Here is a 55,806-nt window from a genome sequence, read left to right on the forward strand (position 1 = left end):
GGGGGGGTTGTATTGCGTGTTCTCCGGGTTCTGGGGGGGGGGGGGGGCCCCGGGGGGGGGGGGCCCGGGGTGGGGGGGGCGCCCGGGGCCTGGGGGGGGGCGCGGGGGGCCCCGCCGCTTCGATCAGGAAAGGGCGGAGATGGTGGAGCGGACCTTCGTGGCGATCTCGGTCGGCAGCGGGGCGTAGCCGGCGTTGGGGAGCTGCGCCTGGCCGTTCTCGCTGGCGATGTAGGTCAGGAAGGACTTCGTCAGCGGCAGGGTGTCGGCCTTGTTGCCCTTGTCGCAGGCGATCTCGTACGTGACCAGGACGATCGGGTACGCGTTGTCCGCCTTGGTGGTGTACGCGGCGCCCAGGTCGAGCGAGAGGTCGGCACCGGTGCCGACGACCTTGGCGGCGGCGATACCGGCCGACGCGTTCTGCGAGGTGGCCTCGACCGGGGCGGAGGCGCCGGTGGCGATCTTGACCGTCGGGATGGAGCTGGCGGTCGCGTAGGACAGCTCGAAGTAGCCGATCGAGCCCTCGGTCTGCTTCACCAGCGCGGAGACACCGGCCGACTTGGCAGCGGCCTGGCCGCCCTTGCCCATCCACGCCTTGGCGTGCTCGTACGGCCAGTCGGCCGGAGCGGCGCCCTTGAGGTACTTGGTCAGGTTGTCCGTGGTGCCGGACTCGTCCTGGCGGTGCACGGTCTGGATCTTGGTGCTCGGCAGGGTGACGCCCGGGTTGAGCTTCTTGATGGCCTCGTCGTTCCAGGTGGTGATCTTCGAGTTGAAGATCTTCGCCAGGGTGGGCGCGTCGAGAACCAGGTTGCTGACGCCCGGCAGGTTGTAGCCGATCGCGATCGGGCCGCCGACCATCGGGATGCTGATGCCGGTGCCGCCCTTGCAGACCTGCTTCGAGGACGCGACCTCGGCGGGCTTCAGCGGGGAGTCGGAGCCCGCGAAGGCGTCCGTGCCCTGGTTGAAGTCGACGATGCCCTCACCGGAGGAGGACGCCTTGTAGTTGACCGTCGCGCCGGCGCACGCCTGCTGGTAGTTCTTCACCCACGCCTCGATGGCGTTCTGCTGGGCGCTGGAACCGGAGGCCAGGATCTGGCCCTTCGCGCAGGAGATGGCACCCGCGTTGGTGCTGCCGCTCGAGCTGGGCTGGCCGCTCGGCGTGGTCGACGAGTCGTTGTTGTTGTCCGAACCGCAGGCGGTCAGGACCAGCGCGCCGGTAATAGCGACCGCGCCGACGGTCAGGGCGCGCAGCCCGCTCTTACGCTGAAGCTTCACTGTGTTCCTTCCGAGAGCCCGCCGGTGTGGACGGCGAAGCAGAGGGTTATGGGATCTGCATCCACCCGGCAGTAAGTTGCCCACCGGTACGGCCGAAATTAGGCAGAACAGGTAAAGCGACCAACGGAAGAGAGTGAACGCGAGGTGAACCTCGCCTATCAGCCTGGTGCCGTGTGCGGAAGGCGTTGTGCCATGAGCACGGAGTGATGTGCGTGGCTCAGGAAACATCCTGGCCGGAGCCGTGCTCAGGCGGTGAGGACACGCAGTAGGGCGTCCACCAATGGCCGGTCGTGGTCGTGGGTGAGCCGGCTTCTGGCTGCCGCCGGCGGCAGCCAGATCATCCGGTCGACTTCGTCATTGGGGACAAAGCTACCCAAACGGGCCTTGGCCGTCCAATATCTGACTTCCTTGGGGCGGCCGTCCACCAGATAGTGCGTGGCGGGCAGCGGGACCCCCAGCTCGCAGTCGAGACCGGTCTCCTCGCGGGTCTCGCGCACCGCCGCCGCGGCGAACTCCTCGCCGCGCTTCAGCTTGCCCTTGGGCAGGCTCCAGTCGTCGTAGCGCGGCCGGTGCACCAGCGCGACCTCGACACCCTCGTCGTGCGGCGAGGTCCGCCAGAGCACGACGCCCGCCGCCCGGACCGGCGGCGGCGTGCCGTCCGTACCGTCGTGAGTGTTCCTGTCGCCGTCGCGGCTCATTCGCGGCGCGCCCCCGGGAGTGCGGCCGGCTGCCAGAGCCGGGAGAAGGCGAAGCGGGCGGCCTCGACCTCGTGCCGCTGGTCGGCGTGGAGGACACCCAGGGCGTACGCCGTCGCGGGCGCTATCCGCGGGGTGCGGGCGGCGGTGGCGACCGCGGCGGCGGACTCGGCCGCCTCCCGGTGCCGTGCCAGCAGCCGCGCGGCCTCGGCGTACCGCGGCCCCTCGTCGCTGTCGGCCTGCCCGGGCGGCACGACCTCGGCCGCGTACCGCGCCAGCCGCAGCAGCACGCGCACCTGGTGCCAGGGCGCGTCCTGGAGGTCGGCGGTCAGCTCGGCGCCCAGCGCCGCCTGCACCGCCTCCGCGTTGTACGGGTGCGCCGCCCGCAGCAGCGGCAGCGCGGCCGCGGCGTCGGCCAGCCGCTGCGACGCCTGCGCGGCGAGCGGCGGCAGTACGGTCGCGGCGGGCCCGGCCGCCGCCGGGCTCAGCGGCACCTCGGAGGCGAGCACCGCGATGGCGTCGGCCAGCGCGTGGAACCGCGACGAGCCCATCGCCTGCAGCGTCGCCGAGTGCGCCCGGGTCCTGGCAAGGGTGAGCTGCCGGTCCAGGAGCGCTCCGGCCCGCGCGGCGCCCAGCGCCAGCGGCCCGCTGCCGGGCGGCGGTGACGGCAGCGCCGCGGGCGCGGTCTGTGGCGACGACTGGGCGGTGGCCGCGGACAGCGGCTCGGACGGTGTCGCCCCGGACCGCGACGACTGCCCGGCGGCCGCGGGGGTGTTCGCCCCGGACCGCGGCGCGGACTGCGTCTCGGTGTCCGGTGCGGCCTGGGCCGGGTCCGCCGTCGTCACCGGGTCCGGCGCGGCCGGATCGCCCGTCGTCGACAGCCGGTGCAGTGCCTCCAGCAGGCGGTGCAGCCGCCCGGTGTACTGCGGTTCGCGGGAGAGCGTCGCCGACAGCCAGGCCAGCTCCGCGCGCAGCGGGTCCGCCCAGGCGGCGTCGGCCAGCGGCGCGTAGACCAGCAGCGCGCCGCTGATCCGCCGCGCGCTGGAGCGCAGCAGGTCGTCGGCCTCCGCCTCGTGCTCGCTCCGCATCCCGAGCGCCCGCAGGAAGACGGTCGCCTGCCCGTGCAGGTAGTGGGCCAGCGCCTCCCCGGCGGTGGCCGCCTCGGCGGCCTCGGCGGCGAGACCGTTCTCCAGCGCCGCCGTGGTCCCGGACGGCGCCGGTGCGGGCGCCGCGGCCGTCCGCGAGTTCGGGGGGGTTCCCGCGGCGGGGCGCAGGAGGGGGCTGTCAGGTAGCTGCTGTGGGGCCACGCCGGCGCCTCCGGGCGTCGATGAGCATCTCCTGGACATTGCGCAGCGGCCGGCCGTCGGCGTCGGTGCTGTGGCGCGTCCAGTTCCCGTCGGCCGCCAGGTGCCAGGAGGACGTCGTGTCCGACATCCCGGTCTCCAGCAGGCGGTTGAGGGTGGCGCGGTGGGCCGGGTCGGCGACCCGGACCAGCGCCTCGATGCGGCGGTCGAGGTTACGGTGCATCATGTCGGCGCTGCCGAGCCACACTTCGGGCTCGCCGCCGTTGCCGAACGCGAACACCCGGGAGTGTTCGAGGAAGCGTCCCAGAACGCTGCGGACCCTGATGTTCTCCGACAGCCCGGCGACGCCGGGCCGTACCGCGCAGATCCCGCGTACCCAGATGTCCACGGGCACCCCGGCCTGCGAGGCCCGGTAGAGCGCGTCGATCAGCGCCTCGTCGACGATGGAGTTGACCTTGAGCCGTACGTACGCGGGCTTGCCGGCGCGGTGGTGACCTATCTCCGCCAGGATCCGGGAGACCAGCCCGTCACGCAGACTGCGCGGGGCGACCAGCAGCCGGTTGTAGACCTCGCGGCGCGAGTAGCCGGACAGCCGGTTGAACAGGTGCGACAGGTCGGCGCCCACCTGCGGGTCGGCGGTCAGCAGCCCGAGGTCCTCGTAGAGCCGGGCCGTCTTCGGGTGGTAGTTGCCGGTGCCGACATGGCTGTAGCGGCGCAGGGTCTCGCCCTCCTGGCGGACCACCAGCGACAGCTTGCAGTGCGTCTTGAGCCCGACCAGGCCGTAGACGACATGGCAGCCCGCCTCCTCCAGCTTGCGGGCCCACTTGATGTTGGCCTGCTCGTCGAAGCGCGCCTTGATCTCGACCAGCACCAGGACCTGCTTGCCCGCCTCGGCCGCGTCGATCAGGGCGTCCACGATCGGGGAGTCGCCGGAGGTGCGGTACAGCGTCTGCTTGATCGCCAGTACGTCCGGGTCGGCGGCGGCCTGGTCGAGGAACGCCTGCACCGAGGTGGAGAAGGAGTCGTACGGGTGGTGCAGCAGCACGTCGCGCTCGCGCAGCGCCGCGAAGATGTCGGCGGGGTGCGCCGACTCGACCTCGGCCAGGTCGCGGTGGGTGCCCGCGACGAAGCTCGGGAACTTCAGCTCGGGACGGTCGAGCCGGGCGATCGCGAACAGGCCGGTCAGGTCGAGCGGACCCGGCAGCGGGTACACCTCGCTGTGCTTCATCTTCAGCTCGTGGACGAGCAGGTCGAGCACCCGCGGGGCGATCGACTCCTCGACCTCCAGCCGCACCGGCGGGCCGAAGCGGCGCCGCATGAGTTCCTTCTCCAGCGCCTGGAGCAGGTTCTCCGCGTCGTCCTCCTCGACCTCCAGGTCCTCGTTGCGGGTCACCCGGAACATGTGGTGGTCGAGCACCTCCATGCCGGGGAACAGCTCCTCCAGGTGCGCGGCGATGACGTCCTCCAGGGGGACGTACCGCTGCGGGCCCGCCTCCAGGAAGCGCGACAGGATCGGCGGCACCTTCACCCGGGCGAAGTGCTCGTGGCCGGAGACCGGATTGCGGACGACCACGGCCAGGTTGAGCGAGAGCCCGGAGATGTACGGGAAGGGGTGCGCGGGGTCGACGGCCAGCGGGGTGAGCACCGGGAAGATCTGCTGCCGGAACAGGGTGAAGAGCCGGGCCTGCTCCTTCTCGGTCAGCTCGGCCCAGCGGATGACGTGGATGCCCTCCTCGGCGAGCTGCGGGCCGACGTCGTTCTGGAAGCAGGCGGCGTGCCGGGCCATCAGCTCGCGCGACCTGGTCAGGATCAGGTCGAGCACGTCACGCGGCTGGAGGCCGGACGCGGAGCGCATCGCGACGCCGGTGGCCATACGGCGCTTGAGGCCGGCGACCCGGACCATGAAGAACTCGTCCAGGTTGCTGGCGAATATCGCGAGGAAGTTAGCCCGTTCGAGTAGCGGGGTGGCCGGATCCTCGGCCAGCTCCAGCACCCGCTCGTTGAAGGCCAGCCAGCTCCGCTCCCGGTCCAGGAAGCGGCCCTGGGGCAGCTCGGCGCCGAATTCCTCGCTCGCGGCCTCCAGGCCGGGCTGCTCGTCGATATCGGGCACCACACGCGGCCGGAAGGTGGCCGAGGGCTCGCTGGTGGACCCTCCGGCAAGGGACTGCTGGGGCTGAACGGGAACGCTGGGGTGATTCGTCTGGGCCATGGGATGCGAGCCCTCCTCCGGGTCCGGCACGTGGTTCACGGGGCCGGCGGCCTGTGCGAGGCGGTTTCCAGCCGTCGCTCCATTGTCCCGTGAACCCGTGGGTTCCGGCAGGTCGGGCGGGTGTGAGGGGGTGCGGGCAGCGGGCTGCATGCTGCGATGCTCGCAAGCGAGGTTGAATCACCGGTAACGAGAGCATTGCCGTAAGGCAAGCGCGGCACTTCCAGAACGCGCGGCGAGCGGTGCCCGGGCGGTGCCGGGCGGGTGCCCGGCCGACGTCCGGCGGATTTCCCGAAGGTGCCCGCCGGGCCCCCGTCCGCAGGCCGGCCGGGGTCAGTTCTCCGTGCGGTACATCAGGTCGGTCTCGTGCAGGGTGAAACCGATCCGGTGGTAGACGGCGACGGCCGCGGCGTTGTCGGCGTCCACATAGAGCATGGCCGTGGGCAGGCCCCGGTCCTCGGCGAGATGGCGCAGACCGATCGCGGTCAGGGCCCGGCCGAGACCGCTGCCCTGCTCGGCGGGGGCGACGCCGAGGACGTACACCTCGCCGATCTCGGCCACCGGGTGCACCTTGGTCCAGTGGAATCCGACGAGGTCGGCGCCCCGGAACGCCAGGAAGAAGCCCTCGGGGTCGAACCACGGCTCCGCCTCGCGGTCGTCGAGGTCACGCTGAGTGAGGCCACCCTGCTCGGGGTGGTGGGCGAAGGCCGCCGCGTTCACCGCCAGCCAGGCGCGGTCGTCCTCGCCGGGGACGAAGGTGCGGACCGTGACGCCGTCCGGCAGCCGCGGCTCCGGCAGGTCCTGGCCGGCGCCGGAGGTCAGCGGGCGGCGCAGCTGCTGCAGCTCGCGGAAGAGCTTGAGGCCGAGCTGTACGGCGAGGTGGCGGGCGGCGGGGTGGCCGCCGTGCGCCCACACCCGCAGCCGCTTGCCGGTCGCGGCGAGCAGCGCCTCGCCGAGTGTCCTGCCGTGGCCGCGCGAGCGGTGCCCGGGGTGCACGACCAGCTCCGCCGAGGGCGCCTCGACCGGGTCGGTGCCGTCGATCTGCCCGTAGCCGACGAGGATCTCGTCGGCGTCGTCGGCCAGCTCCGCGGCGCTGTGCACCCCGACCGTGTCGCTGCCGGGCGCGTACACCAGCAGATGCCGTACGCCCTGGCGGGCGCCCCGCCGGACGTGCAGCCGCCCCTGTTCCGAGACCGCGGGTTGGCCGTCCTCCGCCGCCGCCTCCTCGATCAGGTCGAGCACCGCCTGGGCGGTGTCCGCGGGCAGTTCGGTCAGGGCCTCGATCCGCGCGTCGTTCATGCCGCGATCGTACGGGGCCGCTCCTCGGCCGACGGCTCCGCCAGGGTGCGCGGCACCGGGACGATGACGGCGGAGACGCAGGTGAGGGCCGCGGCGAGGGCGAAGCCCGGCCAGTAGGCGGTGGCCGAGATGAAGGCGGCCATGAGCGGCGGCACGACGGCGGCGGTCAGGTTCTGGCCGGTGTTGTGGACGCCCAGGGCGCGCCCGGACCAGGCGGGGCCCGCGTGCTCGGCGGTGGAGGTGAAGGACAGGCCGTTGGTGCTGGAGGTGATGGCGATGGCGGCCACCAGCAGGGCCGGGGTGAGCGGGGAGGGGTAGGCGGTGGCCAGCGCGGTGGCGGCGACCACGGCCGCGGTGACGACGGCGAGCTGCCGCATCGGCCGCAGCCGGTTGCCGACCCGGTCCGACCAGCGGCCGACCAGGATGCGGGAGACGGCGCCCAGCGCCTGGCCGCCCGCGATCAACTGGCCCGCGTGGACGGGCGTCCAGCCCCGTACGTCCACCAGCAGCACCAGCGCGAAGGCCCCGGCGGTGAACTGCGGGATCACCAGCAGCGCGGCCGAGCCGTGGATCCGCCACAGCAGCCGTGAGCCGCGGTACGGGTTCGGCGCGGGCTCGGCCGTCCTGGCTTCCGGGCGGGCGGGGTCGGCGGCGAAGACGGCGATCAGTACGGCGATCAGCCCGCAGAGCACGGCCAGGAAGCCGAAGGCGCCGGGCAGGCCGTGCGCGCCGGACAGCGGGGGCATGGCCAGCGCGGCCAGGCCCATCCCCAGCGGGGTGGAGGTCTGCCGGATGCCCATCGCCAGGCCGCGCTGCCGGGCGTCGAACCAGCCCATCACCAGGCGGCCGCTGGCCGAGTAGACGGAGGCGCCCGCGGCGCCCGCCACCACCAGCAGCAGCCCGAGGGCGACCATCCCGTGCGCGCCCCAGGCGGCCCCGGCCAGCGCCCCGGCGGCGGTGCCCAGCCCCAGCGCGATCACCACCCGCTCGCCGAACCGGTCGGCGGCGGCCCCCCAGGCGTACAGCGCGAGCACCAGCCCGGCCGTCGGGCACGCCACCAGCGCCCCGACCTGCGTCAGCGTCAGCCCCTCCTGCCGCCGCAACTCCTCGGCCAGATACGGAATCCCGTACACGAACGCACACGCCGCGGTCTGCGCGGCGGTCCCCAGCCCCAACATCATCCAGCGACGCACGACGGCGGCACCTCCCCAGTCGAGTGGCTCCACCAAGTATTCGCCGCGCTCGGCATACGAGACAGTTCTTTCCGTATGCTGAGACGCCACCTCCGGGTGCCCGGCCCTCCGGGCGGATGGTCAGGTCGGCGTCATCAGGACTTCATGGCGAAGTAGGTGCCGCGCTACGCGCGTTGACTCTATGCTGCCGAGCGCATGACCCGTACTTGACTCGCAGTTGACTCAGGGGGGACCACCCATGTCTCTGGTACGAAGAATCACCGCGGCCGCCGCCGGGCTCGCCGCGGTGGGCGTGTTCGCCGCTGCCGGGCCCGCCGTGGCACATCAGGGGCATCCGCGCCCCGACCCGACGGTCGACCTGCAGCTGCTGGCGCTCAACGACTTCCACGGCAATCTGCAGCCGCCGGCCGGCTCCTCGGGCCGCGTCACCGAGCTGGAGGCGGACGGCACCACGAAGACCATCGACGCGGGCGGCGTGGAGTACCTGGCCTCCAGCCTGCGTACCGCCCGCAAAGGCCACGACCGGTCGCTGACGGTCGCCGCGGGCGACCTCATCGGGGCGAGCCCGCTGCTCTCCGGCCTCTTCCACGACGAGCCGACCGTCGAGGCGATGAACAAGCTCGGCCTGGACGTCACCAGCGTGGGCAACCACGAGTTCGACGAGGGCAAGGACGAGCTGCTGCGGATGCAGAACGGCGGCTGCCACCCGGTCGACGGCTGCTACCAGCCCGGGCAGACCTTCCCCGGCGCCGACTACCCGATCCTGTCCGCCAACGTGGTCAGCGAGAAGACCGGCCGCCCGCTGCTCGCCCCGTACACGGTCAAGAACGTCAAGGGCGTACGGGTCGGCTTCATCGGCGTCACCCTCAAGGGCACCCCCGACATCGTCACCGCGTCGGGCGTGAAGGGCCTGAAGTTCCTCGACGAGGCCGAGACGGTCAACAAGTACACCAAGATCCTCAAGCGCCAGGGCGTCAACGCGGTCGTCGCGCTGATCCACGAAGGCGGCTTCCCCGTCTCCGGGAACTACAACTACAACTGCGACGCGGGCGGCCCCGGCACCGGCATCTCGGGCCCGATCGTCGACATCGCCAAGAAGATCTCCCCGGACGTCGACGCCCTCGTCACCGGCCACACCCACAACAGCTACGTCTGCACCATCCCGGACCCGGCGGGCCACCCGCGGCTGGTCACCAGCGCCTCGTCCTTCGGGCGGCTCTACACCGAGCTGGACATGAAGTACGACCGGCGCACCCACGACATCGTGCGCAGCTCGGTCACGGCCGCCAACCACGTGGTGGACCGCGTCCAGCCGAAGGCCGCCGACATGACCTCGCTCATCGACCGCTGGAACACGCTGGCCGCCCCGATCGCCAACCGCACCATCGGCTACATCAGCGCCGACATCGGCCGCCCCGGCGCCAACGAGACGCCGCTGGGCGACCTCATCGCCGACGCGCAGCTGGAGTACGGCAAGTCGCTCGACCCCACGACCCAGCTCGCCTTCATGAACCCCGGCGGCATCCGTACCGACCTGGTCTACGCGCAGTCCGGCAGCGAGGGCAACGGCGTCGTCACATACGCCGAGGGCTTCGCCGTACAGCCGTTCAGCAACACCGTGAACCTGGTGAACCTCACCGGCGCACAGGTGATCGCCGCCCTCCAGCAGCAGGTCAGCGGCCCCAACGCGGCCGCGCCGAAGATCCTGCAGATCTCCGCCGGGCTCACTTACACCCTCGACCTCACCAAGACCGGCGCCGACCGGGTGGTGGCCGGTTCCGTGAAGCTCAACGGCACGCCGATCGACCCGGCCGCGACCTACCGCGTCGCGGAGAACAACTTCCTCGCGGGCGGCGGCGACGGCTTCCCCGCACTCGGCCAGGGCACCAACCCGGTGGTCGGCGGGGACGACCTGGGCGCCTTCGCGTCCTACCTGACCGCCCACTCCACGGCCGCGGCGCCGCTCGCGCCGCCCGCCGCGAACCGGGTGACGGTCATCCAGTAGCCGTCAGATCGCGGGCGCCTGCCCGGGCGGCGCGGTCGGCGTCCCCGGCAGCCGGAGGGTGGCGAGCGTGCCGCCCCCCGGCGCCGGGGCCAGCCCGACCTCGCCGCCCGACTGCTCCACCGTGCGCGCCACGATCGACAGCCCGAGCCCGCTGCCCGGCATGCTGCGGGCCGACGGCGAGCGCCAGAACCGCTCGAAGACATGCGGCAGTTCCTCGGCCGGGATACCGGGCCCCCGGTCCCGTACGGTCAGATACCCGCCGCGCAGCCGCACGTCGATCGCGCCGCCCGCCGGGCTGAACTTCACCGCGTTGTCCAGCAGGTTGACGATCGCCCGCTCCAACGCGGCCGGTTCGCCCCGCACATACCAGGGCGCCAGCTCCGCCGTGATCTTCAGGTCCGGGCCGCGCAGCCTGGCCCGGTCGAGCGCCGTCCGCGCGATCTCGTGCAGCGCCACCACTTCCGTGGTGTGCACGGCGTCCGGCCGCGACAGCTCCTGGAGGTCGCCGATGAGCGCCGCCAGCTCCGTCATCTGCGCCTTCACCGACGCCAGCAGCGCCCTGCGGTCCTCCGGCGGGATCGCCCGGCCGGTCGCCTCACTGCGCTCCAGCAGCTCGATGTTCGTACGCAACGACGTCAGCGGGGTGCGCAGTTCGTGGCCCGCGTCCGCGATGAGCTGCTGCTGGCGGTCCCTCGACGACGCCAGCGCGGTCGTCATCGCGTTGAACGACTCGCTCAGCCGCGCGATCTCGTCCTCGCCCTCGACGGGGATCCGCACGTTCAGATCCTCGGTCCGCGCGATGTGCTCCACCGTCTCCGTCAGCCGGTCCACCGGCCGCAACCCGGTCCGCGCGATCCACAGTCCCGCTGACGCGGCGCCGACGACGCCTACGCCGGCGACGGCGAGGAGGATCCAGGCGAGGTTCCGCAGGCTGTGGTCCACCTCGGTCAGCGGCCGGGCGACCGAGCCCGTGAAAACGACGGGCCCGTCGTGGTCGCGGTAGGTGAGGACGCGCATGTGCGTGCCGTCCTTGGCCCTGGCGTTGTGCACGCTCTCTGGCCGCTGCCCGTTCACCACGGCCAGGTCGTCGGAGGTGGCGGGGACCGGTGACCTGCCCTCGATCGTGCACACCGCACCATTCGTCGCCAGGAGCTGGACGGTGAAGTAGCTCGGCCCCAACTGGCCCTGGGGCATCGCGGAACACGTCTGGGCGAAGCGGGCCATCTGCCCCGGCAGGGGACGCGCCGCGTTCAGCGACGAGTCGACCTGGCTGATGAGCTGGTTCCGGGTGAGGATCCAGCACGAGAACGAGACCGCCGCCACCGCCACCGCCACCGCCGCGGCAGTCAGCAGCGTGAGCCGGGAACGCAGGGCGAGCGACCTCATGCGGAGCCGCCGGGGACGCCCTCCGGGGCGCGCAGCACATACCCCACCCCCCGTACGGTGTGGACCAGGCGAGGCATGGCGCCGGCCTCCGTCTTGCGGCGCAGGTACATGACGTAGACGTCCAGGGAGTTGGAGGACGGCTCGAAGTCGAAGCCCCAGACGGACTTGAGGATCTGCTCGCGGGTGAGGACCTGGCGGGGGTGGGTGAGGAAGAGCTCCAGCAGGGTGTACTCGGTGCGGGTCAGCTCGACCGGCTGCCCGGCGCGGGTGACCTCGCGGGTCGTGGTGTCCATCCGCAGGTCGGCGAAGGTCAGCGCGTGCTCGTCGGTGCCGCTGTGCGCCCCGGTGGCGTACGAGCTGCGGCGCAGCAGCGCCCGCAGCCTGGCCAGCAGCTCGTCCAGCTCGAACGGCTTGACCAGGTAGTCGTCGGCGCCCGCGTCGAGCCCGGTGACGCGGTCGCCCACGGTGTCGCGGGCGGTCAGCATGAGGATCGGCGTGGTGACCCCGGTGGCGCGCAGCCGCCGGGCCGTGGTGAGGCCGTCCATCCGGGGCATCAGCACGTCGAGCACGATCGCGTCGGGGCGGTAGACCTCGGTCTGCTCCAGCGCGGCGATCCCGTCGGCGGCGAGCGCGGTGTCGTACCCCTCGAAGGCCAGCGTGCGCCGCAGTGCCTCGCGTACGGCGGGCTCGTCGTCCACGATCAGGATGCGAGCGGGCGCCTCGCCGCTCTCGCCGGGGCTCATGGTGTCGGGTACCTCGCTGCTGGTGTCGGACGCGGGAAGGACGGGACGGACGGTCCCCCTCAGCGTCGCACGGCGGCGGGCGTGCGGGGCGCTGCGGGGGAGGCCGGGGGGTGGGGCGGCTCAGTTGAAGAAGCTGCCGTCGCCACCGCCGTCGTTGCTGTTGTTGGAGCTGCCGCTGTTGTTGTTCGAGCTGCTGTTGTCGCCGGAGCCGCCCGCCCGCAGGTGGGCGAGGTCGGACTTCACGGTGTTGATCGGGATGGCGAAGCCCAGGCCCACGCTGCCGGCGCTGCTGGAGCCGCCCTGGCCGCCGGAGGAGGCGTCGGAGAACATCGCGGAGTTGATGCCGATGATCTGGCCGCTCATGTTGATCAGGGCGCCGCCGGAGTTGCCGGGGTTGAGCGAGGCGTCGGTCTGGATCGCCTTGTACGTGGTGGTGGAGTTGCCGGTGTCGCCGTTGTACTGGTTGCCGCCGAAGGAGAACGGCCACCGGCCGCCGCCCCCGCCGCCCTGCTGGCCCTGGCTCTCGTCGGTGGAGACGGTCACGTCGCGGTTGAGCGAGGACACGATGCCGCTGGTGACGGTGCCGGTCAGGCCCTCGGGGGAGCCGATCGCCACCACCTGGTCGCCGACGGCGACGTTGGAGGAGTTGCCGAGGGAGGCGGCGGGCAGGCCGCTGGCACCGGAGACCTTGATCAGCGCCAGGTCCTTGGCCGGGTCGGTGCCGACCACCGAGGCGGTGGCCTTCTTGCCGTTGCTGTAGCTGACGGAGACGGAGTTCGCGCCCGCGATGACGTGGTTGTTGGTGACGATCTCGCCGTCGCTGGTGACGATGACGCCCGCGCCGGTGGACTTGCCGACGTTGGAGGTCGCGTTGATCTCCACCACGCTGGGGCTGACCGCCTTGGCCACGCTCGCGATGCTGCCGTTGACCACGCTGGCGTTGACCGCGCTCGCCGCGGTGCTGCCGCCGGAGTCGTGGGTGGCGTTGCCGATCAGCGCGCCGGCGCCGCCGCCGATCACACCGGCCGCCAGCGCCACGGCGGCGACCAGGGCGACCGGCCGCTTGGCGCGCCTGCGCCCCTCGGCGGCCGGTTCGGCGAGTCCGCCCGCCGGAGCGCCGACCGCCGCGTACCCCGGCTCGTGCGGGGGCGGCGGCGGGTAGGCGGCGGAGGGCGCGTCGAAGTCCGGGATCCGTCCGGACGGGGCGTCCTGCGCGGACTCGGCGGACGGGGAGCTGTACGGGGCCTCCGGCCGCGGGGGCGGACCGGAGTAGAACGGAGGCTGCGGGTCGTGCGAGTTCTGGGGTTCGCCGTTGCGGCTGCTCTCGGTCATGACACCGACTGTGAGCCCGGATTATGAGAGGTTCCTGAGCACACGCTGAGAAGCCCGACAGAAGTAGGTATGCCCGATGTAAGGAAGATCGACTTCGGGCCGGGCCCCGCGCTCAGTGGCAGCCGCAGGAGCCCCGTACGACAAGGCGGGACGGGAACTGGCGCAGCCGCTGCCGGTGCGCGCCCGGCACCCGCAGCGAGTCGTCGAGCACCGCGTCCACCGCCGCCCGCGCCATCGCCTGCCGGTCGGAGGCGACGGTGGTCAGCGGCGGGTCCGCCAGCGCCGCCTCCTTGACGTCGTCGAAGCCCGCGACCGCCAGCTCGCCGGGGACGTCGATCCGCAGCTCGCGGGCGGCCCGCAGCACGCCGATCGCCTGGTCGTCGGTGGCGCAGAAGATGGCCGGCGGCCGGTCCGGGCCCGCCAGCAGCCCGAGCGCGACCTGGTAGGCGTCGTAGCGGTTGTACGGGGCCTGGAAAAGGCGGCCCTCCGTGGACCGCCCGGACTCCTGCATGGCGCGCCGCCACCCGACGACATGGTCGGTGACGGGGTCTCCCGTCACCGGAGTGATCTCGGTGCCGCCGAGACAGGCCACATACGCGTGGCCGTGCTCCAGCAGGTGCCGGGTGGCGAGCTGCGCGCCGCCGATGTCGTCGGTGACCACCGCGACGTCGTCGATCGCCTCGGGCCGCTCGTGCAGCAGCACCACCCGCGCGTCCCACGCCTCGATCTCGGCCGCCGCGTTCTGGCTGGGGCCCTGGCTGATCAGGATCAGCCCGGAGACACGCATCCCGAGGAACGCCCGCAGATAGTGCACCTCGCGCTCGTCGAGGTAGTCGGAGTTGCCGACCAGCACCATCTTTCCGCGGTCGGACGCGGCCTGTTCGACCGCGTGCGCCATCTCCGCGAAGAAGGGCTGGCGCGCGTCCGGCACGATCAGGCCGATCAGGTCGGTACGGCGGCTCGCCATCGCCTGGGCCACACGGTCCGGGCGGTAGCCGAGCTGCTTGATGGCCGCGAGCACGCGCTCGCGGGTGGCCGGGGCTACCGGCCGGGGTCCGTTGTTGATGACGTAGCTGACGACCGCGGTGGAGGTCCCCGCCAGCCTGGCCACGTCGTCACGCGTCACCTTGGGCACGTCGCGCAGTCTACGCGTGTCTATCCGGCCGTCACCCGATTCGTCATACGGTGTGCTGAGCTGACTTCCGGTGCTCGGAAGCGCTCTCGGCCGAGCGGTCGTCCCGACTGCCGTCGACCTGCTCCGTACGCTGCGCCCCGCGGCCCTGCGCGGCCTCGCTCCTGGCGGCCTCCTCGGCGGCCCGCTCGACCTTCTCGGGCGTCACGAAGCGGTAGCCGACATTGCGTACGGTGCCGATCAGCGACTCGTGCTCGACGCCGAGCTTGGCGCGCAGCCGCCGTACGTGCACGTCCACCGTGCGGGTGCCGCCGAAGTAGTCGTAGCCCCACACCTCCTGCAGGAGCTGGGCGCGGGTGAAGACCCGGCCGGGGTGCTGCGCGAGGTACTTGAGCAGCTCGAACTCCTTGAAGGTCAGGTCGAGCACCCGGCCCTTGAGCTTCGCGCTGTACGTGGCCTCGTCGACCGACAGGTCGCCGTTGCGGATCTCCATCGGGCTGTCGTCCATCGTGATCTGCTGGCGTCCCATCGCGAGCCGCAGCCGGGCCTCCACCTCCGCGGGCCCCGCGGTGTCGAGCAGCACGTCGTCGATGCCCCAGTCCGCGGTGACCGCGGCGAGCCCGCCCTCCGTGACGACCAGCATCAGCGGGCAGCCGGGCCCGGTCGAGCGCAGCAGCTGGCACAGGCTGCGGACCTGCGGGAGGTCACGCCGCCCGTCGATCAGGATCACGTCGGCGCCGGGCGTGTCCACCAGGGCGGGGCCCTCGGCGGGCGCCACGCGGACGCTGTGCAGCAGCAGCCCGAGCGCGGGCAGTACCTCGGTGGACGGCTGGAGTGCGTTGGTCAGCAGGAGGAGTGAGCTCACCGGCTTCTCCCGTCGGTCGTCCGGACGTCTCGTCGTGACGCGCGCACTGCGGGGTGCGCGGCTTCGTACGGGTGGCAGTCGAGCACACCGCACTGGCTCAGCTCACTCATTGCGAAACCCTCCTCGGTCCCTGCGAGGACGTATCTCGTGCCCGGGGGCACGACTCGTGCCGGAAAGCACGAAAGGACCCGGGGGCGACATTGCCCGGATCCTCGTTCAGGGAAGAATAGCCCACATGGAGAGCCCTGCCGAGGCCGAGGACATGCGTTCGTGTGTTTCGCCGATCACTTCGAGTGGTCGCGCGGCGGCCTCGTTGACGACGTTGCTGACGTCGGACGGGGTGCCGATCGCCGCCGAGCACCGGCCCGCGGCCGGGTACGCCGCGGAAGTCGGCTCACCGTGGGCGATCGTCGTCGCGCACGGCTTCACGGGTGCGCTGGAGCGGCCCGCGGTGCGGCGCGCCGCCGAGGTCTTCAGCCGGTTCGGCGGTGTCGTGACCTTCTCCTTCCGCGGCCACGGGGCCTCCGGCGGCCACTCCACGGTCGGCGACCTGGAGGTGCTCGACCTCGCCGCGGCCGTCGGCTGGGCCCGCGCGCTGGGCTACCCCCAGGTGGCCGCCGTCGGCTTCTCGATGGGCGGCTCGGTGGTGCTGCGGTACGCCGCGGGCGCCGACGGGCCGGTCGGCGCCGTGGCGGCGCCGGGCGTCGACGCGGTGGTGTCGGTCAGCTCGCCCGCCCGCTGGTACTACCGGGGCACGCCGCCCATGCGGCGGGTGCACTGGGCGGTGACGCGGCCCACGGGGCGGCTGGTGTCGCGGTTCGGCTTCGGCACCCGGATCCGGGCCGCCGACTGGGACCCGGTGCCGCGCTCGCCGGTCGAGTCGGTGCCGCTGATCGCGCCGACGCCGCTGCTGATCGTGCACGGCGACCAGGATCCGTACTTCCCGCTCGACCACCCGCACTCGCTGGCCGCCGCCGCGGGCGCGGACGGGGCCGAGCTGTGGATCGAGCGTGGTTTCGGACACGCCGAGAACGCGGCGGACGCCGCGCTGCTGCGGCGGATCGGCGGCTGGCTGACGGGCGGCGTTGCCGCGTCGTGACGCCGACAGGCCATGATGGACGCCGAACGGCGCGCCTGACGCGCAGCTGGAACACGAAGGACGGAGCCGTGATGGCCGCACCCGACACGGGCACGCGCCCGGTGGCGGGCACGATCCGCTACTGGGCCGCCGCGAAGGCCGCCGCCGGCACGGCCGAGGAGCCGTACCGCGGGGCGACCCTCGCCGAGGCGCTCACCGCCGCACGCGAACAGCACGCGGCCCAGCCGGAGTTCGCACGCGTCCTGCTGCGCTGCTCCTTCCTCGTCGACGGCGCCCCCGTCGGCACCCGGGACCACAACACGGTCGCACTGGCCGACGGCGGCACGGTGGAAGTCCTCCCGCCGTTCGCGGGAGGGTGACATGACCAACCACTACGAAGAAGACGGCTACCCGCCGGCCACCCCCGACAACGCCCCCGCCACCCCCAGACACCGCCGCCCCGCGCACGGGGCGGACCCCGCAGGTTCCGGCCTCCGGCCGGGCGGCGACGGCTACGCGTCGGGCTTCGACGGTTTCGCGTCGGGTGGGGGCTCGGGCCTCCGGCCGGGCGGTGACGGCTCGGGCCTGCGGCCGGGTGACGGCTTCGCGTCGGGCGGTGGTCCCGGCCCGCAGCCGGGCGGCGACAGCTTCGCGTCGGGTGGCGACGGCTACGCGGCCTCTGGTCAGTCCGGCTTCGCGTCGGGTGGCGACAGCTTCGCGGCTGGTGGTCAGTCCGGCTTTGCGCCGGGCGGTGACGGCTACGCCGCCCCTGGCCAGTCCGGCTACGCGGCGGGGCATGGCTCGGGCTTTGGGGTCGATGGGCAGTACGGGTACGGGGGAGGGGGCGGCGGGGCTGGGCAGCAGGGGCAGGCGCCGCAGGCGTATGTGCCGGAGCCGTTGGCTGGGCCGATGCCGCCGCATGTGGATCCGGCGGCGGCGTTCGGGCCTCCGGCGGCCGGGGACGCGTGGTCGGACGGGGCGTGGGAGCCGCAGCCGCAGCCGCAGCACGCGCAGGCGGGCGAGTGGCCGCAGCCGCAGCCGTATCGGGAGACGGAGCGGACCGCCGCCATGCCGGTGGTCGAGGCGCCGGTGGCGGCGCCCCGCAGCGGGTCGCCGATCATCGCGCCGGGCATCCAGCCCGCGGCGCTGACCGCCGCGCTCGGGCTGCTGATGGCGGGCGGGGCGGCCGTCGGCAAGCCGGGGCTCGCGCTGTTCCTGGTGGCGCTGCAGGCGGTGACCGCGGCCGGATGGTTCCGGCTCAACGGCATGTGGCCCGCCCGGCAGGGCATCCTGCTGGCCTTCCTCGGCGGCGTGACCGCCGACATCGCGCTGCTCGCGGTCGACGGCGACCACGGCCCCGCCGCCCTGGTCGGCACCCTCGGCGTCTGGCTGGTGCTCGTCCTGGTGCTGCAGCTGCGCCACCACGGCTCCGCCGACGAACGCATGTCGTCCCTGACGGCGACCTCCGCGTCCACCCTGCTCACCGTGCTCGCCGCGGGCTATCTCGCCACCGCGACCTCGTCCGCGGGCACCGACCCCGTCGTCGTCGGGACCCTCGCGGTCGCGGCCGCCGCCCTGGTCCGCGCCCTGCCGCTGCCGGGCGCGGCCGTCTCGATCGGCGCCGCTCTGCTGGCCGCCGCGGGCACCGGCCTCGCCTCCGGACCGGCCACCGGCTTCGGCGCCGGGCACGGCGCCCTGCTGGCGCTGGCCTGCGGCGCGGCCGCACTGATCGGCCTGCGCGTGGCCAGCTACGACTTCCCGTCGCGCTTCGTCCACTTCACCGCGGGCGTGGCCCTGCCGCTGACCGCCGCCGCCCCCGTCGTCTACGCCCTGGGACGCGCCCTGGCCGGATGACACCACCCCCCGCCGGACGGCGGCCCGGGAACCACACGGGCCGCCCCGCCGTCAGGTGGGGAGGGGAGAGCCGCTCGGAGCTGGGTACCCGGAGCTGGGTGGACGACGGCCGAGCACACGACGATCCGGGGAGTACGTACGCATGCGAGTGGCGCGAATAGTTCTGATCGTCGTGGTGATCCTCGGCGGGCTGTTCATCGCGGCGGACCGGATCGCCGTCTCGGTGGCCGAGAACAGGGCCGCGAACCAGGCCAAGATCTCCGAGGGCCTCAGCAGCAAGCCCAAGGTCTCCATCGAGGGCTTCCCGTTCCTCACCCAGGCCGCCTTCGGCAAGCTCGACGAGGTCAAGGTCACCGCCAACGACATCGCGGCGGGCGACGGCGACCAGACCGTCAGGATCGAGAACTTCCACGCCGACCTGCACGGCGTGAAGCTCTCCGACAGCTACCGCCGGGCCGTCGCGGACAGCGCCGACGGGCTGGCCTTCATCACGTACGCGGACCTGACCAAGGCCGCGCCGAGCTGGCTGGCGATCTCCTCCGCGGGCCCGGCGGCCGACGGCACGTCCCGCGTGAAGCTGACCGGCACCTGGCACGGCGCCAAGCTCAGCGTGCTCAGCGAGGTGCGCGTCAAGGGCGACGACAAGATCGCGCTGCACGCGGACAAGCTGCCGACCGCCATCACCGCGCTGGGCCTGGAGAACGAGGTACGGCGGCAGATCGACTTCACCGTCCAGCTCAACCACCTCCCGGCCGGAATCGGCCTCACCTCGGTGACCACCACCCCCGACGGCATCTCGGTGGCGGCCAGCGGCAAGAACGTCGTTCTCGCCAACTGAGACGGCGGCGTCCGAACCTCAGTCGCGAGGCCGCCGGACCCCGTATCCCGGTCACCCCACGGCCACCCGCCATCACGGCCGGGTGGCCTGTGACCTGTCGTATCCCAGCAATCGGACAATCTTGTCTCGGTATATGACACGGCGGTGACACCTACGGGTTCATTTCCCTACGATCGGGACCATGAAGCGACAGGCGGATCTCACGAAGCGGCGGGCAGTCGACCTGTGCCGCGTCGCCGCCATGCTCTGTCGCATGCTCTAGGGGCGGCAGCTCCCCCGTGCCGATGCCGGCCGTCGATGGCCCCCGGTGCAGCCTGCCTCCCCCTGCCTACCAGGCGATTCCCCGCGCTCCGTCGCGCAACCGCACATCCGTACTGCCCCGGAGGAGAACACATGAGCCGCAGTGACGTCCTGGTGGACGCCGACTGGGTCGAGGCCCGGATCGACGACCCGAAGGTGGTCGTCGTCGAGGTGGACGAGGACACCTCGGCCTACGACAAGAACCACATCAAGAACGCCGTCCGCATCGACTGGAAGAAGGACCTGCAGGACCCGGTCCGCCGCGACTTCGTCGACCAGGCCGGTTTCGAGGCGCTGCTGTCGGCCAAGGGCATCGCCAACGACGACACGGTCGTCCTCTACGGCGGCAACAACAACTGGTTCGCCTCCTACGCCTACTGGTACTTCAAGCTCTACGGCCACGACAGCGTCAAGCTGCTCGACGGCGGCCGCAAGAAGTGGGAGCTGGACTCCCGCGACCTCGTGGACGGCGACAAGGTCCCCGAGCGCCCCGCCACCGACTACAAGGCGAAGGCCCAGGACACCTCGATCCGCGCCTTCCGCGACGACGTGACCGCCGCCATCGGCAACCTCAACCTGGTCGACGTGCGCTCGCCCGACGAGTTCTCCGGCAAGCTGCTCGCCCCGGCCCACCTCCCGCAGGAGCAGTCCCAGCGCCCCGGCCACGTGCCGAGCGCGCGCAACATCCCGTGGTCGAAGAACGCCAACGACGACGGCACCTTCAAGTCCGACGACGAGCTCAAGGCGCTCTACGCCGAGGAGCAGGTCGACCTCGCGAAGGACACCATCGCCTACTGCCGTATCGGTGAGCGTTCCGCGCTCACCTGGTTCGTGCTGCACGAGCTGCTCGGCCAGGCCAACGTCAAGAACTACGACGGCTCCTGGACCGAGTACGGCTCGCTCGTCGGTGTCCCGATCGAGCTCGGCGCCAACTGACCCCCGGATAGGACAGACAGACATGTGTGGAGCCAAGGCCGGCGGGCCCGATCTTGCAGGAGTTGACGTGGCGAACGAGACGATCATCCAGGGTTCCGTGACCCGTGACGGCGAGCCGGTCAGCGGCTACGTGCGGCTGCTGGACGGCGGCGGCGAGTTCACCGCCGAGGTCCCGACCTCGGCGACCGGGCAGTTCCGCTTCTTCGCGGCGCCCGGCACCTGGACGCTGCGCGCGCTCGTCCCGGGCGCCACGGTGGACCGTACCGTCGTGGCCCAGCAGGGCGCGGCGGCCGAGGTCGCCATCGCCGTCTGACGTCCACCCGACGTCGGGACCCGTGTACGACGGAGGGCCGCACCCCGCGCAAGGGGGTGCGGCCCTCCGCTCGTCTGTCCAGGTCGGCCCGGCGGACGTACCGTTGAAGTGTGTACGCGCGACGCCGTCACTGGTACTTCGCCATGATGGGCACCTGCGTGGTGCTCTTCGTCCTGGCGTGGGCTGTCGTGCGCATCTGGTCGGTGCCCGCCGCCATCGGAATGTGCCTGGTGGCGATGGTGATCCCGCCGGTCGCCGCGATCGTGGCGAACCGCCGCGGCCCCGAGGACCGCTGGTGGGACGAGCCCTCGGGCGACAAGCAGTCCGACGAGTGGTGGGACGAGCTGGACGGCAAGGACCGCAAGCCCTAGCCGTACGCCTAACCCCCGTCCGGGCCGCTCAGTACACCAGCGCCTGCACGCCCTCCGGCATGATCTCGGCCACGAAAAGCTGGGCGCCCGCGATCCGCACCCCCTCGATCACGTCCTTCTCGCCGATCTCCCGGCGGGCCGCGCACTGCGAGCACAGGGTGATCGCCCCGGCCGCGAGCACCGAGTCGATCAGGTCGGGCAGCGGCGCCGCGTGCGGCAGCTCGAACTCCGCCGCCCGCCCCGGCAGCGCGAACCACGCCGACTCCCCGGTCAGCCAGAGCGACACCTCCACCCCGCTGGCCACCGCCACAGCCGCCACCGTGAACGCCTGCGAACACCGCTCGGGCGCGTCCGCACCCGCCGTCACCTTGATCACGAGCTTCTTCGCCATGCGGCCAGCGTAGGGCCGGCCCGGGCGCGGAGGCGCCGTCGGCCTTCCCTGTCGGCGGCCCCACCTGCCCCAACTGTGTCAGATGTCACGCACGGAACGGCATATTCAGTTGTGAGCGCGCTGTGTCGCCTGGACATAATGCGAGTCGCGTGATCACACGCGTGAACGCCCGGGGGGGCTCTTGTGGACATGGACGACGTGGGGCACCGCCGTGCCCGAGGCAGGGTCTTCGCGGCGGCGGGCGGCCTGGTCGCCCTTGTCGCCCTGACGGCCGGAGCGGTGGTCGCCCTCGGCTCCTCGCCCGACCGCACGCACGCCGCCGCCCCGGCGCCGACGGCCACCTCGCCGTCGGCCGCGTCCACCACCACGACGACGGTGCCCTCCACGTCCGTAAGCGATTCCGCCACGACCGCCGCGCCCGCCGCCGGCATCGTGCGGGATGGCGTCCACAGCGGTGACCTGCGCTTCTTCCTGCTTCCCGCGCCCAAGGACGCCGATGTGTACGGCGACCCCGCCGGTTCGCCGCTCACCCGCGACGACATCGCCTCCGGCGCCGCTGACCCGGCCGCGTCCCGGCGCGCGCTCACCACGTACGGCTTCCGCGGCGGCGCCTACCGGACCTATCTGACGGCCGGCGGCGAGGCGGAGGTGACGATCCGGCTGGCCCGTTTCGGTAGCCCGGCCAAGGCCGCCGCCTACTACGCGTCGCACTACTACGAGGGCAAGAAGATCTCCCTGACGGGCGGCTACCCGGCCCGCGCCTACCACCTCGCGTCCGGTTCGGCCGAGAGCACCGACACGGTGCTGGCCGTCTCGTACCAGGGCGACGTGCACCTCACTCTCACCGTCACGGGCAGCGGGACCCCTTCGCGCGCGCTGCTCCAGCGTCTCCTGGACGCCGAGCACCGGCGCCTGACGACCGGTCACTGACCGCTGGCCGTACCGCTCTTCCCGCTCTTCTACCTCTGTGGAGTCACCCCGTGTCCGAAGAACCCCCTGCCCAGGAGCCGCTCCCGCCGGAGCCGGAGCCTGCCGAGCCCGGCGCGTCCGTCGAGGCCGCTGAGCCCGTCGAGTCCGCTGAATCCGTCACGGTGCCGCCGCTGCCCGATCTCGCGCCGCGCAAGCCGCGCCGCCGGGGGCGGACGGCGCTGATCCTGGCTGTCGCTGCGGTCGTCGGCGTGCTGGCGGGCGGCGGCGTCGGGTACAAGATCCAGCACGACCGGCCGCCGACCGCGCTACCGCCGCTGACCGGCCCCGAGCCGGTGCGGCCCAAGGGGGCGGGACCCGACCTCGCGCCGCTGCCGGTCGCGCAGGACCGCGAGGCCGTCTACGAGGGCGACCTGCTCAAGCTGCTCGTGCCCACACCGAAGACGAAGGGGACGAAGGAGGCCGAACGCAAGTGGCTCACGCTGTCCGACTACGCGAGCGACTTCACGAAGCCCGAGGCCGTCTTCACCAGCCTCGCCGGTAACGACTTCCGGCGCGCGGCCCTCGCCACGTGGGTGAACACCACGAGCCGGACCGTCGTCGGCGTCGAACTGGTGCAGTTCCGCGACCAGGTGGACGCCTATGCCTCGCGGTGGTTGCAGGACCAGGAGTCGTATCCCACCACTTCCGCGGACTACGTGAGCGGCGTCCACATCCCCGGCACGGTGGACGGCCAGGTGTGGGGGTCCGGCAATCCGGACCGCGGGATGAACGACCTCCTCCCGTACAGCGGCCGAGCCCTGGCCAGGGTCGGCAACATCCTCGTCGATGTCGACGTGAACTCGGAGCACCCGATCACGGCCAAGACCGTCATGACCGTCATCGAGCAGCAACTGGAGCGGCTGTGACCGACGAGCCCCAGAGCGTTCCCACGGACGAGTCCGTCCCTGTCGAGGAGCCCGCGCCCGCTTCCGGGCCCGCACCGCAGACGCCGCCCGTACGGTCGCGGCGCGGACCCGCGCTGATCGCCGTCGGTGCGCTGCTGGCCGTGGCCGCGGGCGGCGGCATCGGGTACGCCGTCCTCCAGCACAAGGGGGACGGCACGGCCGCCGCACCGGCCACGGCCGCGCCGTGGACGCCGCCGTCGCCGACCGCGACCAAGGCCTTCGGCGCGACGTCCGGTGGCACCCACTACGGCAGCCTGAGCAAGCTGCTGCTGCCGGTCCCCACGGACTACAGCCCCGGTCCTGACGAGGAGGGGTACGGAAACGACGTCCAACTGGACGCCGCCCAGGCCACCGCCATGGTCAAGGCCGACCTCGGCAGGATGACGTCGAAGAACCGCAAGAACGCCGAGAAGGCACTCGCCCAGCTCCACATCGAGGGCGCGGGTCTGCGTACCTACCGGTCCGGGGACGACCTGATCATCGACATCGCGATCGTGCAGATGCGGAACAAGGCCGCGGCCCACGCCAGGACCGCGTACTTCACCGAGATGACCAAGGCGCTCGGCGTCTTCCGCAACGGGCCGAAGGTGAAGGGCCACCCGTACGCCACCTGCGTCCTGCCGCCCATCGACCCCGGCAAGGAGCTCGACTCCATGCTGTGCCAGGCCACCGAGGGCGACCTCATGGTCACCGTGACCGTCGCGGGCACCGTCCCGCTCCACAAGCAGGAGGCCGCCGACCTGCTGGCCAAGCAGCTCGACCGCATCCAGGACCCGGGAGAGGCCGTCTGATGAGCGACACCCCGACAGAAGTCGCGCCCGACGCGACCACCGACATCCCGGCCGACACGACACCCGAGCCCGAGGTGGCGCCGGAGCCGGCGTCCGAGGTCGCGCCCGAGCCCGTCGCGAATGCCCGCCGGCCGCGCCGCCTGCTGCGCGCCGCGCTGCGGTGGACCGCGGCCCTCCTCGTCCTCGCCGCGTTCGGCGGGGCGACGGCGTACGCGGTGACGCAGCCGGAGCGCACGAAGCTGCCAGGACTGCGGACGCCGGACGACGGGCGGTGGACGTATCCGCCGCTGGCACTGCCGAAGCTGCCCGTCGGGCGGCCGGCGCCGCTGGACGAGGCGAAGAACATCGGGGGAGTGCACTACAACGACATGCGGTCGCTGCTGCTCCCCCTGCCCGAGGGGGCGCGGAACGACCCCGCGCTGCCGGGGGTGAAGGGCTGGGTGCCCACGGCGGCGTATCTCAAGAAGTTCTCGCTGAGCGACATCCCGGCCGCGCAGGTCGGCATGGAGCAGGAAGGAGTGCGCCACATCGCGGGCCGCGCCTGGACGATGCCGGACGGCACCCGTACCGAGATCTACCTGGTGCAGTTCCTCAGCAACGCCTATGCCAGCGCCTACTCCTCCACGGAGCAGACCGAGTCGCTGGCCGGCGTCAAGGCGTCCGACCGCGACACAAGCGTGCAGTCCTCCTCGGTGCCCACCCGCGCCAGCCTGTACGCGTACGACGAGACCCCGCCGTACGGGGCCACCGCGACCCGGTACGCGTACATCCTGGCCGGTGACACCGTCGCGCTGGTCATGCAGTCGGGGAAGCAGCCGGGAGCCGGCGGGACGCCCGCCGTGCCGTTCCGGCAGACGGTCCGGCTGCAGGCCCAGATGCTGGGCTGAGCCCGAGGCCGAGCCCGAAGCCGAGTCGGCGCTGAGCCCGGGCTGAGCCGCACGTCACGCCTCCTGGCCGCGCCCCGGGGCGGGGGGCCCACTAGACTTGTGCGCGGCCCTGACCGCAGCACCGCCCGAGGAGCACGTCCGTGCAAATTGAGTACTTCTACGACGCCCTGCTCGTCCTCGTCTGTGTGGGCGTGGCCGCGTTCGCGTTCTACGCGGTGAAGAAGCTCTACCAGGGCCAGCGCTGACATGATCGAGATCCCGTCGGACCTGCACCCCGACCTCGTACCCCTGGCGTTCCTGCTGGGCCGGTGGGAGGGCGCGGGCGTGCACGACTTCCCCGGCTCGGAGAAGTGCAACTTCGGGCAGGCGGTCTCCTTCACGCACGACGGCAGGCCGTTCCTCGAGTACACCTCGCACACCTGGGTGCTGGACGACGAGGGCAAGAAGGTCAGGCCGCTGGAGAGCGAGAGCGGCTACTGGCGGATCGACAAGGACCGCAAGGTCGACGTCACCACCACCCGTGACGAGGGTGTCGTGGAGATCTGGACCGGCGAGCTGGCCGACGGCAAGCCGCAGATCGACCTGGTGACGGACGCCGTCGCCCGGCTGCCCGTCGCGCCGGACTACAGCGGCGGCAAGCGGCTGTACGGCTATGTGAACAGCGACCTGATGTGGGTTGGCGAGAAGGCCACCCCGTCGGTGCCGCTGCGCGCCTACATGTCGGCGCACCTGAAGAAGGTCGTGGACCCGCGCGAGTGGATCGCCGACCTCAAGGACCTGCCGGACGACGGCATCGCCTTCTTCAAGTAGGCCGCTCCTCCCTGGGCGGGCCCGCTGTTCGAGGAGGCCCACTTTCGGGTCGCACCCATACACTGGCCGTGTGGTGACCACCGACTGGAAGAGCGATCTGCGGCAGCGCGGCTACCGGCTGACACCGCAGCGGCAGCTTGTCCTGGAGGCCGTCGACGTCCTAGAGCACGCCACGCCCGACGACATCCTGGGCGAGGTGCGCAAGACCGCCTCCGGGGTCAACATCTCCACCGTCTACCGCACCCTGGAGCTGCTGGAGGAGCTGGGCCTGGTCAGCCACGCCCACCTCGGCCACGGCGCCCCCACGTACCACCTCGCCGAGCGGCACCACCACATGCACCTGGTGTGCCGGGACTGCGACGCGGTCACCGAGGCACGGGTGGAGCTGGCCGCGCCGTTGAAGGACGGGTTGCGCGAGGAGTTCGGCTTCGAGACCGACATGAAGCACTTCGCGATCTTCGGCCGCTGCAGCGACTGCGCCCGGAAGGCGGCGCGGGAGCAGCGGGACCAGCCGGAGCAGTCCTAGCCGGTCGTGGTCGGTCGTGGTCGGTCATGGCGCCCGGGCCCGCGGGTCGTACGCTTGACGGCATGACCAAGAGCCCTTTGCTGTCGCTGCCCGGCGCTGTCCCCGCAGAAGGCCCTGACGAAGGCGTCGCCGCGCACTACGGCGACCTGTTCCGTGAACAGCGCGCGCTGGCCGACGGCACCGGGTTCGTGGACCTGTCCCACCGCGGTGTGGTGACCGTCACCGGCGCGCAACGCCTGTCGTGGCTGCACCTGCTGCTCACCCAGCACGTGGAGAACCTGCCGCCGCAGCAGGCCACCGAGGCGCTGATCCTCTCCGCGCACGGCCACATCGAGCACGCCCTGTACCTGGTGGACGACGGCACCACGACCTGGATCCATGTCGAGCCCGGCACCCAGGGCGAGCTGCTGGCCTACCTGGAGAGCATGAAGTTCTTCTACCAGGTGGAGACCGCGGACGCCTCCGAGCAGTACGCGGTGGTGTACCTGCCCGCCGGTTCGATCGCCGAGGTGCCGTCCGGGTGGGCGGTCCGCGAGACCCCCTACGGCCGGGACGTCTTCGTGCCCCGTGCCGAGCTGGAGTCGTGGACGGCGACGGCCGGACGGCCGATCGGTTCGCTGGCCCTGGAGGCGCTGCGGATCGAGGCGCACCGGCCGCGGCTCGGCCTGGAGACCGACCACCGGACGATCCCGCACGAGCTGGGCTGGCTGGAGAGCGCGGTGCACCTGCAGAAGGGCTGCTACCGCGGCCAGGAGACGGTGGCCCGGGTGCACAACCTGGGGCGGCCGCCGCGGCGGCTGGTCTTCCTGCACCTGGACGGCAGCGAGGTACGGCTGCCCGCGCACGGCGCCCCGGTACGGCTGGCGGCCGACGGCGAGGACGGCCGCGCGGTCGGCTTCGTGACGTCCTCGGCCCGGCACTGGGAACTGGGCCCGATCGCGCTCGCCCTGGTGAAGCGGAACACCCCGGAGGACGCGGTGCTGCTGGCCGAGAGCACGGCGGCCTCGCAGGAGACGGTCGTCGCCCCGTAAGCAGGGTGGTCACATGTCGATGACCACCGTGAACGGGCCCTCGTTCGTCAGCGAGACCTTCATGCTCGCGCCGAAGCGGCCCGTCTCCACGGTCGCGCCGAGCGCCCTGAGCTGTGCCACGACCTCGTCGACCAGTGGTTCGGCGAGGTCGCCGGGGGCGGCGGCGTTCCAGGTGGGGCGGCGACCCTTCCGGGCGTCACCGTAAAGCGTGAACTGGCTGATCACGAGCAGCGGCCCGTTGACGTCCGAACAGGACTGCTCGTCGGGCAGGATGCGCAGCGTCCACAGCTTGCGGGCCAGCGCGGCGGCCTTCTCCTTGCTGTCGTCGTGGGTCACGCCGACCAGGACGCACAACCCCGGTCCTGTGATGGCACCGACGGTCTCGCCGTCCACCACGACCTTCGCTTCGCTCACCCGCTGGGCCACCGCTCGCATAGGCTCATTGTGGCGTGCGGGGTGGCGCGCCACCCCCACGGGTGAGGGAGCCCGGGGGAAATCGGGGCGTACGCCTGGTTGGCGGGCTCGCACACCAGTTGCGACGGCCGTTCGGGTGCAGAGTCGCTGCGGGGTGCGAGTGGCAGGTGGCAGCATCGGAAGCCTGGCGGCGAATCCGACGGCGAACCCAGCGGCGCAGGCGCCGTGACGGAGGCGCCTCACGCGGGCGCCGCGACGGAGGGGACACACGCATGACCACACCCGGCGCTGGAGAGACTTCCGGCACTGCCGTACCGACGGCGTCCACCACGAAGGGGCACCGCATGCTGAAGGCCGACGCACTGGGTCCGCTGCGCCCGCCCGCCCCTCGCGGCCCGCTGGCCGACGCGCCCGCGCCGGATCTGGGCGCGCTCGACCTCGGCGCGCTGCGCGCCCTGCGCCGGGACGCCCAGCAGGAGGAGGCCGACCTCTCCTATCTGCGCCGGATGCTGCACGGCAGGATCGACATCCTTCAGGCCGAGTTGGGCCGCCGCAGCGCGCCGGACGCCCCGGTGCCGGACGCGCCGGTCCTGGACCGCCTCTCCGAGATCCTCACCGACGACCCGTCACGGGTGCGCACCTCGGCCCGCCATGTCACCCTCGGCACCCCGCTGACCGAGCGGGTGCGCGCGCTCGCCGAGGAGATGCTCGCCGAGGTGGAGCTGTCCGACCTCGACGCCCGCACCGACCCCGAACTCGCCGCCGCGATGGGCCGCATGGTCCGCAACGAACAGCAGGTCTCCCGCCGCCGCCAATCCCTCCAGATCACCGTCGACGGCTGCAACGCCGAAATCACCCGCCGCTACCGCGAGGGCGAGGCCCACGTCGACGACCTGCTCACGGACAACTGAAGGCCCGCCTCCCGGCGGGGGCGCCGACGTACTGACCCGGGGGGGCGGGGCCCGGACCCCCAGCCGACGGGCCGCCGCGCGGCCCAGACCCGCGTCGCCGCGGGCGGCGGACCCGCTGACGCGGCTGGGTGTCGGCGGCCGACGACGGTTTGATCGCGCTGGGGCCGGGGTCCGGACCCCCAGCCGACCGGCTGCGACCCGCGTGGCCGTGGGCGGCGTACCCGCTGACCTGGCTGGGTGTCGGTGGCCGTCGACGATCTGACCGGGCCGGGCCGGGCCGGGGTCCGGAGCCGACCGACCGACCGACCCAGACCCGCGTCGCCGTGGGCGGTGGAGCCGACCGACCGACCGGCCGCTGACCGGCCCAGACTCGCGTCGCCGTGGGCGGCGTACCCGCTGACGCGGCTGGGTGTCGGCGCTCGCCGACGGTTTGATCGCGCTGGGGCCGGGGTCCGGACCCCCAGCCGACCGGCTGCGACCCGCGTGGCCGTGGGCGGCGTACCCGCTGACCTGGCTGGGTGTCGGTGGCCGTCGACGATCTGGCCGGGCCGGGCCGGGCCGGGCCGGGGTCCGGAGCCGACCGACCGACCGGCCGCTGCGCGGCCCAGACCCGTGTCGCCGTGGGCGGCGGACCCGCTGACGCGGCTGGGTGTCGGCGCTCGTCGGCGGGAGTCGGGCCGTCAGGCCCGGGGGCGGGGGGCGCGGTCGTGGGTGGCTTCCGGCGGTAGCCGGTTATTCGGATGCGGCTCTGCGGCCGTACTGCGTAGCGTGCGGCCATGAGCTCCAGCCCTGAGATCCGCCATCTCGACGAGTCCGATGTCGCCGACTGGGTGCGCGCGTTGCACACCGGCTTTCACATGGCCCCCTCGGTGCCCGCCGAGGAGGTCGCGCTGCGCAGGACGGCGTACGACCTGGCGCGGACCCAGGGCGCCTTCGACCAGGGCCGCTGTGTGGCCACCTTCCGCAGCATGCCCCGGCAGCTCACCGTGCCCGGCGGGGCCGCGATCGCCGCCTCCGCCATCACCAACGTCTCGGTGACCGCCACGCACCGCCGCCGCGGTCTGGCCAGCCGCATGATGGCCGCCGACCTGGCGGCCGCCAAGGAGCGCGGCGAGGCCGTCTCCATCCTGATCGCCGCCGAGTACCCGATCTACGGCCGCTACGGTTTCGGCCCGGCGACCTGGGTGACCGACTGGGAGATCGACGTGCCGCGGGCGGCCGTCGACCCGCGCTGGTCGGGCCCGGCCGACGGCGGCCGGGTGGACCTGGCCACCATCGCCGAGGTCCAGAAGGCCGGACCCGAGCTGCACGACCGCGTCCGCGCCCTGAACCCGGGCGCCATCAACCGCAAGCCCAACTGGTGGGCGTTGCACACCGGCGAGACGTCGTTTCCCACCCAGCCGTGGAAGGAACCGTTCTTCGCCGTCTACCGCGACGCCGACGGCCGGATCGACGGCCTGCTCGCGTACGACACCGTCGACCATCCCTGGCCGGGCAAGCTGCCCAAGGTCGACGCCTCGGTCCGGCAGCTGATCGCCGCCACGCCCGCCGCCGAGACCGCGCTGTGGCGCTTCCTGCTCTCCCTGGACTGGGTGACGCTGGTGAAGTCCGGCCACCGCGCCCCCGACGACATCCTCCCGCTGCTGCTGGGCGACCCGCGCGCCGCGCGGACCGAGACCCACGCCGACTTCATGTGGCTGCGGCTCCTCGACACCCCGGCCGCCCTCGCCGCCCGCACCTACGCGGGCGGGCCGACCACCCTGGTCCTCGACGTCGACGACCCCGCGGGCCTGGCGGGCGGCCGCTTCCTGCTGGAGACGGACGCCACGGGCGCCGCGACCTGCCACCCCACCACCCACCCGGCCGACCTCTCCCTCTCCGTCGCCGACCTGGCCTGCCTCTACCTCGGCGACGAGTCCCCGGTCCGGCTGGCGGCCCTCGGCCGGCTCATCGAACACCACGAAGGCGCGGCCAGGGTCGCCGACACCCTGTTCCGCACCTCGCGCCGGCCGTGGTGCCCGGACATCTTCTGATACCGACATCTGCGCTTCTCGGATCGGACTCACTGCGCGAGCAGCAGTGCCAGCGCGGCGAGTCCGATGCAGGTGAACGTCGTGTTGCGGACCTTGTGGCCGAGGCTGACGAGACCGAGGGCGATGACCCCGGCCGCGCCGTAGCGCCACTGCACGATCTGCTCGAAGGCATAGGTGCACAAGGTGATGGTGAGCATGACAGATCCCTCCTTCGTGGCACTGAGCGGTTGCTGAAGGCGGGTGGCTGCGATGCGTCCCGTACGCCGTTGGACGGGATGTGCGACCCCCGGCGAGGGTGAAGCTTGGCTCATTCAACTCGGGTGAGCGGCGCCCGAGTTGAATGAGGTCCCTCATTCATGGTTTTCCAGTTGAGTGAGATCTATAAACTTGCGTCAGGTAAGCACCTTTGCCAGGTCGGAAGTTGTAGCGTTTCTCCTGTGCACGAGGAAGAGACCGGGCCCAACGGCTCCACGCCGCCGTACCGACACATCGCTGACGTCCTCCGCGGTGAGATCCTCGACGGCCACCTCGCCGTCGGCCAACGCATCCCGGCCCAGGCGGACTTGGAAGAGCGTTTCGCCGTCTCCCGCCCGACGATCCAGCGGGCGCTCAAGGAGCTGCGCCGCGGCGGCTACATCGACAACCAGCGCGGCCGCCCCTCCGAGGTCCTGCCGTGGCGCGAGCGCACCGGCACCACCCGCGCCCAGTACGACGAGCCGGAACCCGCCTACACCGCCCTCGGCACCCACATCGCGGAGGCGTTCGAAGCACCGCGAGTCGTCATCGATGTGTTCTCGCTCACTACCGAGACCTTCAACTCCGCGCTGTACGAGCCGATCCAGCGCATCCGCAGCGGTGAGCTGAGCCCCGAGTCGATCACCGTACGGGTCATGCTGCCCAGCCCCGACGCGCACCTCGCGATCCCGCGGACCGTCGCCGACCCGGAGGACGACCGGCCGCTGCGCCGGCTGCGCCAGCTCGTGCGCGGCCACGCCATCGCGGTGCGCAGCTCACTGACCGCGTTGTCCGAGGTCAGAAGCGACATCGCGGTCAGCGTCGAGTTCCGGACGGTGCCGATCACCCCGCTGCAGAAGCTCTATCTGATCAACGAGGACATAGCGCTGTCCGGCTACTACGAAGTGATCGAGCGCGAGGTGATGTTCGGCAGCGGCGAGCGGGACGAGATCTACGACGTGCTGGGTCTGGGGGCCGTCCTCTTCCCCTTCCGCGGCGACCCGTCGGCGCCCGACTCCCGCGACTCCCGCTTCGTGACCGAGTCCCAGAGCTGGTTCGACTCGCTCTGGTCAACGATCGCGGAGCCGCTGACACTCTTCGAGTGACCCCATTGCACAACGGACAGCGACACGACGGCCTGTACGCCCTGCTCCACCGCGCCCACTGCCTGCTGCTGGACTTCGACGGCCCCGTCTGCGACCTCTTCGGCGGCCTTCCCGCGGACGGGATCGCGGAGCGTATGCACCGCCGTCTCGCGGAGCAGGGGGTGCGTGCGGCCGGCGGCGGGGGAGCGCCGAGCACCGATCCGCACGGGCTGCTGGGCGCCCTCGGCACCCACGAGGGGTTCGTCGAGATGGAGTCGTTCCTCGCCAAGGAGGAGGAGCAGGCGGCGCTGTCCGCCACACCGACCCCGGGTGCCCACGACTTCGTCAGGGCCGTGGCCGAGAGCGGCAGGCTGCTCGCGATCACCACCAACAACTCGCCCGGCTCCGTCGACACCTACCTCAAGTCCCATGAGCTCGACACCTACTTCGGGGAGTGGATATTCGGCCGCAGCACCGAGCACCCCACCCTGATGAAGCCTCACCCCGACTGCCTGCTGCGGGCGGTGGCGGCCGTCGGTGTCGCCCGCGAGGACTGCCTGATGATCGGCGACTCCCCGCGCGACGCGGCGGCGGCGCGCGCCGCGGGCATCGGCTTCCTGGGCTTCGCGACCAGCGAGGACAAGGCCGAGCGGCTGCGCCGCCAGGTCGACCGGCCCTTGGTGGTCGTCGGCATGGAGGACCTCGTCGACGCCGCCAAGCACCTGGATCGACCGAACGGGTGACGGGCGGGGCGGTGTAACAGGATGTTCACCACGGGCGGATGCGGTTTCACGCTTTACCCACTAAAGTCGCAGCCAAAACGCTGGCCCCCTCATCGGCCACGTGAGCGCGTGGGAGCGATGCCTTGGGCGTCCTGACGATCACTCGGGAGCGGATCCCCGCTGCCGCGCTGGACGTGCTGCGGTACGACGCCGAGATGTTCGGGCAGTGCCTGTCCGGCTTCCACAACCGCAACTACGTCATCCAGCTCTCCCACGCCATGGCCGGAACCCTCGGCCTCGCCCCGGGCACACCGGTCAAGGTGCGGGTGCCGCTGGACGGCGCGATGAAGGTGGTGGAGCGGGTCTGGACCGACGAGGGAGACGTCCTCACCCGGCTCGACCGGGCGATCGGCATCGAGAACACCCCGCAGTTCTTCGCCGGGCGGCCCGGCTACTCCGTGCACGAGTACGTCCCCGGCCAGGCGCTGTCCGAGATCTGCCCGCCGGGCAAGCCGCTCGACCCGCACCACCTGGACGCGCTCGTCGACCAACTCGTCGGATTCACCCAGGTGTCGGCGGACGACCTGCCGCCGATGCCCCGCGGCTGGGCCGAGCCGGGCGACTCCCGCGGCTTCCTGCGGGACCGGGCGGCCTTCGCCGAGCGGGCGGTCCGCGCCCCCAACTGGGCCGAGTTCGCCGGGCTGTTCGCCGCGCTGGAGGTCCCGGCGAACGCGCTGCGGGTGCTGCGCGATCGCATCCCGGCGCTGCGGCCACGGCCGTTCGCACTGCTCCACGCCGATCTGCACCGGCACAACGTGATCGTGCGCGACGACGGCGACCTCACCGTCATCGACTGGGAACTCGCCATGTGGGGCGACCCGTTGTACGACCTCGCCATCCACCTGGTGCGGATGCGCTACCCCGCCCACCAGCGCGCCGAGGCCATCGAGCGGTGGCGCAGGGCGGTCTCGCGGGTGCGGCCGGAGGCGGCCGAGGGCCTCGACCGGGACCTGCCGGTGTACGTGGCGTACGAGCGGGCCCAGTCGTTGTTCGCGGACACGCTGCGGGTGGCGTGGGGACTGGCGGGGCAGCCGGGCCCCGGGCTGGTCGGCGCCGGGGTGAGCCGGGTGCGCAGCGCGCTGCACATGGCCGCCGGGCCGCTGCGGCTGGGCCGGGTGCCGACCCGTACCGAGGTCGAGCGGGCACTGCTCAACTGGCGGCGCCGGCGGACGGCGCGGGACGCGGAAGCGGGCTGAGCGCTCGGGACCGAGGGCCCGGGGCTACTGCAGGCCCAGTGCCATCCACTTCTGCGGGTCGGCGAGCGGCTCGAAGCCGAGCTTGGCGTAGACGCCGTGGGCGTCGGCCGTGGCCAGCAGGATGCGGCGCAGGCCGTACGGGGTCAGGTGGTCGCGGACGGCTTCGACGAGGCGGGTGCCGAGGCCGTGGCCGCGGGCGGCGGGGGCCACGTAGACGTCGCAGAGCCAGCCGAACGTGGCCAGGTCGGTGACCACGCGGGCATAGGCGTGCTGGGTGCCGTCGGCGGTGTCGTAGGCGCCGAAGTTGAGCGATCCCGCTATCGCGGCCTCCTGCTTGGCCAGGGTGCGGCCGAGCGCCCAGTAGGCGTCGGTGGAGAGCCAGTGGTGGACGAGGGGGACATCGAGGCGGGCCGGGTCGGCGGAGATCTCGTACGTGAGGCGCATGACGCGGAGAGTAGCGCTGCTTAAGGGTTGTATGCAGGACAATTAACTGGACCTTCGCTGTGCGGCCGGGTGAGACTCGCAGGCATGATCCATGTACCGCTCATCACGCCTTTCGGTACGGACGGCCTGGTGGCCGTGGACGCGCTGGAACGGCTCGCGCACGAGATGCTCGACGAGGGTGCCGCCGGGCTTGTCGCGCTCGGCACGACCGCCGAGGTGGCGGCGCTGGACGAGGACGAGAAGGCGCTGGTCGGCGCCGTGGTGGGGCGGGTGTGCCGGGAGCGCGGGGCGCGCTTCACCCTCGGGGTCGGCGCCGGTGACACCCGGCGGGCGGCGGCAGAGCTGGCCGCGCTCGCCGCGCTGCCGGTGGTACCGGACGCGGCGCTGGTGACGGTGCCGTCCTTCACCCGGCCCGGTGAGGCGGGGGTGGCGGCGCACTTCGCGGCGCTCGCCGAGCACAGTCCCGTACCGCTGTTCGTCTACCACATCCCGTACCGCACCGGGCAGGCGCTGAGCGCGCGGGCGCTGCGCGAGCTGGCGGCGATCCCCGGGGTCGCCGGGTTCAAGTACGCGGTCGGCGGGATCGACTCGGACACCGTGGACCTGCTCGGCGGAGAGCTGCCGCCCGGCTTCGAGGTGCTCGCGGGCGACGACCTCTTCGCTCCGGCGCTCCTCGCCCTGGGCGCCGCCGGCGGCATCCTCGCCGCCGCCCACCTGGCCACCGCCCACTGGGTGGAACTGGCCGCCACCGGCGACCCCGCCCTCGGCCACCGCCTGGCCTCCCTGGCCGCCGCCCTCTTCCGCGAGCCCAACCCCGTCGTGACCAAGGCCGTCCTCCACGCCCAGTCCCGCATCCCCACCCCCACCGTCCGCCTCCCCCTCCTCCCGGCCCATCCGGAGTCGGTGGAAGCGGCCCTCACGGCCTTCGCCGCACTACCGGCACTACCCGGACGAGCCGCGGCGCAGCCGCCGCGTCTCGTCACCTGAAATCGTTCGGCACCCTTCGCCCGCTCCGGGGGATACTCGGACAGGGCGGGCAGCACAGCGCGAGGCGCGCGACCAGATCCGCGCGACCAGATCGGAGAGAGACCGCATGAGGATCGGAATCGTCGGAGCGACCGGGCAGGTCGGCGGAGTCATGCGCAAGGTGCTCGCGGAGCGGAAGTTCCCGGTGAGCGAGCTGCGGCTGTTCGCGTCCGCGCGGTCGGCCGGGCGGACGCTGCCGTGGGACGGTGCCCCCGGCGGGCAGGTCGTCGTGGAGGACGCGGCCACCGCGGACTACAGCGGCCTCGACATCGTGCTGTTCTCGGCGGGCGGCGCCACCTCCCGCGCGCTCGCGGAGAAGGTCGCAGCCCAGGGCGCGGTCGTGATCGACAACTCCTCCGCCTGGCGCGGCGACCCCGACGTGCCGCTGGTGGTCTCCGAGGTCAACCCGCAGGCCGCCGCCGTGCGCCCCAAGGGCATCATCGCCAACCCGAACTGCACCACCATGGCCGCGATGCCGGTGCTGCGCCCGCTGCACGACGAGGCCGGGCTGACCGCCATGGTCGCCACCACCTACCAGGCCGTCTCCGGATCGGGCCTGTCCGGCGTCGCCGAGTTGCACGCCCAGGCGTGCAAGGTCACCGAGGCGGCCGACCAGCTCGCCTTCGACGGCGAGGCCGTCACCTTCCCCGAGCCCGCCGTCTACGCCCGCCCGATCGCCTTCAACGTCGTCCCGCTGGCCGGGAAGATCGTCGACGACGGCAGCTTCGAGACCGACGAGGAGCAGAAGCTCCGCAACGAGACCCGCAAGATCCTGGACATCCCCGAGCTCAAGGTCTCCGGCACCTGCGTACGCGTCCCGGTCTTCTCCGGGCACTCGCTGCAGATCAACGCCAGGTTCGCCGGTCCGATCAGCGTGGAGCGGGCGTACGAGCTGCTGGCCGCCGCGCCCGGCGTCGAGCTGTCCGAGATCCCCACCCCGCTGCAGGCCGCGGGCCGCGACCCGTCCTACGTGGGCCGGATCCGCAAGGACGAGACGGTCGAGCACGGCCTCGCGCTCTTCCTGTCCAACGACAACCTGCGCAAGGGCGCCGCGCTCAACGCCGTACAGATCGCGGAGCTGGTCGCCGCCGAGCTGGCGGCGAACACCGCCGTCTGACTCCGGGCACCCGCGGCCGGTCAGCCTTCCGTCAGCAGACGGAAGGCGGCCAGCACGGTCTGCGACTGCAGCTCCACCTGGTCGGCCACCGGCACCCAGGCCAGGTCGTGGCCCGCTTCCAGCGCGCGCGACCACAAGGTGAGCTGCAGCTCGCAGGAGGTACGTAGCCGGGCCTGCGCCGCCCCCGGCACACCGTCGAGCAACCGCAGCAGAATGCCCGTCGCCCGCAGCGAGATGCGGCGGGCGGCGATGTCGAGCGCGGTGAGGTGCGCCCGGGTGAGCGGCACCGGCGAGGGGTGCATCGCGGCCCAGTCGTCGGCCACGTCCAGGCAGATCGCGGCCAGCTCGCCCGCCAGCCGCAGCAGCGTACGGCGCAGGCCCGAGTCCGGGTCGGGGACCAGCGGGCGCACCTCGTCCAGCAGCGCGCGGGTGCGGCCCGCCTGGTAGCGCAGCAGCGCGGCCAGCTCCCCGAGCGCCCGGGCCGGGTCCGGGTGCGGGCTGCTGTCCGCCACATGGCGGCTGGCCCACATCGGGACCTCGAACAGCGCCGTCATCCCGCCGTAGCGGTGCGGCCGGATCCAGGTGGAGCGGTTGACGTCCTCCGGCAGGCTGGCGAACTGCGCCCGCTCGCCCGGCTCCGGCATCACATAGACGCCGGGGCCCGACACCTTCCAGTACATGGCGTCGTACGTGCCGGTCTGCACGGGCACGTCACGCTCGGCGGACAGCTTGCCCAGCGGCTCCGCCAGTCCGGGCAGGTCCCGGGTGAGCTGGATCCAGCTGCCCCCGAGGTCGTTGCCGTGCAGCGAGCACTGCAGCTCGGGGCGCAGCTCGTCGATCAGGCCGACCAGCGCCCGCGACTCGGGGAGCTGGTCGCCCGGCGGCCGGATCGACGGCGCCCACTCCGGCTGCTCGTCGGCGGGCGGCCGGTAGGCGTGCCGGAAGTGCTCGGCGGGCGTACGCCGCACCGCCGGACCGGCCTCACTGCGTACCGTGCCGTCGGGGTCGAGGCAGAGCAGGAAGTGCCAGGCGGCGTCCGCGCGGGAGTGCAGCGCGGCGTCGGCCGCCACGCGCGCGGCCAGCCGCAGCGCGGTCGCGGAGCCGACCCGCTCGTCCGAGTGCGGCCCGGCGACCACCAGCACCTGCCGACGGCCGCGCCCCACCGTCAGCAACTGCAACGGCCGGTCCTCCCGGGACCGACCGATCTCCCGTAGCCCGCACAGCCCCGGCCGCGATCGCGCGAACGCGGAGGCCGCCGCAGCGACCCCCGCGACCGTCGGATACGCGTCCGTATGCCCTGACGTCACGTGCCGTTGGAGTTGCTGTCGCCGGTGGTCTCCTTCTTGTCCAGTGGGCGGATGACGATAGTGGTCGCCACGGTGACTCCTCTCTGTCCAAGTCGGTTGTGGTAGGGGGGATATGACGCCAAAGCGCCGATTCCCGGCCACCTTGCCAAGGCTCCGGCCGCCCGGCGAGAGTGTCAAGAGCATGAACGTGCTCCATGCAACGAGGGGGAGTCAGGTGTCGGCACCGCCACAATCAGGGGGTTCGGGCGGGTCTGCCGGGGCAGGTGAGCCGGACGGTTCGGCCGGCCCCGGTCACTTAGCCGGAGCGGCCACCGCCGGACTGCTGCGGCCGAGGATCAAGCCGGAGCACCGCGCGTACCGGACCGTCGACGGCAACGTCAGGATCGGCAGCGTGATCTACGGGATCGGCGCCGAGATAGAGGATCCCGACGGCTGGATCTGGACACTCACCGAGGTGATGGACGGCACCCGTACGGCGGACGGCATCGCCGCCGAGATGACCGCCGCGCACCCGGCCGTCCCGCTGGACACGGTCAGCGCCGCTATCGCCGACCTGCGGGACGCGGGCTTCGTCGACGACGCCGCGGCGCCGCTGCCCGAGGGACTCGGCGACCGCGACCGGGTACGGCACGCCCGCGGTGTCGCGCTGCTGCGCTGGATGGACCTCAGCTCGCGGGCCAGCCCGTGGAACGCCCAACTGCGGCTGCGCCGGGCCCGGGTGCTGGTGCTGGGCGTCGGCGGTACGGGGGGTGTGGCGGCGCAGATGCTGGTCGCCGCCGGGGTGGGGCAGGTACATCTGGTCGACCCGGACGTGGTCGAACTGTCCAACCTCAACCGGCAGTTGCTCTATCGCGAGGCCGACATCGGGCGCCCCAAGGTGGACGCGGCGCTCGCCGCGCTGCGCGGGCTGAACTCCGATGTGACGGTGACGGGCGAGCGCCGCGAGGTCGGCGGCCCGGACGACCTGGTCGCGCTGCTCGCCCCGGGGGAGGGGCGGTCCCGGTACGACCTGCTGGTGCTCGGCGCCGACCGGCCGCCGGAGATCAGGCGCTGGGCCAACCGGGTCTGCCTGGCGTTCGGCGTGCCCTGGGTGGAGGGCGGCTACCGCGGCCCGCTGGTCACCGCCGGGGTGCACCGCCCCGGCGAGGGGCCGTGCTGGGAGTGCCAGCGCGCGGGCGAGGACGCCCGCCGCGACCTGCGATTACGGCCGGGCCAGAGCGAGGACGCGGCCTCCCCGCGGATGCCGTGGAACCCGGCGAGCGCCGTCACCGCGGGCCTGTCCGGCACCCTGGTCGCCCACGCGGCGATGGCCCTGCTCACCGGAGTCCCGCCGATGACCCCCGGCTTCCGCTACGGCATCAACCTGATGGCCCTGGGCGAACCGGTCCTCCAGCGCCACCCCCGCCGCCCGGACTGCCCGGCCTGCGGCGCGGGCGCGATCCGTCCCACGTGAGCGGGTCCGATGGGAGCGGGCCCGACGGCGGCCGCGCGGCCCGCCCTCCCTGAGCCGCCGCGGGGGGAAGGCGCACAGCGCTACTTGAGCAGGCCCGCCGCCGCCAGGACCGTCCTGGCCTGGAGCTCCACCTGGTCGCCGACCGGCACCCAGCGGGCGTCCAGCGCGGTCACCAGGTCGCGGGCGCCCGCGTCGAGGCGGCGTTCCAGGCGGGAGCGGAGCCGGCCGGGGTCGCCCGCGGGGTCGCCGACGCCGTGGCCGTCCTCGTCCAGGAGCCGCAGCAGCATGCCGGAGGCGCGCAGCGGGATGCGGCGCGAGGCGATGTCCAGTGCGGCGACATGGGCCATGGTCAGCGGTACGGGGGAGTCGACGGCGAGGGCGTCGAAGTCGTCGGCGAGCCCCTGGAAGGCGCCGACGGCCTGCTCGACTCCGCGCAGCAGCGGGCTGTTCGCGGCCCGCTCCGACAGCAGCGGCCGTGCCCGGTCCAGCGCCGCCGAGGTGGTGGCGCCGTCCTTGCGCAGCCGGGTGGCGAGCACGGCGACGGCGTGCGCCGGGTCGGGGTGCGGGCTCGGATCGGCGACCCGGCGGGTCGCCCACATCGGCACCTCGACGAGCGCGGTCAGCCCGCCGTGCCGGTGCGGCCGGCCCCAGGTGGAGCCGGCCGCGTTCTCCGGCTCGCTGGGGAACCGCTCGCGGGTGCCGGGTGGCGGCAGCACGTAGACACCGGGCCCCGAGCCGTTCCAGTACAGGGCGTCGTAGGTGCCGGTCTGCACGGGGATGTCGAGTTCGGCGGCGTACTTCCCGAACGGCTCGGCCAGGCCCGGCACATCGGCGGTGAGCTGCACCCAACTGCCGCCGACGTCCGTGCCGTGCAGCGAGCACTGCAGGAACGGCCGCAGGTCGTCGATCACCGCCAGCAGCGCGTGCGTCTCGGGGAGTTCGTCGCCCGGGACACGGAAGGAGCCCGCCCACTCGGGCTGTTCGGCCGCCGCCGGGCGGTAGGTGTGCCGGTAGTGCACCGCGGGCGGCCGCGGACCGGCCGGGCCCGTCTCGTTGAGCACCGTGCCGTCGGGGTCGAGGCAGAGCAGGAAGTCCCAGGTCACATCGGCCTCCGCCTGGCGGTGCCGGTCCCAGACGGCGTGCTCTGCCAGCCACAGCGCGGTGGCGCCGCCCGCCTGCTCGTCCGGGTGCGGGCCCGCCACCACCAGCACATGGCGGCTGCCGTGCCCCACCGACAGCAGCCACAGCGGCCGTCCCGCCCGCGACTCCCCGGCCAGCCGCATCCGGCACAGGTCCGGGTGCCGCTGGGTGAGGACCCGGGCTGCCGCCGCGACACCTGACACGGTCGGGTACGCGTCTGGCCCGCGCATGACGGCTCCTCCCTGTCCACTCGTCCAGTGCTTGCCGTGCCAACTCAACCGTGCTGTCGCGCAAGGGAATTGCAGGCGCTGAACGGATGCCGAGGGCGCGCCACCCAAGGCTCTGCGGGTGGCCCCCGGGTGTCAAGGGCGCCCTGCGGCCACCCCCGCGGCACGTGAGCGCTCGATGTCAGGGCCCCGGTAGAGGCGTTCCGGGATGGTCGCCAGCGCGGAACTGTGCAGGCGGGAGCCCAGCCCGTAGAAGTGCTGGAAGCTCATGATCAGCGGCCGCCACCTGTCCGGATCGATACGGTCGCTGGTGCCCGCCGCCCGGATCCGGTCGTGCACCAGCACCCGCTGGACCCGCACCTCGAACACGATGATCCCGCCGCGCTGCTGCTCGTCGTCGTCGGCCAGCGGATGTGTCGCCTCGACGACCGCCTCCATCGCCACCGGGCACTGCGCCACCCGCGGCGCGCCCACGGTCTCCGACGCCACGGGCGTCAGCCCCGCCCGCCCGAACTTGTCGCCCTCGTAGCGGTAGCCGCGCCGCGCCTTGCCCTCCGGCACCGGGTCGCGCCCGGTGGTCAGCGCCAGCCGGTCGACCGCCGCGGCCATGCCGTCCTCCGGCAGGTTGAGTACGCAGCCGCCGTCGCGCAGCAGGTTCCGCGCCGTCTGGGACCGGGCCCCCAGCCCCAGCATCGCCCGCCAGCCCAGCCAGAACACCGACGACATCGGTGCCAGGTTCGCGCTCCCGTCCTCGTTCAGCGTGGACAGCAGGACGACGGGGGTCCCGAAGTAGAGGATCCCCGGCTCGATCCGGGAGTGGGTGTCGGCGGGGGAGTGGATCTGCTCTTCAACGCGCTCATCAGTGCTCATACGCCCAGTGTTGTGTCCGCCCGGGCCGGTGGCTGGCGGGTATCGGACGTGGCGTCCGCGCCTCCCGCACACCGCCGCCGAGGGGTCCGATAGCCTCCGCACACAGCGGAGTCGTCACTCGGGGGGCGGGCGGATGGATGCGGAGCGGAAGACCGCGGTCGGTGAGCGGGTGCGCCGGGAGTGGGGCTTCGAACTCCCCGACGGCATATGGCGGTTCTGGGCGTTCCTCGACGTGCTGGACCCGTCGGAACGGGCGGCGCTGCGCGACCTGGACCTGTCGCCCCTCGGGATCAGCGGACTCCACGCCGCCCCCGACGCGCGGGCCAGGGACGGCGTCGACATCCGCGTGCACGGCCGCTACTACCGCGACCCGCCGGAGTTCCTGAGCTTCCTGCACGGCGGCACCGACGGACTGCACTACGGCCTGTGGTTCGACGACGGCCGTACCTGCTCCGGCGTGGCCTCGTACTACAACAACGACGGCGGCGGCATCGACCTCAGCGACGGGACTCCGCTGGAGGCCGTCCGCACCGTGCTGGAGCGCTCCTGGCGCGACCAGGAGGCGGACCCGGACGGCTACGGCGACGCGCTGCGCGCGGGGTGCGCCCGGCTGCGCGAGGTGCTGACCGGGTTCGAGACCGCGGACCGCCCCGAGACCGGCCTGGCCTACCTGCGCGCCCACACCCACGACTACGTCCACTCGCCGGTCGTCCCCGGCCGGATCACCACCCTCGACGGCGCCGGCGCCCTCGCCGCGGGGCGCACCGCGCTGGACCGGCCCCCGCACAACGGCGCCGACGAGGCGAAGTTCGCCGCCTACATGTACGAGCTCTTCGACGACGCCGACGCCCTGGGCGAGTGCGTCGCCCAGGCCGAACGGTGGTGCGCCGCCGGTGACCCCACGGAGGCCCTCCTCCTCGGCCGGGACCTCCACTGGGCCTCCCACGGCGACCCCGCCCGCGAGGCCCACTCCGCCGCGCTCCTCTCCCTCGCCTACCCCGCCCTCGGCCGTCCGGCCCTCGCGTCCCTCTCCGCCGCCCACCACCGCCACCGCGCCCTCCCAAACGTCAACCTCCTCACGTAGGTCGGTGCCCCGCGCTGCTCGCGCGGAGGACGTGCCCCGTCAGGGGCGCGGGGAACTGCGCGCTCAGCCCCCACCGGGCCGGTGGTCGGGAAACAACGCGTCTGCCCCATTGGGGCCGGTGGTGACCTGCGGGAGCGCGACGGCTGGTCGCGCAGTTCCCCGCGCCCCTTCGGGGCTCGACCTCTTCCGCAAGCGCAGCGCGCGTCCCCGCGCCCCTATCGGGGCGAGGCCCTCCGCGAGGGCACCGGCGTTCTCCTACGCGGCAGCGTGAACTTCGGCGACGACGCAGCTGACGTTGTCCGGCCCGCCGCAGGCGTTGGCGAGGGCCACGAGATCGCGTACCGCCTGTTCGGGCTCGGCGAAGCCGACGAGGACCCGGGTGATGTCGCCGACCGGGACCACGGCCGACAGGCCGTCGGAGCAGAGGAGATAGCGGTCGCCCGCACGGGCGTCGCGGAGCCGTAGTTCGGGGGCGCCGCCGACGCCGCCCGCAAGGGCCCGCAGGAGCAGTGCGCGCTGCGGGTGGGAGGCGGCCTCGGCCGCGCTGAGCCGGCCCTCGTCGACCATCTGCTGCACCAGGGTGTGGTCATGGGTGATCTGGAACAGCTCGCCGTCGCGCAGCAGGTAGGCGCGAGAGTCGCCGATGTGGACCAGGGCGAGCTGCGAGCCGGTGAAGAGCATCGCGGTGAGCGTGGTCCCGGCCTCCAGAGGCGCGCTCTCGGACCCGGACCTGGAGCCGGTTCCCGGCGGTGCGGCGGTCACGCCGTGCACGGCGTGACCGGCCCGCTCGATGGCGTCCTCCAGGACGTTGAGCAGGTTCCCGGCCGGGACCTGGTCGGTCTCCAGCCGCCTGAGCACATCGACGGCGGCCGCGCTCGCGGGCGCCCCGGTCGGGCCGAAGCCGTCGGCGACGGCGAGCAGCCGGGACCCGGCGTAGGCCGTGTCCTGGTTGCTCTCCCGGACCAGCCCGGCGTCGGACAGCGCGGCGTAGCGGATTCCCAGGGGCAGGGCGGGCGTGGTGAGGTCGGTCATGGCGGGTTCCTTCCAGGACAGATGGTCGACGAGGAAGGCGGCCAGCTCACGCCGGGCGGCGGTGTCCGCCTCGACCTGCGCCCAGTACACGCGGACCGCGGCCGCTGCCGCCGCCGCGTCCAGTGCGCAGACCTCCCGGATCCGGGCCAGCGGCATGCCGAGCCGCCGCAGCCAGGCCACCAGCCGGGCCTGCTCCAGCTGCGCGGGCGCGTAGAAGCGGTAGCCGGTGTCCGGGTCGGTGCGGGCCGGGGTCAGCAGTCCGAGGTCGTCGTACAACCGCAGTGCCTTCGGTGACAGCCGGGACGCCTTCGCGAACGCCCCGATGGTCAGCAGCCCCATGGCTCGCTCCTCCTCATCCGCCGGGCGGACCGCCCGGCTGCACCGATGCTCGGGCCTGCCCCAAGGGCAAGGTCAACGGCCTGGCCCCCGCATCCTGCCGGGTCAGGGGAGCGGGCGGGGCGGCCCGTCGTCCGGCTGCCCCAGGTCCGGGCCCAGGTCCGGGCCCACGTCCGGACCCGCACCCCCGGGCCCCGTGACGGGGAACGGCGGGGCGGGCGGGCCGCCCGGGTCGCCGTCGCGGTGCAGGCTGAGGCGGGCGGCGCCGACCACCAGGCGCAGCAGCAGGGCGAGGAACACCAGGTCGACCAGGATCTGCACGCTCACCAGGGAGCGGGCGAAGTCGCTGGTCGGCACGATGTCGCCGTACCCGACGGTGCCCAGGGTGACGATCGCGAAGTACAGGCCGCCGGTCCGGTTGAGCGTCGTGCTGAAGTTGTCGGGGTTGCTGTGCGCGAGCGACACGTACGCGCTCGCGAAAAGGATCACGAACAGCGCCAGGGAGACGATCGCGGCCTCGACCGCGCGCAGTTGCGGCAGGTCGGCGCGGAGGATCCGCCGTACCTCCACCGCCACCACGACCACGAACACCACGCCGCCGACGCAGAGCCGGAGCACCGCCCCCGCGTCGGGGCGGCCAGAGGTCAGCGGCAGCACGTAGTAGAGCCCGATGAGGGCGGCGGCCATGATGAGGCTGCCCACCACCGTCGCGGCCACGGCCCGCCGCCGCTGGGCCGGAGCCAGCTCGCGGAGCCGCCGCGCACTCACCGCGGCCCGCCCGTCCGCACGGGACCCGCGGCGAGCGCGGCGGCGGGCGGCGACCCGCCGCCCGCCGCTTCGTACGCCTGATGTCCCGTCGCCCTCATACGGCCCCTCGGTGCCGGGTCCTGCTCGCCGCGATCACCCCGAGCCTGCCGGGACCGCCCGCGCCCGGCCATCCGGCGGCGGCCAATCGGGGCGGCCGCCGCCGGACGGCTACTCCGCGGAGGGCAGCGACAGATACAGCCGCGTGCCCGTCGGCCGGAAGCCGATCCGCTCGTAGACGCGCCGGGAGCCGTCGCCCGAGAACTCCAGCCACACCGACCCGGCGCCCCGGGCGAACACCGCCTCGGCCACCGCGGCGGTGACGGCGGCGGCGATGCCGCGGCCGCGGTGGGCGGGGCGGGTGCCGACTCCGGCCAGTTCCGCGGTGTCCTCGGCCGGCGGGGAGCAGGACGCCCCGCCGGCGCAGCCGCCCTCCGGAGCGCGGACGAGGCGCACCGCCCCGCCCGTCTCCTGGAGGCGCCGCAGCCGGGCGGCGCCCTCCGCCGAGGCGGCGAAGGCGCCGCCGAACGCCTCGGAGAGCGCGGCGTCGAGTGCCGCGTACTCCTCGTCGGTGGCCGGGGTCTCCACCGGCCGGCCCTCGACGGGAAGCGGGACCGACAGCGTGGCCGGGGTGCAGACGAGGTACTCGTGTACGGCCTCGGTGCCGAAGCCCGCCGCCCGCAGCGCGGGCTCCACGCCGGGCGCCGCCTCCGGCGCGAACTCCAGCCGCGGCAGCAGACCGCGCTCCCGGAAGACCCCGATCAGGGCCGCCACGTCCCGCGCGGTCGGCTCGGCGCCGGGCAGCGGGGTCGCGAAGTTGAGGTACGGGCTGTCGGTGCCGGGGTAGAAGCCCACGACGAATCCGGCGGTCTCCACGAACTCGGGACGGCGGCGGAGGCTGGCTACGGCAAAACTCTGGACCTTCATGTCCATGGTGGGTGTGACCTCACGAAGTCTCAGGGTGAGCCCGGCGCGCCCTCAGTCGCGCCCGGGCACGGAAACATGGCGGTGCGCGGGGCACCGCTTCGTGGGGCCGCCGTCCGTGACGGACGTGGCAGGCTGAGCCGCCTCCCGCTGGGGAGCGGGACGCTCAGCGCCGACGGCGGCCGCTGGGGGACGCCGAAACCATGGCCTTCGTTCCTCACCGTGAGTCCGTCCGCGGGTCCGGCCCGCGGAGCACGCGGCACTTTTCCACGGCCGGCGCGTGGCGGGCAAGCGGTTTTTGTGACGTGCGAGACGTTGCAAGCAGTGTGCTTGCAATAGTTAGCAAAGTGCGGCACGCTCGAAGCCATGGCCTCACTGAACGTCGGCAACCTCGGCGAGTACCTGCGCGAGCAGCGCCGGAGCGCGCAGCTCAGCCTGCGCCAGCTCGCGGACGCGGCCGGTGTGTCGAACCCGTATCTCAGCCAGATCGAGCGCGGGCTGCGGAAACCTAGTGCGGAGATCCTGCAGCAACTGGCGAAGGCGCTGCGGATCTCGGCGGAGACGCTGTACGTGCAGGCCGGGATCCTCGACGAGCGGGAGCGGGACGGCCTGGAGGTACCGGCGGCGATCCTGACGGATCCGTCGATCAATGAGCGGCAGAAGCAGGTGCTCATACAGATCTACGAGTCCTTCCGGAAGGAGAACGCCGCCGCGCCGGTCGGAACGGACGGCGCGGAAGAAGCCGAAGAAGAAGCAGAAGCAGTGGACGTGGAGGCGGGTTCGTCTCCGACGCTGGTACGGGAGGAATCCGGGAAATGACCATCACCGACGACATCGTGAAGACGTTCCGCGACCCGACGCCGCTCTACGCGGTCGCCGGCACGGCCGACCTGGCCGCGGAGAAGCTGCGGGAGGTGCCCGCGCTGCTGGAGCGGCTCCGTGAGCAGGCGCCCGAGCGCTTCGAGAAGATCCGCGGGACCGACCCCAAGGCCGTGCAGGAGCGGGTCGCCGCGCAGGCGAAGGACGCCCAGTCCAAGGCGCAGACCAGGTTCAACGAGACGCTGAACAACTTCGACCTGGACCTGAGGAAGCTCGGCGAGTCCGTGCAGGACCTGGCCGTCCAGGGCGTCGGCCGGGCCGCCGAGTACGCGGTCAAGGCGCGCGAGACCTACGACGAGCTGGCCGAGCGCGGCAAGGGCGCCGTCGCCACCTGGCGCGGCGAGGCGGCCGACGAGGTCGTCGAGATCGCGGCGGTCGTGGAGCCGAAGCAGGACAAGGCCGCGGGCGCCGCCACGGACAAGCCCGCCGCGAAGCCGGCGGCGAAGAAGACCACGCCGCGCAAGCCCGCCGCCAAGAAGGCGGGCGACAAGTCCGCGCAGTGACGCGGACCGACCGGGCGCGGTGAGCACGACAACGACGACAGGGCCGGGCACGCATCGCGCGCCCGGCCCGTTGTCCCTGCGGTACCGGTACGGTGGCGGGCGACAGCGGATGACAGCGACAAGGTGGTGGACGGCGTGCTGATCACGGGCTTCTTCGGGGTGATCGCCCTGGTCTCATGGGCGCTCTTCCTCTTCGCCCTCTTCGCGTTCGTGGACGCGGCGATCCATCGCGAGGACGCGTACCGGGCCGCGGACAAGAACACCAAGCCGTTCTGGCTGATCATCCTCGGCATCGCGGCCGTGGTGATGAAGCTGTTCTCGGTCTTCTCGTTCCTGCCGGTCATCGGGCTGGTCGCGGTGATCGTCTACATGGTCGACGTACGGCCCGCGGTGCGCCAGGTCAGCGGCCGCGGCGGTCCGCGGCGGCGTGGTGGGCGCGGCGGTGGCAGCAGCAGCGACGGCCCGTACGGCCCGTACAACGGCTGACGCGCCCCGCAGGCCGGGCGGCCCGGCCGCGGCTCAGTGCCGCGGCGGGCGCTCCAGCAGGACGACGGCCACGTCGTCCGTCAGCTCGCCGCCGTTCAGCTCGCGCGCCTCGGTGACGGCGGCGTCGAGCAGTTCCTCGCCGCGCAGGCCCGCGGCCAGCAGCCGGGCGGTCATCCGTACCATCCCGTCCTGGCCGAGTCGCGCGGTGCCCTCGCCGATCCGGCCCTCGATCAGGCCGTCGGTGTAGAGCATCAGACTCCAGTCGCCGTCGAGCGGCACCGGGATGCGCTGCCACTGCGCGTCGTCCAGCAGACCGAGCGCGGGACCGCCCTCGCCGTACGGCAGCAGGTCCGGGACCCGGCCGGGTGCGGCGAGCAGCGGCGCCGGATGACCGGCGAGGTGCAGGTCGGCGGAGCGCGCGTCCGGCGCGATGTCGAGGGTGCACATTGTCGCGAAGATCTCGTCGTCGGCACGCTCGTGCTCCAGCACCTGCTGGAGAGTGCGCAGCAGGGTGTTGCCGCGGAGCCCGGCGAAGGTCAACGCCCGCCAGGCGATCCGCAGTTCCACGCCGAGCGCGGCCGCGTCGGGGCCGTGGCCGCAGACGTCGCCGATCATGGCGTGCACCGTGCCGTCGGGCGTCCTGACCGTGTCGTAGAAGTCGCCGCCGAGCAGCGCGCGGCTGCGTCCCGGGCGGTAGCGGGCGGCGAAGCGCAGGCTCGCGCCCTCCAGCAGCGGGGTCGGCAGCAGACCGCGCTCCAGCCGCCGGTTCTCCTGCGCCAGCAGCCGGGTCTCGGTGAGCTGGCGCTGCGCGAGGTCGGCGCGCTTGCGCTCGACGGCGTAGCGCACGGCCCGGGTGATGCCCGCCGCGTCGATCTCGTGCCGCGAGAGGTGGTCCTGCGCGCCGATCCGTACGGCCTCGGCGGCGCGCCCGTCGTCCGGGCCGTCGGTGAGGACGAGTACCGCCGTGCCGGGCGCGATCCGCAGCAGCCGCGGAAGGCTGTCCAGCACGTCCGGCAGGTCGAGCAGGATGCAGTGCACGTCGTCGGTGAGCAGCCGGGAGGCGGCGGTCAGGTTGCGGGCCCGCAGGATGCGGATCCGCGGGCCGGTGCCGTCTTGGAACCAGGGCGCGGTGAAGGCGTCCGTCGGGTCGTCGCCGACCACCAGCAGCGTGAAGGTGGCGGCGCCGCCCGCCGAGTCCTGCCGCTGGCGCGGCACCGAGACGCCCCCCGGGGGCGGCGTGTCGGACGCGGGCGGCTGCCCGGGCTGGTTCTCGGGGCGGTTCCCCGGCACGGGGGCCACCACCGGCATGGGCACCGCGGCGGGCGTCGATACGGGCACGGGTACGGCGACGAGGCCCCCGGCCCCGTTCGCGCCGGTGGCTGAGGGCCGTTCGGTGTCCCGCTGGGCAGCGGACATCAAGCGGACTCCGTCTCTCCCCCGAGGACCGAATGGCCTCCGCAGACCCTAGTGGCTCAGGACGGGAGCACGGGAGGGGCGAAAGTGAAGGGTCAGCGTCATATGCGGCGGTCAGAAGGGGATTTCGCCGCCGATGTGTGGATGCGCACATGACGTAGATCACGCATTGTCACTGCAACCATGCCCCCGAATCGGCCCTTTCGCGGGTCGGCGGATGCCCGTAACGCTCTCGGGACCGCTCCCAGGGCCCTCTCGGGGCCCTCCCGGGGCGGCTCAACCCGGCCGGACGACCCCCAGGATGGGCATCGACCCGGCCCCGGCGAGCGTCACCGTCCGCCCCGGCCGCGGCGCGTGCACGATCGCGCCGTCGCCCACGTACATCGCCACATGGCTGGCGTCGGAGAAGTAGATGACGAGGTCGCCGGGGCGCATCCGGTCCACCGGTACGTGCGGCAGCCGCGCCCACTGCTCCTGCGACGTACGGGGGATGGTCACCCCCGCCGCCGCCCACGCCTGCGAGGTCAACCCCGAGCAGTCGTACGCCGCCGGGCCCGTCGCACCCCATACATACGGCCGTCCGATCTGCCGGGTGGCGAACGCGATCGCCCTGCGCCCGGCGGGAGATGCGGTCGTCGCGCCCGATACCAGGCTTTTCGCCTGCTTTGTGGTAAGCCAGTTGCTCTGCGCCCGGTATGCCGCCTCGTCCTCCAGCCGTGCCAGCCGCGCGCGTTCACGTGCCTTGAGCGTGGCCAGCAGGGCGTTCGCCGAGGCGAGCCGCGCCTGGATGCGGGATCTGGCCGACGCCGCGGCGGCCTGGTCGTCGACGAGTTGCCGCCACCGTTCGGTCGCGGCGTGCGCGTAACCCTGCAGTGCGGTGCGGGTGGCCGTCAGTGCGGCGATCGTGCTGTTCGCGGCCCGCTCGCCGCGCGCCGCGAGCGTGGCGTCGGCCAGGAAGGTGTCCGGGTCGGCGGACAGGGCGAGCCGCAGGGTGTCGGACACGCCGCCGTCCCGGTACTGCGCCCGCGCCAACGCCCCCGCCTCATCGGTGAGGCCGCGCAGCCGCGTCTGCGTACGGTCGATCGTGATCGCGAGCGACACCAGTGCCCGCTGCTGCTCACCCACCCGCTCGTTCGCCGCGTCGTACGCCTCCGTCGCCCCCTCCGCCTCCCGGTACAACGCCCCCACCCGCGCCTGCACCTGCGCCAACGTCTCCGTCCCTGCCGCCCCCGCGGCGGCGGGCGCCGCCATCCCCACACCCGTGCACAGCGCCGTCACACAGACGCAGGCAGTGACCCGCCGCACCCGCGCGGCCTTCCCCGCAACCCGCATCCGACCCACCTCGATCTGACGGTCCGTCACATAGGGGTGGATGGTGCCACGGTGAGGCGCAATTCAACAGAGCGAAGCCCGCTCCGCGGGGGAGGAGGTACCGGCGCGGCCGTCAGCCGCGGGGGGCCAGGGCCTGCCAGGCCACCGTGACCTCGCCCTGGCGCCAGCGGGTGGGGCCGTCGGTGAGGGGCCAGCCGTCGTCGCGGAGGTCGCGGACCGCGCGGATCCAGCGCTGGCGGGCGCCGAGGGAGGAGAGGGGGGCGGCGCTGGCCCAGGCGCGGTCGAAGGCGGTCAGGAAGGCGTGCACGGGTTCACCCGGGACATTGCGGTGGATGAGGGCCTTGGGGAGGCGTTCGGCCAGGTCGGAGGGGCGGTCGAGGGAGCCGAGGCGGGTCGCGAAGGTGACGGTACGGGGGCCCTCCGGGCCGAGCGCCACCCAGACGTGGCGCCGCCCGATCTCGTCGCAGGTGCCCTCGACGAGGAGTCCGCCGGGGGCGAGGCGAGCGCACAGCCGGGCCCACACGGCGGCGACCTCGGGCTCGTCGTACTGCCGCAGGACGTTCGCCGCCCGGATCAGCACCGGGCGCCGCCCGTCCGGCAGCGGCACCTCGAAGCCGCCCCGTACGAAGGTCAGCCCGTCCCGCTCGTACGGTTTCGCCGCCGCGACCCGCGCGGGCTCGATCTCCACCCCCACGACCTCGGCGTCACCCCGTACCTCCCGCAGCCGCCCCAGCAGCTCCACCGCCGTCCACGGCGCGGCCCCGTACCCCAGGTCCACCGCCACCGGATCCGCCGCCCGCCGCAGCCCGGGCCCCAGCGCGGCCGCGATCCACCGATCCATCCGCCGCAACCGATTCGGATGCGTGGTCCCCCGCGTCACCACCCCGACCACACGCCCACCCATACCTCGACCCTAACCCCGCCCTCACCAGCCGGCCGCCACACGTGTTCCGCGCAGGAAAGTTCCCCGGAGTGGAAATGGAAGACGCCGTTCCGGTGTTCCCCATGGTTGAACGCGGGGGTACGGCTGCCGGAAGGATCACATGGTGACCCAGTACACGTCCCGGCTTGCTGCCCTGCGCGGGCACAAGCACGTGTCGGCCGCGCGGGGGCGGTGGGGTGGCGGGCGGCGGGTGCGGCGGGTCGCGATGCTCAGCGTGCACACCTCGCCGCTGCACCAGCCAGGCACGGGCGACGCCGGCGGTATGAACGTGTACATCGTCGAGCTGGCCAAGCGCCTCGCGGAGCTGAACGTGGAGGTCGAGATCTTCACGCGGTCCACGACCGGCGCCCTGCCGCCGGCGGTGGAGCTGGCCCCCGGGGTGCTCGTACGCCATGTGGACGCCGGCCCCTACGAGGGCCTCGCCAAGGAGGAGCTGCCCGCGCAGCTCTGCGCCTTCACACACGGGGTCATGCAGGCGTGGGCGGGCCACCGCCCCGGCCACTACGACCTCGTCCACTCCCACTACTGGCTCTCCGGCCACGTCGGCTGGCTCGCCGCCCAGCGCTGGGGCGTGCCGCTGGTGCACGCCATGCACACCATGGCCAAGGTGAAGAACGCCGCGCTCGCCGACGGCGACTGCCCCGAGCCGTCGGCCCGGGTCATCGGCGAGACCCAGGTCGTCTCCGCCGCCGACCGGCTGATCGCCAACACCAACGAGGAGGCGGACGAGCTGGTCCGCCACTACGACGCGGCCCCCGCGAAGGTCGCCGTCGTACACCCCGGCGTCAACCTCGACCGCTTCCGCCCCGCGCCCGGCCGCGCCGCCGCCCGTGCCCGCCTGGGCCTGCCGCAGGACGCCGTGATCCCGCTCTTCGCGGGCCGGATACAGCCCCTGAAGGCCCCCGACGTGCTGATCCGCGCCGTCGCCGTACTCCTCGACGAGGACCCGGCACTGCGCGACCGCCTGGTCGTCCCGATCGTCGGCGGCCCCAGCGGCAGCGGCCTGGCCAAGCCGGAGGCGCTGCACAAGCTCGCCGCCCGGCTCGGCGTGTCCGATGTCGTACGGTTCCAGCCGCCGGTCGACCAGGAGCGGCTCGCGGACTGGTACCGGGCCGCGACCGTCCTGGTCATGCCCTCGTACAGCGAGTCCTTCGGCCTGGTCGCCATAGAGGCCCAGGCGTGCGGCACCCCCGTGATCGCGGCGGCCGTCGGCGGCCTGCCCGTCGCGGTCAGCGACGACCGCACCGGCTTCCTCGTGCCCGGGCACGACCCGCACGACTACGCCCGGGTGCTGCGCCGCTTCGTCGACCACCCGGCGCTCGGCGAGACACTGGGCGCGGCGGCCGCCCGCCACGCGCGGGCCTTCGGCTGGGGCGCCGCCGCCGCGGACACCGCCGAGGTCTACGCGGCAGCGCAGTTCGAGCACCGCCGTCACCTACGATCGGCCCATGGCTGACGACACCCTCAGGAACCAGGCCGCGCACGCCCTCGAACAGGCACTCCGCGAAGCGGACCTGGCCTGGGAGTCGCCGCGCCCCGGCACCTACGTCACCACCCTCCCCGGCACCCGCAAGCTCTCCACCACCTGCTCGTTCCTGGTCGGCCGCCACACCCTGTCCGTCAACGCCTTCGTGGTGCGGCGGCCCGACGAGAACCACGAGGCGTTCTACCGCTGGCTGCTGGAGCGCAACCTCCGGCTGTACGGGGTCAGTTACGGCATCGACCGGCTCGGCGACGTCTATCTCACGGGCCGCCTGCCGCTGGCGTCCGTCACCCCGCCGGAGGTCGACCGGCTGCTCGGCGCCGTCCTGGAGAACGCCGACGGCTCCTTCAACACCCTCCTGGAACTGGGCTTCGCCTCCTCGATCCGCAAGGAGTACGCCTGGCGGGTGTCCCGCGGCGAATCCACCAGGAACCTTGAGGCGTTCACACATCTGACCGGCGAAGGGTCCTAGGACGCGTCCTAGCGGATTCCTGCCGTGGGCGCACGACCCCTTCCCATGATTCCGTGGTCCGTGACACCCTCATCCCCGTCGCACATCTGAATGTGGTTCAGATACGTGAAAGGCGGGAACATGGCGATGAGCCGTAGGAAGCTGCTGGCGGCGAGCGTCCAGGTCACCTCGGCGGCGGCAGCCGCCACCGCACTGGGCGTGACGGGCGCCGCGGCGGCGGACACCGGCCCCGGATCCGACGCGGGCACGGGCGCGCAGGGCCGACCCGCCGGACTGTGGGCGGAGTTCACCGCCAACCCGTACGCCCATCCGCAGATCCCCTACGTCGGCCGCGCCGGATTCCGCGGCGGGGAGCGGCACTTCCCCCGCCACCCCGTCCGTGCGAACGTCCTGCACTACGGCGCCCTGGCTGACGGGTCCGCCGACGCCGCCCCCGCCATCAACCGGGCGCTGCGCGAGGTCGGCGAGGCGGGCGGCGGCACCGTGTACCTGCCGCCGGGCACGTACCGGATCGACGACGTCATCCAGGTCGGGTGGGACAACACCACCCTGCGCGGCGCGGGCAGCGGCCGCACCACGCTCTACGCCACCAAGTCGCTGACCGAGGTGATCGGCGTCTACGGCAGCCGCTACGGCGGCGACAAGTCGTCGTGGTCCTGGGCGGGCGGCCTGGTGTGGATGTGCCCGAAGGACCGCTACCGCACCCTCACCGACGCGATACGCGCCCGCGCCTGGCCCTTCGAGGGCTGGACCGGCAACAAGCGCGACGAGTGGGAGACGCTGGCCAAGGTCACCGCCGAGGCCGTCCAGGGCAGTTGGACCGTCACCGTCGACAGCGCCGCCCGGCTGCGGCGCGGCGACCGCGTCCTGCTGCAGTACACCGACGACCCGGGGCACGGCCTGCTCGACCACATGTCCGGCGACGTCGAGGGCGCCGCCACGTACAACTGGTCGGACAAGACCAAGGTGTTGTCGTACGTCCCCTACGAGTGGCCCGCCCGCGTCACCGAAATCCGCGGCCACCGCGTCACCTTCGACCGCCCGCTGCCGCTGGACACCCGGCTGCTGTGGCAGCCCCGCATCACCACCCTGGTCACCCCGCTCGTCAACTCCGGCGTCGAGGGCCTCACCCTCCAGATGACCCCGACCCCGCAGTCCCTCCACCTCCTCGACAAGGGCTACAACGGCCTTGTCGCACAGTGCACCTGGGACTGCTGGGTCGACGACGTGCACGCCGTCGACGTCGACAACGGCTTCCTCATGGTCGCCGCGAAGGCCACCACCTTCCGCCGCACCCGCGTCTCGGGCCGCGGCAGCCACCACCCCTACGCCTGCCGCGAGGGCGCGCACGACAACCTCTTCGAGGACTTCGCCATCGACCAGCGCACCGTCCTCCCGGCCCCGCCCGGCACCCAGTTGCACGGCATCAACGTGGAGGGCCTGTCCTCCTACAACGCCTGGTCGCGCGGCCGGATGGACATGGGCACCTTCGACACCCACCGCGGACTGCCCTTCGCCAACATCCGCACGGACATCACCATCTCCAACGACGGCCAGCACGGCGGCGACGCCTCGGCGGGCCCGCTCTACGGCGCCCGCTTCACCCACTGGAACGTCACCGTCACCAACGGCCGCGCGGGCTGCGCCAAGATCGACGACATCGCCCCGTACAGCGCGACCGTCGGCCTCTCCACGGTCACCCCCTTCGGCCAGACCGACGTCCCCGACTTCACCGGCCCCCTCCACTCCCGCCTGGAGTCCTACGGCGACACGGACGTGTCCCCGGCCAACCTCTACGAGGCGCAACGCGAACTGCGGCGTTGACCGGGGCGGTTGACGCCTGGTGGTGCCGGTGGGACGTACGCCGTACGGTGTGACGGTCACGACGGACATTTCGCCGGGAGAGGCACATTGTGGGGGGACCGCACACGATTCGGGCCGTGAACCCGGACGACCTGGAGCAGTTGGCGTCCCTGCTCGACGGCAGGGACGCCGCCAGCCTCAGGAACCGCACCGACGCCGCCTTCCGCAAGGCCGCCACCCTCGGCGTCACCCCCACCCTCGCCGGCTTACGCCCCCTCACCACCTGGGCCACCGACACCGCCCCCGACCTCCGCCGCCGCGCCGCCAGGGTCCGCATGACCAACGGCGACCTCGCCGGCGGCTTCCTCTGGGCCGGCTTCACCCCCCGGGAACTGGCGCAATACCGCGGCACCACCGCCTTCACCCCCGAGTCCCTCCTCCTCGCCAACTCCGTCGCCGCCAGCGAGGACCCCCGCGCCCGCACCTTCCACCGCCGCCCCGACGAATCCCTCGACGACTGGCTCACCCGCCTCCAATCCCAAGCCCTCACCTCCCTCCCCGCCCTCCACCCCTTCGAGCCCGCCGTCGAATACCTCCTCTCCACCTACGGCGACTGGCTCTCCGCCACGAACGCCGCGGGC

56 protein-coding genes (1 of these 56 only partly in view) are annotated in these 55,806 nt (G+C 73.0%); 32 read left to right on the top strand and 24 right to left on the bottom strand.

Annotated elements, in window-relative coordinates; genetic code table 11:
• Positions 1-123: 123 nt before the first annotated feature.
• The 6 genes from pstS to AB0M29_RS23735 form a co-directional block, all read right to left on the bottom strand.
• Complete coding sequence (gene pstS / locus AB0M29_RS23710) at positions 124-1,272, bottom strand: phosphate ABC transporter substrate-binding protein PstS (RefSeq protein WP_365385677.1); 1,149 nt, start codon at positions 1,270-1,272, stop codon at positions 124-126.
• A 245-nt stretch (positions 1,273-1,517) separates the two neighbouring features.
• Positions 1,518-1,970, bottom strand: a complete 453-nt coding sequence (locus AB0M29_RS23715; RefSeq protein ID WP_365385680.1) for an NUDIX hydrolase — start codon at positions 1,968-1,970, stop codon at positions 1,518-1,520.
• Positions 1,967-3,160, bottom strand: coding sequence for a CHAD domain-containing protein (locus AB0M29_RS23720; RefSeq protein WP_365385928.1), 1,194 nt, complete (start codon positions 3,158-3,160; stop codon positions 1,967-1,969). The genes AB0M29_RS23715 and AB0M29_RS23720 overlap by 4 nt, the downstream gene beginning before the upstream one ends.
• A 91-nt stretch (positions 3,161-3,251) precedes the next feature.
• Positions 3,252-5,480, bottom strand: coding sequence for an RNA degradosome polyphosphate kinase (locus AB0M29_RS23725; protein WP_365385681.1), 2,229 nt, complete (start codon positions 5,478-5,480; stop codon positions 3,252-3,254).
• Positions 5,481-5,810: 330 nt separating this feature from the next.
• Positions 5,811-6,776 carry a mycothiol synthase gene (gene mshD / locus AB0M29_RS23730; RefSeq protein WP_365385684.1) on the bottom strand — a complete coding sequence of 322 codons (966 nt, stop codon included), beginning with the start codon at positions 6,774-6,776 and terminating at the stop codon, positions 5,811-5,813.
• On the bottom strand, positions 6,773-7,969 hold the full coding sequence (locus AB0M29_RS23735) for an MFS transporter (protein ID WP_365385685.1): 1,197 nt from the start codon (positions 7,967-7,969) through the stop codon (positions 6,773-6,775). The genes mshD and AB0M29_RS23735 overlap by 4 nt, the downstream gene beginning before the upstream one ends.
• Before the next feature lie 238 nt (positions 7,970-8,207).
• Between AB0M29_RS23735 and AB0M29_RS23740 the strand changes: the two genes are divergently transcribed.
• A complete protein-coding gene (locus AB0M29_RS23740; RefSeq protein WP_365385687.1) occupies positions 8,208-9,974 on the top strand; it encodes a bifunctional metallophosphatase/5'-nucleotidase in 1,767 nt (588 codons plus the stop codon).
• Between the two features lie 3 nt (positions 9,975-9,977).
• On the opposite strand, the gene AB0M29_RS23745 is transcribed toward AB0M29_RS23740, so the two are convergent.
• The 5 genes from AB0M29_RS23745 to AB0M29_RS23765 form a co-directional block, all read right to left on the bottom strand.
• Positions 9,978-11,360, bottom strand: a complete 1,383-nt coding sequence (locus tag AB0M29_RS23745) for a HAMP domain-containing sensor histidine kinase (protein ID WP_365385689.1) — start codon at positions 11,358-11,360, stop codon at positions 9,978-9,980.
• Positions 11,357-12,103, bottom strand: coding sequence for a response regulator transcription factor (locus AB0M29_RS23750; protein ID WP_365385690.1), 747 nt, complete (start codon positions 12,101-12,103; stop codon positions 11,357-11,359). The genes AB0M29_RS23745 and AB0M29_RS23750 overlap by 4 nt, the downstream gene beginning before the upstream one ends.
• A 120-nt stretch (positions 12,104-12,223) precedes the next feature.
• Positions 12,224-13,435 (bottom strand): trypsin-like peptidase domain-containing protein, encoded by a 1,212-nt coding sequence (locus AB0M29_RS23755; protein WP_365385693.1) that lies wholly within the window; start codon positions 13,433-13,435, stop codon positions 12,224-12,226.
• 112 nt (positions 13,436-13,547) lie between these two features.
• Positions 13,548-14,570: a LacI family DNA-binding transcriptional regulator gene (locus AB0M29_RS23760; protein WP_365385695.1), complete on the bottom strand. Its 1,023-nt coding sequence runs from the start codon at positions 14,568-14,570 to the stop codon at positions 13,548-13,550.
• A gap of 43 nt (positions 14,571-14,613) precedes the next feature.
• Complete coding sequence (locus AB0M29_RS23765) at positions 14,614-15,432, bottom strand: response regulator transcription factor (RefSeq protein ID WP_365385697.1); 819 nt, start codon at positions 15,430-15,432, stop codon at positions 14,614-14,616.
• Between the two features lie 262 nt (positions 15,433-15,694).
• Between AB0M29_RS23765 and AB0M29_RS23770 the strand changes: the two genes are divergently transcribed.
• From AB0M29_RS23770 to AB0M29_RS23805, 8 genes are all read left to right on the top strand, one after another.
• Positions 15,695-16,531 (top strand): alpha/beta fold hydrolase, encoded by an 837-nt coding sequence (locus AB0M29_RS23770; RefSeq protein WP_365385929.1) that lies wholly within the window; start codon positions 15,695-15,697, stop codon positions 16,529-16,531.
• A 71-nt stretch (positions 16,532-16,602) separates the two neighbouring features.
• Positions 16,603-16,890: a MoaD/ThiS family protein gene (locus AB0M29_RS23775; protein WP_365385700.1), complete on the top strand. Its 288-nt coding sequence runs from the start codon at positions 16,603-16,605 to the stop codon at positions 16,888-16,890.
• A gap of 1 nt (position 16,891) precedes the next feature.
• On the top strand, positions 16,892-18,364 hold the full coding sequence (locus AB0M29_RS23780; protein WP_365385702.1) for a hypothetical protein: 1,473 nt from the start codon (positions 16,892-16,894) through the stop codon (positions 18,362-18,364).
• Positions 18,365-18,506: 142 nt separating this feature from the next.
• Positions 18,507-19,202 carry a DUF2993 domain-containing protein gene (locus AB0M29_RS23785; RefSeq protein ID WP_365385705.1) on the top strand — a complete coding sequence of 232 codons (696 nt, stop codon included), beginning with the start codon at positions 18,507-18,509 and terminating at the stop codon, positions 19,200-19,202.
• Between the two features lie 181 nt (positions 19,203-19,383).
• On the top strand, positions 19,384-19,464 hold the full coding sequence (locus tag AB0M29_RS23790) for a putative leader peptide (RefSeq protein ID WP_365385930.1): 81 nt from the start codon (positions 19,384-19,386) through the stop codon (positions 19,462-19,464).
• 131 nt (positions 19,465-19,595) lie between these two features.
• Positions 19,596-20,438, top strand: a complete 843-nt coding sequence (locus tag AB0M29_RS23795; RefSeq protein ID WP_365385707.1) for a sulfurtransferase — start codon at positions 19,596-19,598, stop codon at positions 20,436-20,438.
• A gap of 22 nt (positions 20,439-20,460) precedes the next feature.
• Complete coding sequence (locus AB0M29_RS23800) at positions 20,461-20,751, top strand: DUF1416 domain-containing protein (protein ID WP_069466740.1); 291 nt, start codon at positions 20,461-20,463, stop codon at positions 20,749-20,751.
• A 110-nt stretch (positions 20,752-20,861) separates the two neighbouring features.
• Positions 20,862-21,122, top strand: a complete 261-nt coding sequence (locus AB0M29_RS23805) for a DUF3099 domain-containing protein (RefSeq protein ID WP_365385710.1) — start codon at positions 20,862-20,864, stop codon at positions 21,120-21,122.
• Positions 21,123-21,150: 28 nt separating this feature from the next.
• Here the strand turns inward: AB0M29_RS23805 and AB0M29_RS23810 are convergent, their stop codons facing one another.
• Positions 21,151-21,513 (bottom strand): DsrE family protein, encoded by a 363-nt coding sequence (locus AB0M29_RS23810; RefSeq protein ID WP_365385712.1) that lies wholly within the window; start codon positions 21,511-21,513, stop codon positions 21,151-21,153.
• A gap of 189 nt (positions 21,514-21,702) precedes the next feature.
• Here AB0M29_RS23810 and AB0M29_RS23815 point away from each other — a divergent pair, with 189 nt between their 5' ends.
• The 7 genes from AB0M29_RS23815 to AB0M29_RS23845 all read left to right on the top strand — a co-directional run bounded on the left by AB0M29_RS23815 (position 21,703) and on the right by AB0M29_RS23845 (position 27,432).
• Positions 21,703-22,443, top strand: coding sequence for a hypothetical protein (locus tag AB0M29_RS23815; protein ID WP_365385714.1), 741 nt, complete (start codon positions 21,703-21,705; stop codon positions 22,441-22,443).
• 50 nt (positions 22,444-22,493) lie between these two features.
• Positions 22,494-23,348 carry a hypothetical protein gene (locus AB0M29_RS23820; protein WP_365385716.1) on the top strand — a complete coding sequence of 285 codons (855 nt, stop codon included), beginning with the start codon at positions 22,494-22,496 and terminating at the stop codon, positions 23,346-23,348.
• Complete coding sequence (locus AB0M29_RS23825) at positions 23,345-24,178, top strand: hypothetical protein (protein WP_365385719.1); 834 nt, start codon at positions 23,345-23,347, stop codon at positions 24,176-24,178. Before AB0M29_RS23820 ends, AB0M29_RS23825 begins: the two co-directional genes overlap by 4 nt.
• Positions 24,178-25,065, top strand: a complete 888-nt coding sequence (locus tag AB0M29_RS23830) for a hypothetical protein (protein ID WP_365385721.1) — start codon at positions 24,178-24,180, stop codon at positions 25,063-25,065. The genes AB0M29_RS23825 and AB0M29_RS23830 overlap by 1 nt, the downstream gene beginning before the upstream one ends.
• A gap of 246 nt (positions 25,066-25,311) precedes the next feature.
• Positions 25,312-25,875, top strand: a complete 564-nt coding sequence (locus AB0M29_RS23835; protein WP_365385724.1) for an FABP family protein — start codon at positions 25,312-25,314, stop codon at positions 25,873-25,875.
• Between the two features lie 70 nt (positions 25,876-25,945).
• On the top strand, positions 25,946-26,401 hold the full coding sequence (locus tag AB0M29_RS23840; RefSeq protein ID WP_365385726.1) for a transcriptional repressor: 456 nt from the start codon (positions 25,946-25,948) through the stop codon (positions 26,399-26,401).
• A gap of 62 nt (positions 26,402-26,463) precedes the next feature.
• Positions 26,464-27,432, top strand: a complete 969-nt coding sequence (locus tag AB0M29_RS23845) for a folate-binding protein (RefSeq protein ID WP_365385728.1) — start codon at positions 26,464-26,466, stop codon at positions 27,430-27,432.
• A gap of 9 nt (positions 27,433-27,441) precedes the next feature.
• Here the strand turns inward: AB0M29_RS23845 and dtd are convergent, their stop codons facing one another.
• Entirely contained in the window at positions 27,442-27,867 is a 426-nt protein-coding gene (gene dtd / locus AB0M29_RS23850; RefSeq protein WP_365385729.1) for a D-aminoacyl-tRNA deacylase, read from the bottom strand.
• A 323-nt stretch (positions 27,868-28,190) separates the two neighbouring features.
• On the opposite strand from dtd, the gene AB0M29_RS23855 reads away from it, so the two are divergent.
• Together AB0M29_RS23855 and AB0M29_RS23860 are read left to right on the top strand one after the other, a co-directional pair.
• Positions 28,191-28,757, top strand: a complete 567-nt coding sequence (locus tag AB0M29_RS23855; RefSeq protein WP_365385731.1) for an ABC transporter substrate-binding protein — start codon at positions 28,191-28,193, stop codon at positions 28,755-28,757.
• A gap of 776 nt (positions 28,758-29,533) precedes the next feature.
• Complete coding sequence (locus AB0M29_RS23860; protein ID WP_365385733.1) at positions 29,534-30,790, top strand: GNAT family N-acetyltransferase; 1,257 nt, start codon at positions 29,534-29,536, stop codon at positions 30,788-30,790.
• A 29-nt stretch (positions 30,791-30,819) separates the two neighbouring features.
• Here AB0M29_RS23860 and AB0M29_RS23865 read toward each other — a convergent pair whose 3' ends face one another.
• On the bottom strand, positions 30,820-30,987 hold the full coding sequence (locus AB0M29_RS23865) for a hypothetical protein (RefSeq protein ID WP_365385734.1): 168 nt from the start codon (positions 30,985-30,987) through the stop codon (positions 30,820-30,822).
• Between the two features lie 240 nt (positions 30,988-31,227).
• On the opposite strand from AB0M29_RS23865, the gene AB0M29_RS23870 reads away from it, so the two are divergent.
• The 3 genes from AB0M29_RS23870 (at position 31,228) to AB0M29_RS23880 (ending at position 34,087) form a co-directional block, all read left to right on the top strand.
• Complete coding sequence (locus tag AB0M29_RS23870) at positions 31,228-32,130, top strand: winged helix-turn-helix domain-containing protein (RefSeq protein ID WP_365385736.1); 903 nt, start codon at positions 31,228-31,230, stop codon at positions 32,128-32,130.
• Positions 32,127-32,852, top strand: coding sequence for an HAD-IA family hydrolase (locus AB0M29_RS23875; RefSeq protein ID WP_365385738.1), 726 nt, complete (start codon positions 32,127-32,129; stop codon positions 32,850-32,852). The genes AB0M29_RS23870 and AB0M29_RS23875 overlap by 4 nt, the downstream gene beginning before the upstream one ends.
• Positions 32,853-32,974: 122 nt before the next feature.
• A complete protein-coding gene (locus AB0M29_RS23880) occupies positions 32,975-34,087 on the top strand; it encodes an aminoglycoside phosphotransferase family protein (protein ID WP_365385740.1) in 1,113 nt (370 codons plus the stop codon).
• Positions 34,088-34,111: 24 nt separating this feature from the next.
• On the opposite strand, the gene AB0M29_RS23885 is transcribed toward AB0M29_RS23880, so the two are convergent.
• Entirely contained in the window at positions 34,112-34,531 is a 420-nt protein-coding gene (locus AB0M29_RS23885; protein ID WP_365385743.1) for a GNAT family N-acetyltransferase, read from the bottom strand.
• Between the two features lie 84 nt (positions 34,532-34,615).
• Here AB0M29_RS23885 and AB0M29_RS23890 point away from each other — a divergent pair, with 84 nt between their 5' ends.
• Together AB0M29_RS23890 and AB0M29_RS23895 are read left to right on the top strand one after the other, a co-directional pair.
• A complete protein-coding gene (locus AB0M29_RS23890) occupies positions 34,616-35,518 on the top strand; it encodes a dihydrodipicolinate synthase family protein (protein ID WP_365385745.1) in 903 nt (300 codons plus the stop codon).
• A gap of 106 nt (positions 35,519-35,624) precedes the next feature.
• Positions 35,625-36,674, top strand: coding sequence for an aspartate-semialdehyde dehydrogenase (locus AB0M29_RS23895; RefSeq protein ID WP_365385747.1), 1,050 nt, complete (start codon positions 35,625-35,627; stop codon positions 36,672-36,674).
• A 20-nt stretch (positions 36,675-36,694) separates the two neighbouring features.
• Here AB0M29_RS23895 and AB0M29_RS23900 read toward each other — a convergent pair whose 3' ends face one another.
• Positions 36,695-37,981: a M14 family zinc carboxypeptidase gene (locus AB0M29_RS23900; RefSeq protein WP_365385749.1), complete on the bottom strand. Its 1,287-nt coding sequence runs from the start codon at positions 37,979-37,981 to the stop codon at positions 36,695-36,697.
• A 334-nt stretch (positions 37,982-38,315) separates the two neighbouring features.
• On the opposite strand from AB0M29_RS23900, the gene AB0M29_RS23905 reads away from it, so the two are divergent.
• Positions 38,316-39,434 carry a ThiF family adenylyltransferase gene (locus tag AB0M29_RS23905; RefSeq protein WP_365385933.1) on the top strand — a complete coding sequence of 373 codons (1,119 nt, stop codon included), beginning with the start codon at positions 38,316-38,318 and terminating at the stop codon, positions 39,432-39,434.
• Between the two features lie 80 nt (positions 39,435-39,514).
• Here the strand turns inward: AB0M29_RS23905 and AB0M29_RS23910 are convergent, their stop codons facing one another.
• Both AB0M29_RS23910 and AB0M29_RS23915 read right to left on the bottom strand, forming a co-directional pair.
• Positions 39,515-40,804, bottom strand: a complete 1,290-nt coding sequence (locus AB0M29_RS23910) for a M14 family zinc carboxypeptidase (protein WP_365385751.1) — start codon at positions 40,802-40,804, stop codon at positions 39,515-39,517.
• 132 nt (positions 40,805-40,936) lie between these two features.
• Positions 40,937-41,671 (bottom strand): flavin reductase family protein, encoded by a 735-nt coding sequence (locus tag AB0M29_RS23915; protein ID WP_365385753.1) that lies wholly within the window; start codon positions 41,669-41,671, stop codon positions 40,937-40,939.
• Positions 41,672-41,804: 133 nt separating this feature from the next.
• Between AB0M29_RS23915 and AB0M29_RS23920 the strand changes: the two genes are divergently transcribed.
• Positions 41,805-42,755, top strand: coding sequence for a hypothetical protein (locus AB0M29_RS23920; protein WP_365385755.1), 951 nt, complete (start codon positions 41,805-41,807; stop codon positions 42,753-42,755).
• 255 nt (positions 42,756-43,010) lie between these two features.
• On the opposite strand, the gene AB0M29_RS23925 is transcribed toward AB0M29_RS23920, so the two are convergent.
• From AB0M29_RS23925 to AB0M29_RS23935, 3 genes are all read right to left on the bottom strand, one after another.
• Entirely contained in the window at positions 43,011-44,126 is a 1,116-nt protein-coding gene (locus tag AB0M29_RS23925) for a MerR family transcriptional regulator (RefSeq protein ID WP_365385757.1), read from the bottom strand.
• Between the two features lie 102 nt (positions 44,127-44,228).
• Entirely contained in the window at positions 44,229-44,891 is a 663-nt protein-coding gene (locus AB0M29_RS23930) for a potassium channel family protein (RefSeq protein ID WP_365385759.1), read from the bottom strand.
• Between the two features lie 207 nt (positions 44,892-45,098).
• A complete protein-coding gene (locus AB0M29_RS23935; protein WP_365385761.1) occupies positions 45,099-45,860 on the bottom strand; it encodes a GNAT family N-acetyltransferase in 762 nt (253 codons plus the stop codon).
• 357 nt (positions 45,861-46,217) lie between these two features.
• On the opposite strand from AB0M29_RS23935, the gene AB0M29_RS23940 reads away from it, so the two are divergent.
• The 3 genes from AB0M29_RS23940 to AB0M29_RS23950 all read left to right on the top strand — a co-directional run bounded on the left by AB0M29_RS23940 (position 46,218) and on the right by AB0M29_RS23950 (position 47,719).
• The gene (locus AB0M29_RS23940) at positions 46,218-46,670 is read left to right on the top strand and encodes a helix-turn-helix transcriptional regulator (RefSeq protein ID WP_365385763.1); all 453 of its coding nucleotides are present in this window, start codon (positions 46,218-46,220) and stop codon (positions 46,668-46,670) included.
• A complete protein-coding gene (locus tag AB0M29_RS23945) occupies positions 46,667-47,233 on the top strand; it encodes a hypothetical protein (RefSeq protein ID WP_365385766.1) in 567 nt (188 codons plus the stop codon). The genes AB0M29_RS23940 and AB0M29_RS23945 overlap by 4 nt, the downstream gene beginning before the upstream one ends.
• A 135-nt stretch (positions 47,234-47,368) precedes the next feature.
• On the top strand, positions 47,369-47,719 hold the full coding sequence (locus tag AB0M29_RS23950; RefSeq protein WP_365385768.1) for a DUF2516 family protein: 351 nt from the start codon (positions 47,369-47,371) through the stop codon (positions 47,717-47,719).
• Between the two features lie 33 nt (positions 47,720-47,752).
• Here the strand turns inward: AB0M29_RS23950 and AB0M29_RS23955 are convergent, their stop codons facing one another.
• The 3 genes from AB0M29_RS23955 to AB0M29_RS23965 all read right to left on the bottom strand — a co-directional run bounded on the left by AB0M29_RS23955 (position 47,753) and on the right by AB0M29_RS23965 (position 51,368).
• Entirely contained in the window at positions 47,753-49,135 is a 1,383-nt protein-coding gene (locus AB0M29_RS23955; protein WP_365385771.1) for a SpoIIE family protein phosphatase, read from the bottom strand.
• A gap of 273 nt (positions 49,136-49,408) precedes the next feature.
• A complete protein-coding gene (locus tag AB0M29_RS23960) occupies positions 49,409-50,464 on the bottom strand; it encodes a C40 family peptidase (RefSeq protein WP_365385773.1) in 1,056 nt (351 codons plus the stop codon).
• A gap of 112 nt (positions 50,465-50,576) precedes the next feature.
• Positions 50,577-51,368, bottom strand: a complete 792-nt coding sequence (locus AB0M29_RS23965) for a class I SAM-dependent methyltransferase (protein WP_365385776.1) — start codon at positions 51,366-51,368, stop codon at positions 50,577-50,579.
• A gap of 142 nt (positions 51,369-51,510) precedes the next feature.
• Here AB0M29_RS23965 and mshA point away from each other — a divergent pair, with 142 nt between their 5' ends.
• The 4 genes from mshA to AB0M29_RS23985 form a co-directional block, all read left to right on the top strand.
• Positions 51,511-52,863, top strand: coding sequence for a D-inositol-3-phosphate glycosyltransferase (gene mshA / locus AB0M29_RS23970; protein ID WP_365385778.1), 1,353 nt, complete (start codon positions 51,511-51,513; stop codon positions 52,861-52,863).
• Positions 52,856-53,362: a YbjN domain-containing protein gene (locus tag AB0M29_RS23975; RefSeq protein ID WP_365385781.1), complete on the top strand. Its 507-nt coding sequence runs from the start codon at positions 52,856-52,858 to the stop codon at positions 53,360-53,362. The genes mshA and AB0M29_RS23975 overlap by 8 nt, the downstream gene beginning before the upstream one ends.
• A gap of 126 nt (positions 53,363-53,488) precedes the next feature.
• Positions 53,489-55,186: a glycosyl hydrolase family 28-related protein gene (locus AB0M29_RS23980; RefSeq protein ID WP_365385784.1), complete on the top strand. Its 1,698-nt coding sequence runs from the start codon at positions 53,489-53,491 to the stop codon at positions 55,184-55,186.
• A gap of 116 nt (positions 55,187-55,302) precedes the next feature.
• A protein-coding gene (locus AB0M29_RS23985; protein ID WP_365385785.1) for a PE-PGRS family protein crosses the window boundary here: on the top strand, positions 55,303-55,806 show its beginning. 909 nt of this gene lie beyond the right edge of the window; only the first 504 of its 1,413 coding nucleotides appear in the window; the start codon lies at positions 55,303-55,305; its stop codon lies beyond the right edge, outside the window.

It is taken from the genome of Streptomyces sp. NPDC051976, assembly GCF_040680795.1.
Taxonomy (GTDB): Bacteria; Actinomycetota; Actinomycetes; order Streptomycetales; family Streptomycetaceae; genus Actinacidiphila.

Coding starts and splice junctions, on each gene's coding strand:
- AB0M29_RS23715 (WP_365385680.1), bottom strand. CDS start 1,970: ATGAGCCGCGACGGCGACAGGAACACTCACGACGGTACGGACGGCACG.
- AB0M29_RS23725 (WP_365385681.1), bottom strand. CDS start 5,480: ATGGCCCAGACGAATCACCCCAGCGTTCCCGTTCAGCCCCAGCAGTCC.
- mshD (WP_365385684.1), bottom strand. CDS start 6,776: ATGAACGACGCGCGGATCGAGGCCCTGACCGAACTGCCCGCGGACACC.
- AB0M29_RS23740 (WP_365385687.1), top strand. CDS start 8,208: ATGTCTCTGGTACGAAGAATCACCGCGGCCGCCGCCGGGCTCGCCGCG.
- AB0M29_RS23745 (WP_365385689.1), bottom strand. CDS start 11,360: ATGAGGTCGCTCGCCCTGCGTTCCCGGCTCACGCTGCTGACTGCCGCG.
- AB0M29_RS23750 (WP_365385690.1), bottom strand. CDS start 12,103: ATGAGCCCCGGCGAGAGCGGCGAGGCGCCCGCTCGCATCCTGATCGTG.
- AB0M29_RS23755 (WP_365385693.1), bottom strand. CDS start 13,435: ATGACCGAGAGCAGCCGCAACGGCGAACCCCAGAACTCGCACGACCCG.
- AB0M29_RS23770 (WP_365385929.1), top strand. CDS start 15,695: ATGCGTTCGTGTGTTTCGCCGATCACTTCGAGTGGTCGCGCGGCGGCC.
- AB0M29_RS23775 (WP_365385700.1), top strand. CDS start 16,603: ATGGCCGCACCCGACACGGGCACGCGCCCGGTGGCGGGCACGATCCGC.
- AB0M29_RS23780 (WP_365385702.1), top strand. CDS start 16,892: ATGACCAACCACTACGAAGAAGACGGCTACCCGCCGGCCACCCCCGAC.
- AB0M29_RS23785 (WP_365385705.1), top strand. CDS start 18,507: ATGCGAGTGGCGCGAATAGTTCTGATCGTCGTGGTGATCCTCGGCGGG.
- AB0M29_RS23790 (WP_365385930.1), top strand. CDS start 19,384: ATGAAGCGACAGGCGGATCTCACGAAGCGGCGGGCAGTCGACCTGTGC.
- AB0M29_RS23795 (WP_365385707.1), top strand. CDS start 19,596: ATGAGCCGCAGTGACGTCCTGGTGGACGCCGACTGGGTCGAGGCCCGG.
- AB0M29_RS23800 (WP_069466740.1), top strand. CDS start 20,461: ATGTGTGGAGCCAAGGCCGGCGGGCCCGATCTTGCAGGAGTTGACGTG.
- AB0M29_RS23810 (WP_365385712.1), bottom strand. CDS start 21,513: ATGGCGAAGAAGCTCGTGATCAAGGTGACGGCGGGTGCGGACGCGCCC.
- AB0M29_RS23815 (WP_365385714.1), top strand. CDS start 21,703: ATGGACGACGTGGGGCACCGCCGTGCCCGAGGCAGGGTCTTCGCGGCG.
- AB0M29_RS23830 (WP_365385721.1), top strand. CDS start 24,178: ATGAGCGACACCCCGACAGAAGTCGCGCCCGACGCGACCACCGACATC.
- AB0M29_RS23835 (WP_365385724.1), top strand. CDS start 25,312: ATGATCGAGATCCCGTCGGACCTGCACCCCGACCTCGTACCCCTGGCG.
- AB0M29_RS23845 (WP_365385728.1), top strand. CDS start 26,464: ATGACCAAGAGCCCTTTGCTGTCGCTGCCCGGCGCTGTCCCCGCAGAA.
- dtd (WP_365385729.1), bottom strand. CDS start 27,867: ATGCGAGCGGTGGCCCAGCGGGTGAGCGAAGCGAAGGTCGTGGTGGAC.
- AB0M29_RS23855 (WP_365385731.1), top strand. CDS start 28,191: ATGCTGAAGGCCGACGCACTGGGTCCGCTGCGCCCGCCCGCCCCTCGC.
- AB0M29_RS23860 (WP_365385733.1), top strand. CDS start 29,534: ATGAGCTCCAGCCCTGAGATCCGCCATCTCGACGAGTCCGATGTCGCC.
- AB0M29_RS23865 (WP_365385734.1), bottom strand. CDS start 30,987: ATGCTCACCATCACCTTGTGCACCTATGCCTTCGAGCAGATCGTGCAG.
- AB0M29_RS23885 (WP_365385743.1), bottom strand. CDS start 34,531: ATGCGCCTCACGTACGAGATCTCCGCCGACCCGGCCCGCCTCGATGTC.
- AB0M29_RS23890 (WP_365385745.1), top strand. CDS start 34,616: ATGATCCATGTACCGCTCATCACGCCTTTCGGTACGGACGGCCTGGTG.
- AB0M29_RS23895 (WP_365385747.1), top strand. CDS start 35,625: ATGAGGATCGGAATCGTCGGAGCGACCGGGCAGGTCGGCGGAGTCATG.
- AB0M29_RS23910 (WP_365385751.1), bottom strand. CDS start 40,804: ATGCGCGGGCCAGACGCGTACCCGACCGTGTCAGGTGTCGCGGCGGCA.
- AB0M29_RS23915 (WP_365385753.1), bottom strand. CDS start 41,671: ATGAGCACTGATGAGCGCGTTGAAGAGCAGATCCACTCCCCCGCCGAC.
- AB0M29_RS23920 (WP_365385755.1), top strand. CDS start 41,805: ATGGATGCGGAGCGGAAGACCGCGGTCGGTGAGCGGGTGCGCCGGGAG.
- AB0M29_RS23925 (WP_365385757.1), bottom strand. CDS start 44,126: ATGGGGCTGCTGACCATCGGGGCGTTCGCGAAGGCGTCCCGGCTGTCA.
- AB0M29_RS23935 (WP_365385761.1), bottom strand. CDS start 45,860: ATGGACATGAAGGTCCAGAGTTTTGCCGTAGCCAGCCTCCGCCGCCGT.
- AB0M29_RS23940 (WP_365385763.1), top strand. CDS start 46,218: ATGGCCTCACTGAACGTCGGCAACCTCGGCGAGTACCTGCGCGAGCAG.
- AB0M29_RS23945 (WP_365385766.1), top strand. CDS start 46,667: ATGACCATCACCGACGACATCGTGAAGACGTTCCGCGACCCGACGCCG.
- AB0M29_RS23955 (WP_365385771.1), bottom strand. CDS start 49,135: ATGTCCGCTGCCCAGCGGGACACCGAACGGCCCTCAGCCACCGGCGCG.
- AB0M29_RS23960 (WP_365385773.1), bottom strand. CDS start 50,464: ATGCGGGTTGCGGGGAAGGCCGCGCGGGTGCGGCGGGTCACTGCCTGC.
- AB0M29_RS23965 (WP_365385776.1), bottom strand. CDS start 51,368: ATGGGTGGGCGTGTGGTCGGGGTGGTGACGCGGGGGACCACGCATCCG.
- AB0M29_RS23975 (WP_365385781.1), top strand. CDS start 52,856: ATGGCTGACGACACCCTCAGGAACCAGGCCGCGCACGCCCTCGAACAG.
- AB0M29_RS23980 (WP_365385784.1), top strand. CDS start 53,489: ATGAGCCGTAGGAAGCTGCTGGCGGCGAGCGTCCAGGTCACCTCGGCG.